At 40.4% G+C, this 57,671-nt stretch carries 53 protein-coding genes, 1 tRNA gene and 1 riboswitch (1 of these 55 running past the window's edge); of the genes, 45 read left to right on the forward strand and 9 right to left on the reverse strand.

Going from position 1 to position 57,671, the window contains the following annotated elements; translation table 11 throughout:
- The 30 genes from Q0E08_RS06555 (at position 1) to Q0E08_RS06700 (ending at position 31,797) form a co-directional block, all read left to right on the forward strand.
- A tRNA-Leu gene (locus Q0E08_RS06555) sits at positions 1–85 on the forward strand.
- Positions 86–309: 224 nt separating this feature from the next.
- Positions 310–1,071 (forward strand): SGNH/GDSL hydrolase family protein, encoded by a 762-nt coding sequence (locus tag Q0E08_RS06560; protein WP_294778192.1) that lies wholly within the window; start codon positions 310–312, stop codon positions 1,069–1,071.
- Positions 1,072–1,316: 245 nt separating this feature from the next.
- Entirely contained in the window at positions 1,317–2,810 is a 1,494-nt protein-coding gene (locus Q0E08_RS06565) for a DNA methylase (RefSeq protein WP_294778194.1), read from the forward strand.
- Positions 2,807–3,199, forward strand: coding sequence for a hypothetical protein (locus Q0E08_RS06570; protein ID WP_294778195.1), 393 nt, complete (start codon positions 2,807–2,809; stop codon positions 3,197–3,199). Before Q0E08_RS06565 ends, Q0E08_RS06570 begins: the two co-directional genes overlap by 4 nt.
- 60 nt (positions 3,200–3,259) lie before the next feature.
- Positions 3,260–5,836, forward strand: coding sequence for a translation factor GTPase family protein (locus Q0E08_RS06575; protein ID WP_294778196.1), 2,577 nt, complete (start codon positions 3,260–3,262; stop codon positions 5,834–5,836).
- A gap of 242 nt (positions 5,837–6,078) precedes the next feature.
- On the forward strand, positions 6,079–7,422 hold the full coding sequence (gene rsxC, locus Q0E08_RS06580) for an electron transport complex subunit RsxC (protein ID WP_294778198.1): 1,344 nt from the start codon (positions 6,079–6,081) through the stop codon (positions 7,420–7,422).
- A 2-nt stretch (positions 7,423–7,424) separates the two neighbouring features.
- Complete coding sequence (locus Q0E08_RS06585; RefSeq protein WP_294778200.1) at positions 7,425–8,462, forward strand: RnfABCDGE type electron transport complex subunit D; 1,038 nt, start codon at positions 7,425–7,427, stop codon at positions 8,460–8,462.
- Positions 8,462–9,649 carry an RnfABCDGE type electron transport complex subunit G gene (locus Q0E08_RS06590; protein WP_294778203.1) on the forward strand — a complete coding sequence of 396 codons (1,188 nt, stop codon included), beginning with the start codon at positions 8,462–8,464 and terminating at the stop codon, positions 9,647–9,649. The genes Q0E08_RS06585 and Q0E08_RS06590 overlap by 1 nt, the downstream gene beginning before the upstream one ends.
- 18 nt (positions 9,650–9,667) lie before the next feature.
- Positions 9,668–10,330: an electron transport complex subunit RsxE gene (gene rsxE / locus Q0E08_RS06595; protein ID WP_294778205.1), complete on the forward strand. Its 663-nt coding sequence runs from the start codon at positions 9,668–9,670 to the stop codon at positions 10,328–10,330.
- The gene (locus tag Q0E08_RS06600; protein WP_177665344.1) at positions 10,331–10,909 is read left to right on the forward strand and encodes an electron transport complex protein RnfA; all 579 of its coding nucleotides are present in this window, start codon (positions 10,331–10,333) and stop codon (positions 10,907–10,909) included.
- A 15-nt stretch (positions 10,910–10,924) separates the two neighbouring features.
- Complete coding sequence (locus Q0E08_RS06605) at positions 10,925–11,722, forward strand: RnfABCDGE type electron transport complex subunit B (RefSeq protein ID WP_177665342.1); 798 nt, start codon at positions 10,925–10,927, stop codon at positions 11,720–11,722.
- A 110-nt stretch (positions 11,723–11,832) separates the two neighbouring features.
- Positions 11,833–12,831: a hypothetical protein gene (locus tag Q0E08_RS06610; protein WP_294778209.1), complete on the forward strand. Its 999-nt coding sequence runs from the start codon at positions 11,833–11,835 to the stop codon at positions 12,829–12,831.
- A gap of 228 nt (positions 12,832–13,059) precedes the next feature.
- Positions 13,060–14,118: an FAD:protein FMN transferase gene (locus Q0E08_RS06615; protein WP_294778211.1), complete on the forward strand. Its 1,059-nt coding sequence runs from the start codon at positions 13,060–13,062 to the stop codon at positions 14,116–14,118.
- A 5-nt stretch (positions 14,119–14,123) separates the two neighbouring features.
- Complete coding sequence (locus Q0E08_RS06620; protein WP_294778213.1) at positions 14,124–14,690, forward strand: FMN-binding protein; 567 nt, start codon at positions 14,124–14,126, stop codon at positions 14,688–14,690.
- Positions 14,690–15,058, forward strand: coding sequence for a NusG domain II-containing protein (locus Q0E08_RS06625; protein ID WP_294778216.1), 369 nt, complete (start codon positions 14,690–14,692; stop codon positions 15,056–15,058). The genes Q0E08_RS06620 and Q0E08_RS06625 overlap by 1 nt, the downstream gene beginning before the upstream one ends.
- A 12-nt stretch (positions 15,059–15,070) precedes the next feature.
- Entirely contained in the window at positions 15,071–15,577 is a 507-nt protein-coding gene (locus Q0E08_RS06630; RefSeq protein WP_294778218.1) for a Gx transporter family protein, read from the forward strand.
- Positions 15,578–15,661: 84 nt separating this feature from the next.
- Complete coding sequence (locus tag Q0E08_RS06635; RefSeq protein ID WP_294778220.1) at positions 15,662–15,934, forward strand: YabP/YqfC family sporulation protein; 273 nt, start codon at positions 15,662–15,664, stop codon at positions 15,932–15,934.
- A complete protein-coding gene (gene yabQ, locus Q0E08_RS06640; protein WP_294778222.1) occupies positions 15,934–16,260 on the forward strand; it encodes a spore cortex biosynthesis protein YabQ in 327 nt (108 codons plus the stop codon). The genes Q0E08_RS06635 and yabQ overlap by 1 nt, the downstream gene beginning before the upstream one ends.
- A gap of 70 nt (positions 16,261–16,330) precedes the next feature.
- Entirely contained in the window at positions 16,331–16,639 is a 309-nt protein-coding gene (locus Q0E08_RS06645) for a septum formation initiator family protein (RefSeq protein ID WP_294778224.1), read from the forward strand.
- 64 nt (positions 16,640–16,703) lie between these two features.
- Positions 16,704–17,819 (forward strand): class I SAM-dependent RNA methyltransferase, encoded by a 1,116-nt coding sequence (locus Q0E08_RS06650; protein WP_294778226.1) that lies wholly within the window; start codon positions 16,704–16,706, stop codon positions 17,817–17,819.
- Between the two features lie 233 nt (positions 17,820–18,052).
- Positions 18,053–18,325, forward strand: coding sequence for a co-chaperone GroES (groES, locus tag Q0E08_RS06655; protein WP_294778228.1), 273 nt, complete (start codon positions 18,053–18,055; stop codon positions 18,323–18,325).
- 18 nt (positions 18,326–18,343) lie between these two features.
- Positions 18,344–19,981: a chaperonin GroEL gene (gene groL / locus Q0E08_RS06660; RefSeq protein ID WP_294778230.1), complete on the forward strand. Its 1,638-nt coding sequence runs from the start codon at positions 18,344–18,346 to the stop codon at positions 19,979–19,981.
- Positions 19,982–20,113: 132 nt separating this feature from the next.
- Entirely contained in the window at positions 20,114–21,493 is a 1,380-nt protein-coding gene (locus Q0E08_RS06665; RefSeq protein ID WP_294778232.1) for an alpha-L-fucosidase, read from the forward strand.
- 96 nt (positions 21,494–21,589) lie between these two features.
- Complete coding sequence (locus Q0E08_RS06670) at positions 21,590–22,297, forward strand: NAD-dependent protein deacylase (RefSeq protein WP_294778234.1); 708 nt, start codon at positions 21,590–21,592, stop codon at positions 22,295–22,297.
- A 230-nt stretch (positions 22,298–22,527) separates the two neighbouring features.
- A complete protein-coding gene (locus tag Q0E08_RS06675) occupies positions 22,528–25,092 on the forward strand; it encodes an MFS transporter (RefSeq protein WP_294778236.1) in 2,565 nt (854 codons plus the stop codon).
- Positions 25,093–25,216: 124 nt separating this feature from the next.
- Positions 25,217–26,863: a phospho-sugar mutase gene (locus Q0E08_RS06680; RefSeq protein WP_294778238.1), complete on the forward strand. Its 1,647-nt coding sequence runs from the start codon at positions 25,217–25,219 to the stop codon at positions 26,861–26,863.
- 8 nt (positions 26,864–26,871) lie between these two features.
- Positions 26,872–27,114 (forward strand): NifU family protein, encoded by a 243-nt coding sequence (locus Q0E08_RS06685; RefSeq protein ID WP_177665312.1) that lies wholly within the window; start codon positions 26,872–26,874, stop codon positions 27,112–27,114.
- A 12-nt stretch (positions 27,115–27,126) separates the two neighbouring features.
- Positions 27,127–30,051 (forward strand): glycoside hydrolase family 38 C-terminal domain-containing protein, encoded by a 2,925-nt coding sequence (locus tag Q0E08_RS06690; protein ID WP_294778240.1) that lies wholly within the window; start codon positions 27,127–27,129, stop codon positions 30,049–30,051.
- A gap of 2 nt (positions 30,052–30,053) precedes the next feature.
- Positions 30,054–30,455: a hypothetical protein gene (locus tag Q0E08_RS06695; RefSeq protein WP_294778242.1), complete on the forward strand. Its 402-nt coding sequence runs from the start codon at positions 30,054–30,056 to the stop codon at positions 30,453–30,455.
- Position 30,456: 1 nt separating this feature from the next.
- Entirely contained in the window at positions 30,457–31,797 is a 1,341-nt protein-coding gene (locus Q0E08_RS06700; RefSeq protein WP_294778244.1) for a CCA tRNA nucleotidyltransferase, read from the forward strand.
- A 237-nt stretch (positions 31,798–32,034) separates the two neighbouring features.
- Here the strand turns inward: Q0E08_RS06700 and Q0E08_RS06705 are convergent, their stop codons facing one another.
- Positions 32,035–33,216, reverse strand: coding sequence for an FtsW/RodA/SpoVE family cell cycle protein (locus tag Q0E08_RS06705; protein WP_294778246.1), 1,182 nt, complete (start codon positions 33,214–33,216; stop codon positions 32,035–32,037).
- 139 nt (positions 33,217–33,355) lie between these two features.
- On the opposite strand from Q0E08_RS06705, the gene Q0E08_RS06710 reads away from it, so the two are divergent.
- From Q0E08_RS06710 to rpiB, 4 genes are read left to right on the forward strand one after another with little or no spacing between them, the layout of a single operon-like run.
- Positions 33,356–35,023 carry a formate--tetrahydrofolate ligase gene (locus tag Q0E08_RS06710; RefSeq protein WP_294778248.1) on the forward strand — a complete coding sequence of 556 codons (1,668 nt, stop codon included), beginning with the start codon at positions 33,356–33,358 and terminating at the stop codon, positions 35,021–35,023.
- Complete coding sequence (gene tsaE / locus Q0E08_RS06715; RefSeq protein ID WP_294778250.1) at positions 35,023–35,460, forward strand: tRNA (adenosine(37)-N6)-threonylcarbamoyltransferase complex ATPase subunit type 1 TsaE; 438 nt, start codon at positions 35,023–35,025, stop codon at positions 35,458–35,460. Before Q0E08_RS06710 ends, tsaE begins: the two co-directional genes overlap by 1 nt.
- A 1-nt stretch (position 35,461) precedes the next feature.
- A complete protein-coding gene (tsaB, locus tag Q0E08_RS06720; protein WP_294778252.1) occupies positions 35,462–36,133 on the forward strand; it encodes a tRNA (adenosine(37)-N6)-threonylcarbamoyltransferase complex dimerization subunit type 1 TsaB in 672 nt (223 codons plus the stop codon).
- Between the two features lie 11 nt (positions 36,134–36,144).
- Complete coding sequence (rpiB, locus tag Q0E08_RS06725) at positions 36,145–36,597, forward strand: ribose 5-phosphate isomerase B (protein ID WP_294778254.1); 453 nt, start codon at positions 36,145–36,147, stop codon at positions 36,595–36,597.
- A gap of 209 nt (positions 36,598–36,806) precedes the next feature.
- Here the strand turns inward: rpiB and Q0E08_RS06730 are convergent, their stop codons facing one another.
- Positions 36,807–37,769 carry a hypothetical protein gene (locus Q0E08_RS06730; RefSeq protein WP_294778256.1) on the reverse strand — a complete coding sequence of 321 codons (963 nt, stop codon included), beginning with the start codon at positions 37,767–37,769 and terminating at the stop codon, positions 36,807–36,809.
- 180 nt (positions 37,770–37,949) lie between these two features.
- Between Q0E08_RS06730 and Q0E08_RS06735 the strand changes: the two genes are divergently transcribed.
- The 9 genes from Q0E08_RS06735 (at position 37,950) to Q0E08_RS06775 (ending at position 46,691) form a co-directional block, all read left to right on the forward strand.
- Positions 37,950–38,477, forward strand: coding sequence for a hypothetical protein (locus Q0E08_RS06735; protein WP_294778258.1), 528 nt, complete (start codon positions 37,950–37,952; stop codon positions 38,475–38,477).
- Positions 38,478–38,546: 69 nt separating this feature from the next.
- On the forward strand, positions 38,547–40,121 hold the full coding sequence (locus Q0E08_RS06740) for a xylulokinase (RefSeq protein ID WP_294778260.1): 1,575 nt from the start codon (positions 38,547–38,549) through the stop codon (positions 40,119–40,121).
- Between the two features lie 11 nt (positions 40,122–40,132).
- Positions 40,133–41,605 carry an L-arabinose isomerase gene (gene araA, locus Q0E08_RS06745; protein WP_294778262.1) on the forward strand — a complete coding sequence of 491 codons (1,473 nt, stop codon included), beginning with the start codon at positions 40,133–40,135 and terminating at the stop codon, positions 41,603–41,605.
- Between the two features lie 9 nt (positions 41,606–41,614).
- The gene (locus tag Q0E08_RS06750; RefSeq protein ID WP_294778264.1) at positions 41,615–42,328 is read left to right on the forward strand and encodes an L-ribulose-5-phosphate 4-epimerase; all 714 of its coding nucleotides are present in this window, start codon (positions 41,615–41,617) and stop codon (positions 42,326–42,328) included.
- A gap of 14 nt (positions 42,329–42,342) precedes the next feature.
- On the forward strand, positions 42,343–43,578 hold the full coding sequence (locus Q0E08_RS06755) for a VanW family protein (protein WP_294778266.1): 1,236 nt from the start codon (positions 42,343–42,345) through the stop codon (positions 43,576–43,578).
- A gap of 77 nt (positions 43,579–43,655) precedes the next feature.
- Positions 43,656–44,843: a DNA recombination protein RmuC gene (locus Q0E08_RS06760; protein ID WP_294778268.1), complete on the forward strand. Its 1,188-nt coding sequence runs from the start codon at positions 43,656–43,658 to the stop codon at positions 44,841–44,843.
- A 15-nt stretch (positions 44,844–44,858) separates the two neighbouring features.
- The gene (locus Q0E08_RS06765) at positions 44,859–45,395 is read left to right on the forward strand and encodes a TetR/AcrR family transcriptional regulator (protein WP_294778270.1); all 537 of its coding nucleotides are present in this window, start codon (positions 44,859–44,861) and stop codon (positions 45,393–45,395) included.
- 282 nt (positions 45,396–45,677) lie between these two features.
- Positions 45,678–46,280 carry an HdeD family acid-resistance protein gene (locus Q0E08_RS06770; RefSeq protein WP_294778272.1) on the forward strand — a complete coding sequence of 201 codons (603 nt, stop codon included), beginning with the start codon at positions 45,678–45,680 and terminating at the stop codon, positions 46,278–46,280.
- A 6-nt stretch (positions 46,281–46,286) separates the two neighbouring features.
- Complete coding sequence (locus Q0E08_RS06775) at positions 46,287–46,691, forward strand: hypothetical protein (protein WP_294778274.1); 405 nt, start codon at positions 46,287–46,289, stop codon at positions 46,689–46,691.
- Between the two features lie 44 nt (positions 46,692–46,735).
- Here the strand turns inward: Q0E08_RS06775 and Q0E08_RS06780 are convergent, their stop codons facing one another.
- Positions 46,736–48,298, reverse strand: coding sequence for an NAD(P)-dependent oxidoreductase (locus Q0E08_RS06780; RefSeq protein ID WP_294778276.1), 1,563 nt, complete (start codon positions 48,296–48,298; stop codon positions 46,736–46,738).
- A gap of 175 nt (positions 48,299–48,473) precedes the next feature.
- Positions 48,474–48,575: riboswitch (SAM riboswitch) on the forward strand.
- Between the two features lie 84 nt (positions 48,576–48,659).
- Between Q0E08_RS06780 and metK the strand changes: the two genes are divergently transcribed.
- Entirely contained in the window at positions 48,660–49,838 is a 1,179-nt protein-coding gene (gene metK / locus Q0E08_RS06785; protein ID WP_294778278.1) for a methionine adenosyltransferase, read from the forward strand.
- A 50-nt stretch (positions 49,839–49,888) separates the two neighbouring features.
- Here metK and Q0E08_RS06790 read toward each other — a convergent pair whose 3' ends face one another.
- From Q0E08_RS06790 to Q0E08_RS06815, 6 genes are all read right to left on the reverse strand, one after another.
- A complete protein-coding gene (locus Q0E08_RS06790) occupies positions 49,889–51,070 on the reverse strand; it encodes a hypothetical protein (protein ID WP_294778280.1) in 1,182 nt (393 codons plus the stop codon).
- Positions 51,071–51,193: 123 nt separating this feature from the next.
- Positions 51,194–51,991: a pyrroline-5-carboxylate reductase gene (gene proC / locus Q0E08_RS06795; RefSeq protein ID WP_294778282.1), complete on the reverse strand. Its 798-nt coding sequence runs from the start codon at positions 51,989–51,991 to the stop codon at positions 51,194–51,196.
- A gap of 4 nt (positions 51,992–51,995) precedes the next feature.
- Positions 51,996–52,256, reverse strand: coding sequence for a sporulation transcriptional regulator SpoIIID (gene spoIIID, locus Q0E08_RS06800; RefSeq protein WP_294778284.1), 261 nt, complete (start codon positions 52,254–52,256; stop codon positions 51,996–51,998).
- 59 nt (positions 52,257–52,315) lie between these two features.
- Positions 52,316–52,834, reverse strand: a complete 519-nt coding sequence (locus Q0E08_RS06805; protein ID WP_294778286.1) for a DUF5640 domain-containing protein — start codon at positions 52,832–52,834, stop codon at positions 52,316–52,318.
- 49 nt (positions 52,835–52,883) lie between these two features.
- Positions 52,884–54,050, reverse strand: a complete 1,167-nt coding sequence (locus Q0E08_RS06810) for a ribose-phosphate pyrophosphokinase (protein ID WP_366775015.1) — start codon at positions 54,048–54,050, stop codon at positions 52,884–52,886.
- A 149-nt stretch (positions 54,051–54,199) separates the two neighbouring features.
- Entirely contained in the window at positions 54,200–57,307 is a 3,108-nt protein-coding gene (locus Q0E08_RS06815) for a YfhO family protein (RefSeq protein WP_294778290.1), read from the reverse strand.
- A gap of 129 nt (positions 57,308–57,436) precedes the next feature.
- On the opposite strand from Q0E08_RS06815, the gene Q0E08_RS06820 reads away from it, so the two are divergent.
- Positions 57,437–57,671, forward strand: partial view of an ATPase, T2SS/T4P/T4SS family gene (locus Q0E08_RS06820; RefSeq protein ID WP_294778292.1) — the 5' end (the start) only. 764 nt of this gene lie beyond the right edge of the window; only the first 235 of its 999 coding nucleotides appear in the window; it begins with the start codon at positions 57,437–57,439; the stop codon falls past the right edge of the window.

Below are 57,671 nucleotides of genomic sequence, written 5' to 3' on the forward strand. Positions count from 1 at the left end.
GCGAGAGTGGCGGAATCGGCAGACGCGCACGTTTGAGGGGCGTGTGGGGCGACTCGTACGGGTTCAAGTCCCGTCTCTCGCACCAAAAAATAGCAATTACCATTTGGTGATTGCTATTTTTTTATGCTGTGGATATTTTGTTTGCATTTTCAACAAAAGCATAAACAAATTATTAATAATTTTGTTTATAATTGACAATTCGCGTGACGCATTGTAAAATATATTGTAAGTTATCGGTTTGAGGAGAAACAGTGATGACTGCTTTAAAGCGCATCGGTAAGATGTGCTTTTGTTGTTTTAGGAGTTGTTATGAGTAAAAGAAAAAAGATATTCACTGTAGTTACGGCGGTGTTTACCGCTTTGGTTATATTAACCGTTGCAATAGTCGGCGGAATTTTCGGTTTGTTTAATAAAGGCAACAGCCTTAAATACAGTCCCGAGCAAAGCACTCAAACGGACAGTATGCTTTACGGCAAAAGAATTATTTTTTTAGGCAGTTCCGTAACATACGGTTACGGTGCTCTCGGTGATTCGTTTGTTGATTATCTTGAATACCAAGACGGCGTTATTCCGATAAAAGAGGCAAAGTCGGGCACCACCCTTGTTGATAACGGCAAAAACAGCTATATCTCCCGTATGAAAGCGATAGACACCGCAACTGCGGTAGATGCTTTTGTGTGCCAGCTTTCTACCAACGATGCTACAAAGAAAAAACCGCTCGGCAAAATTTCGGACAGCTACAGCCTTGATGATTTTGATACAAAAACCGTCATAGGTGCAGTTGAATATATTATTTGTTATGCAAAGTTCACATGGAATTGTCCTGTTATTTTTTATACCAATGTTAAATATGACAGCGATAATTACGCAAAAATGGTTGATGCTCTCAACGAGCTTAAATCAAAATGGAATATAGATGTTATAGATTTGTGGAATAACAAGTCTATGCAAAATGTTTCCGATAATGACAGAAAAACTTATATGATTGATGAAATTCATCCTACCAGAAGAGGGTACAGGGAATGGTGGACTCCGGTTATACGCCGCCAGCTTGAGAAATATATAAATTAAACTGTTGATAAAACTTCTAAAACATGCTAATAAATAATAATGCCTGTTTAATGCCGCAAACATTGAGTTTGCGGTATTTTTTATAGCACCCGCTCGCAAGAAAATGAAATTCAGAACCTTCCTAACAAACTATAATATGCCGAAAATACACTTTCTGTATAAATTCGAACATTTGTATTGCAATTTCGTTTTTTTGTGATATAATGTATTTAGCGTTAAATAATATTTCTGCGGAGGTGCATTTTATGGCAAAGCAAAAAACATATATCGCAATAGATTTAAAGTCATTTTATGCCTCTGTGGAGTGCGTTGAGCGAGGACTTGACCCGCTGAAAAACAATCTTGTTGTAGCGGATGAGGGAAGAACCGAAAAAACGATTTGCCTTGCCGTGTCGCCGTCGCTGAAGGCTCACGGTATTTCGGGCAGAGCAAGGCTTTTTGAAGTTATCGAGCGTGTAAAACAGGTTAACAATAACCGCAAGCTTAATATTAATTATGCCGATTTTAAAGGCGAATCGTACAATGCCGATGAACTCAAGGATGATTATTTTAAACTGTCGTATATCGTTGCTCCGCCGAGAATGAACCTTTACAAAAAGTACAGTAACAGGATTTTTGCCATATATTCAAATTTTGTGTCACCTGAGGATATTTTGGTTTATTCGATTGACGAGGTGTTTATAGACGCAACAAATTATCTTTATTCAAGAGGTGTTACGGCACATCAACTTGCTATGGATATGATAAAAGCCGTGCTTGCTGAAACAGGCATAACCGCAACCGCAGGCATCGGCACAAATATGTATCTTGCCAAGGTGGCAATGGATATAGTCGCAAAGCATATTGAGGCAGATAAGGACGGCGTGCGTATTGCCGAACTTGACGAAATGTCTTATCGCAAATTGTTGTGGGATTATCTCCCGATTACCGATTTTTGGCGTGTCGGCAGAGGTATCGGCAAAAGGCTTGAAAGCGTCGGCATTTACACTATGGGCGATATTGCAAAATGCTCGCTCGGGAGTGATTCGGAATTTTACAACGAGAATTTGCTGTATAAACTTTTCGGAATCAATGCCGAACTTCTAATAGACCATGCGTGGGGCTGGGAACCTTGCACCATAGATGATGTAAAATCATATAAGCCCGATACCAAAAGTATCAGCTCGGGTCAGGTGCTTACCCGTCCGTACAGTTTTGATGAAACCGCTGTTATCGTGCGTGAAATGGCAGAACTTTTGGCTCTCGATTTGGTGGATAAAAAGGTAAACACCAACCAAATTGTCCTCACTCTTAATTATGATACGGAAAATATAAAGAAAGGCTATAAGGGCGAAATCACCGTGGACGGCTACGGCAGAAAAATTCCCAAGCACGCTCACGGAACGGGCAATATCAATCGCCTTACTTCGTCATCAAAGCTTATTGTAAAAGCCGCTATGGATGTGTTTTACAGGATTGCCGACCGCAGTCTTTCCGTTCGCAAAGTTAGTATTTGCGCAAATCATATAACCGATGAAAATAAGACGGAATCCGACAATGTTCAACTTGATTTGTTTACCGATTATTCCAAAATCAAAGCCGAGGAGGACGCTCTCAAAAAAGAACGAAGCCTGCAAAATGCAATGCTCCGCATTCAAAAACGCTATGGCAAAAACGCAATTTTAAAGGGTACGAATTTGCAGGATTGTGCCACAACCGTAGAACGCAATAATCAGGTCGGAGGTCATAAGGCAGAATGAAATATGATGATATTATAGATTTGCCGCACCATATATCCACAAGGCGTGCACATCTTTCAATGGCTCAACGCTCCGCACAGTTTGCCTCCTTTGCCGCACTCAAAGGTTTTGAGGACGAAATTGCCGAAACCGCCAGAGTTACCGATAAAAAGATAATCCTTGATGAAAACGAGATAGAAATTTTAAACGAAGCCTTGCAGTATATATCCTACAATATCAATGAAATTTCGGAGGTGTCAATTACTTATTTTGTGCCCGACAAATTAAAATCGGGCGGTGCTTATGTTACAAAAAAAGGAACGGTGAAGAAAATTGACACTTTCAACAAATCCGTCACTGTTGACAATACCGAAATACCGGTAAACGATATTTTAAAAATAGAAATATAATTTTACATTCACCTTGCGATATGCTATTATGTTATGTATAAATTATCGTGAGGTGAGAAAATGAAAAAAATCGTTGTCGGCATACTTGCTCATGTTGACTCGGGCAAAACAACTTTGTCAGAGGCTATGCTTTATCTTTCGGGCACAATCTCAAAACTCGGCAGGGTAGACAGCAAAAATTCTTTTCTCGACACTTTTTCTCTTGAACGCTCACGAGGCATCACAATTTTTTCAAAGCAGGCACTTCTCAAATACAAGGATACGGATATAACGCTTATTGACACACCGGGGCATGTTGATTTTTCGGCAGAAACCGAACGAACTCTTCAGGTGCTTGATTATGCAATTTTAGTTATCAGTGCAACCGACGGCGTTCAAAGCCACACTCAAACTCTGTGGAAACTCCTTGCAAAGTACAATGTGCCGTGCTTTATTTTTGTTAATAAAACCGATTTGGACGGTGCAGACAGAGATGTTGCTCTCTGTCAACTTAAAACAAAACTCAGCGATAATTGTATTGACTTTAATCTGCCCGATGATGAGCTTAACGAAAATATCGCCTTATGTGACGAATCTTTGCTTGAAAAGTACGAAAACGGTACTCTTAACAAATTTGATGTTGCGTCTGCCGTTAAGAGCAGAAAAATCTTTCCGTGTATGTTCGGTTCCGCACTCAAACTTGACGGCGTGGATGCCTTTATGGATTTGCTGAACGATTATACCGAAATGCCTGCATACGGCACCGATTTTGGTGCAAAGGTGTATAAGATTTCCGAGGATAAGGGTCAACGCCTTACCATGATGAAAATCACGGGCGGCTCTCTTAAAGTAAAAGAGGTGCTCAAAAGCGAAAAAAATATTAACGCCGAAAAAGTAAATCAAATTCGTCTTTATTCGGGCGAAAAGTTTACTGCGGTTGACGAAGCACAGGCAGGTACTGTTTGTGCCGTTACCGGTATAACCTTTACAAATTCGGGTGACGGGCTCGGCACGGAAGACAATTCTTCAATGCCCGTTTTAACGCCTGTTTTGACCTATACCGTCAATGTTCCCGATGGTACGGACGCTCACACCGTGCTTTCAAATATGAAAATTTTGGAAAGTGAGGACCCTCAGCTCAAGGTTGAGTGGAATGAGCGTTATTCCGAAATTCATGTTAAATTGATGGGTGATATTCAGCTTGAGGTTTTGCAAACTCTTTTTGCCGATAGGTTCGGTATTGATATATCATTTGGCAAGGGCAGTATTATTTATAAAGAAACTATTGAAGAAGTCGTTGAGGGAGTCGGTCATTTTGAACCGCTACGCCATTATGCCGAGGTGCATTTGCTTCTTAAACCCGGAAAGCGTGGAAGCGGACTTGTTTTCAAAACAGAGTGCAAAGAGGATGTTCTCGATAAAAATTGGCAACGCTTAATTCTCACTCATTTGTATGAAAAAACACATGTCGGCGTTCTAACAGGTTCGCCGATAACCGATATGGAAATTATATTAAAATCGGGCAAGGCTCACCCAAAGCATACCGAAGGCGGCGATTTTCGGCAGGCAACTTATCGTGCCGTTCGCCAAGGATTGCACAGTGCAAAAAGCGTTTTGCTTGAGCCTTATTATGACTTTACTCTTGAAGTTCCCACCGAAAATGTCGGCAGGGCAATGTCGGATATTCAGTTTATGCACGGCACATTCAATCCTCCCGAAACCGATGGAGAAAACTCCGTGTTTACAGGCAGTGCTCCTGTTTCAACTATGTATGATTATGCCCGTGATGTGCGTATGTACACCCACGGTAAGGGAAAACTTGTTTGTGCACTTAAAGGCTATGAACCTTGTCATAACAGCGATGAGGTTATTGCCGAGTTTGGTTACGACCCGGACAGCGACACCGATAACACTTGTGATTCCGTATTTTGCTCCAAAGGTTCGGGATATACCGTAAAATGGGATGAAGTCAAAAGTCATATGCACCTGCCGAGCATTCTTTCAACGCCTAAAAGCGAGTACGCACAAACATTTTCAAAAAGCCGTGCTTCAAGTTATGCCGACAAAAAGGATTTGTTTGCACTTGATAAGGAACTTATGGAAATTTTTGAGCAGACCTACGGTCCGATTAAAAACAGAAATCCGAATAACAGCCATTTCAGTTTTACCGAAAAGGCAAAAACGCCTAATCCCAAAAAGCTCCCTAAGGTGCCTAAGTACGAAGGCCCCGAATATCTTTTGGTAGACGGCTACAATGTTATTTTTGCGTGGGACAACCTTAATAAACTTGCCGAAAGCAGTATTGACGGAGCAAGAAACGCCCTTATCAATATTCTTTGTAATTATCAGGGCTACAAAAAATGCGAGGTAATCGTTGTTTTTGATGCTTACAAGGTTAAGGGCAATCACCGTGAAATCGAAAAGGTGAACAATATCACCGTTGTTTATACCAAAGAAGCCGAAACCGCAGATATGTATATCGAAAAAGCTTCGCTTGATTTGGCTAAAAAGCATAAGGTTAGGGTTGTTACTTCGGACGCACTTGAACAGGTGATTATTCTCGGCAACGGTGCACTTCGTGTTTCTTCCCGAGAATTTCAGGCAGAGATTTCCGCTGCCGAGCAAACCATTCGGAATATAATCGAAAACAATCATTAAAACTAATGCGGCTCCTCTTGTATAAGAGGAGCCGTTTGTCTTTGTAGGGGCGGATATTATCCGCCCGCAGTACAAAACCCCGTGGAAAGATATTATCTTACCGTAGGCAAACACGGTTCGACCCTACAAATAATAATTTATACATTTGTATATTCTTACCTGTTGTTTTTTCCTTAATAATATGCTATATTATAATTAGCATATTCAAAGTATGTCTAAAAGAGTAGAGAGGATGTTTTTTAATGAAAAAAAGAAAAGCATTAAAAAAGGGACTTCATCTTTATGAGGGTAAGGAGCTCTCAAAGGATTTTCCTATTACATCGATTAATGCTTCTTCTGTAACCGTTTATCCTTTGAGCCAGCATATCGGTGCACCGGCTGAGCCGCTTGTTAAACCGGGCGACAGGGTCCTCAAGGGTCAAATGATTGCAAAAGCAGGCGGATTTGTTTCCGCACCTGTGCACAGTTCCGTGTCGGGTACGGTAAAATCAATCGAAAATCGCAGAGTTGTCAACGGCAGTTCGGTTAAGTCAATTGTTGTAGAAAATGACGGACTTGATGAGGAAGTTGAGGGAATGGGTGTTAAATCCGATCCTTATGAATTGTCACCGCAGGAACTTCTTCAAAAAATCAAGGATGCCGGTATTGTAGGTCTCGGCGGTGCAGGCTTCCCTACGGCGGTTAAGCTTTCACCTAAAAATGCCGATGAAATTGACACGCTTATTATCAACGGCTGTGAGTGCGAACCTTATCTCACCGTTGATTATCGCATTATGCTTGAAAAAGGCGAGCAGATTGTAAAAGCCGTTCGTCAGGTTCAGCGAATTTTGCCAAACGCAAAGGCTGTTTTCGGTATTGAAGATAATAAAAACGATTCTATCAAGGTTATCAAAGGCTTTATAAAGTCGGATGACAATATGGATATTTGCGAGCTTAAAACAAAGTATCCGCAGGGCGGCGAGCGTTCGCTTATTTATGCCGTAACAGGCAGAAAAATCAATTCAAAAATGCTTCCTGCCGATGCAAAATGCGTTGTTTTAAATTCGTCAACCTGTTTTGCGATTTACAATGCTCTTTATGAGAATATTCCGCTTATTTACAGATATATGACAGTAACGGGCGACGGCGTTAATCAGTGCAACAATTTCAAAGTTCCGCTCGGTTGCAGTCATCAGTATGTTGCAGAAAAGTGCGGCGGACTTAAAGACGATGTTGTCAAGATTATTTCGGGCGGTCCTATGACGGGCTTTGCCATGAGCAATCTTGATGTTCCCGTTCAAAAGACCTCTGCGTCAATTCTTGCGTTTACAGAGGACGATGTTGCCTCCGTTGAAGCTACAAATTGTATTCATTGCGGCAGATGTGTCAGCGTTTGCCCGTCAAATCTTGTTCCGCAAATGCTTGCAAAAACCGTTAAGCAAAACAATTATTCCGCTTTTGAAGATATGGGCGGTATGGAATGTGTTCAGTGCGGTTGCTGCTCGTATATTTGCCCTGCAAGAATTCCGCTTACCCATTTGTTTAATGTCGGCAAGGCGGAAGTAAGAAAAGAACTTAACAAGCAAAAAAGTCAGGAGGTTAACTAAATATGTATAATGTTTCGGTATCTCCGCATTTAAGAGCACAGGACAGTACCAAATCGATTATGGGCGATGTTGCAATCGCACTTTTGCCTATCCTCGCTTTCGGTATTTATCACTTCGGTCTTCCTGCATTTTTCGTAACCGTTCTTTGTGTTGTTTCAAGCGTATTGTTTGAACTTCTCTTTGAACTTATTACAAAACGACCGATTACAATTTTTGACAACAGTGCATTGGTAACGGGACTTATCCTTGCCGTCAATCTTCCTGCAAGCGTGCCGTGGTACATTCCGATTCTCGGCAGTGCATTTGCGATTATCATTGTAAAAATGCTTTTTGGCGGCTTGGGTCAAAACTTTATGAACCCGGCTCTCGGTGCAAGATGTTTTTTACTTATTTCATTTGCTTCAAAAATGAGCGATTATGCAATGTATAAGGTTTACGGTTCAACTTTTTCCGAACTTTTCAAGGGCGGCAAAATCAAGGATTGCCTTTATCTTTTGGCAGGCAAAACCGATACCGCACTTGACGCTGTGGCAGGTGCAACTCCTCTTGCACAGCTTGGTGACGGCAAAGAACTTGATTTGACATCACTTTTCCTCGGTATGCACGGCGGTTGCATCGGTGAGGTTTCGGCTCTTGCCATCTTAATCGGTGCGGCTTATCTCCTTATCAAAAAGGTTATTTCAATCCGTATTCCGGGCACATATATTCTTTCAACAGTTGCGTTTATCGCAATCATCCGCCTTATTCAGGGTGATACGGTAACCGTTAATTACCTTTTGGGCGAGGCTTTGTCGGGCGGACTTCTTGTCGGTGCGTTCTTTATGGCAACCGATTATGTTACAAGTCCGATAACCGCAAAGGGTCAAATCCTTTACGGCGTTGTTCTCGGTTTTGTAACCGCAATGTTCAGAGTTGTCGGTTCTTCCGCAGAGGGTGTTTCATATGCAATCATCATTTGCAACCTCCTCGTTCCTATGATTGAAAAAATAACTGTTTCAAAGCCTTTCGGCTCCGTTAAAGCGAAAGGAGATGCACAGTAATGGAAAATAAAAAGTCAAATTTGTTCAAAAACACATTGGTTTTAGTTATCATCACCTTAGTTGCCGTTGCGGCTTTGGCTGTTGTAAACCAAATTACCAAAGGTCCTATCGAACAGGCAGAAATTAACCAAAAGGCAGAGGCGTACAAGGTTGTTTATGCCGATGCAAACGAGTTCGGAGAAATTGACGGGCTCGATAAAATGATTAAAAAATCAACCAAACTTTTTGAAGATAACGGTTTATCCGGTTGTACGGTAACCGAGGCCCTTGCCGTTAAAAATTCAAGCGGTGACACAGAGGGTTATATCATTGCTTCAACTTCGCCAAACGGCTACGGCGGCGAGATTGATGTTGCAATCGGTATAAAGGACGGCAAACTTACAGGCTTTACCGTTATCAGCAACAGCGAAACAGCAGGTTTAGGTTCAAAATGTGCAGAACCTGATTTCCAAAATCAGTTCAAGGATAAAGCGGCAGAGGTTTTGTCTTACACAAAAACAGGTGCATCTTCCGATACGGAGATTGACGCTATTTCGGGTGCAACAATCACAACAAATGCAGTAACGGAAGCAGTAAATGCCGCAATCATTTTCTATCAGTCAAATTTCGGCGGCGGTGTTCAGGAAATGGCTAAGCCTGATTTGACGGAATTCTATCAAAAGGCTTATCCGGGTGCAACAGATTTTGCCGATGTTGAAAATGCAGACAAACTTGTTGCCGATTTCACTGCAAACCTTGAATCAAAATACGGTCTTGCAAACTGTACCGTAGAAGAGGTTAAGGCTGTAAACGGCGGTGAGGGTTATGTAATCAGCACAACCGCAATCGGCTTTGCAAAAACAGCACCGATTCAAATCGCAATCGGTATCAAGGATGATAAACTTACGGGCTTTGCCGTTGTTAATCAAATGGAAACTCCGGGTTACGGAGCCGCTTGTGCCGAAGATGAGTTTACAAGTCAGTTCGCAGGCAAAAAAGTCGGTGTGCTCACCGCAAAAGCAGGCGGCACGGCTGATGATGAAATTGATGCTATTTCGGGTGCAACCTTTACTACAAACGGTGTTACAAATGCCGTAAATACCGCTGTATTGTTCTATATGGATACATTCGGCGACGGTGCACCGGAAGTCAGCTTTGAATCCAGCGGTGCGGATGCAGCTTCGGGTGCAACCGTTCAGGCACAGTAAGGGAAGGGGGAGATTTTTTTGAAAGGTATTTTAGAAAGACTTTATAACGGTATCATCAAGGAAAATCCTACCTTTGTGCTTATGCTCGGTATGTGTCCTACCTTGGCGGTAACCACAAGTGCTCTCAACGGTCTTGGTATGGGCGTTGCCACCATGGCGGTACTCGTTATGTCAAATATGATTATTTCTCTTTTGCGTAAGGTGATTCCAAACGGCGTCAGAGTACCTGTTTATATCATCATTATCGCTTCGTTTGTAACAATTGTCGAAATGCTTATGCACGCATTTGTTACTCCGCTTTACAACAGCTTGGGTATCTTTATCCCTCTTATCGTTGTAAACTGCATTATTTTCGGCAGAGCGGAATCGTATGCTTCAAAAAATAATGTTTTGCTTTCAATCTTTGACGGTGTCGGTATCGGTATCGGCTTTACAATCGGTCTTACGATTATCGGTATTATCAGAGAAATTCTCGGCAACGGTACGGTTTTCGGACTTCGTGTTTTGCCTGAAAGCTACGAGCCTATTTCAATCTTTATTCTTGCTCCGGGTGCATTCCTTGTGCTTTCACTTCTTTGCGCACTTATGAACAAGCTCGGCGTAAGCAAAAAAGATAAGAAAAAGACAGGTTGCACAGGTAATTGTGCAGAATGTCCGTCGGCAGAAAAGGAGGGCAAGTAAATGGCAGGAAAGTTGTTTTTGGTACTGATTACAACAGCACTTATCAACAATGTTGTTCTCAGTCAGTTCTTGGGTATTTGCCCGTTCCTCGGTGTTTCAAAATCCATCAAAACAGCCGCAGGCATGGGCGGAGCGGTAGTTTTTGTTATCACTCTTTCGTCGCTTGTTTCAAGCGTTCTTTACAAATATGTTATTGTAAAACTTAATTTAGAGTATTTAAAAACAATTATATTCATCGTTGTAATTGCATTTTTGGTTCAGCTTGTTGAGACTTTCCTCAAAAAGGTTGTTCCGTCGCTTTATAAGAGCCTCGGTGTTTATCTTCCGCTTATCACAACAAACTGTTCGGTTTTGGGCACTGCTCTCACAAATGTTCAGCAGTCAAACGATGTAATTACAAGCGTTGTTACCGGTTTCGGTACTGCCGTAGGCTTTACAATAGCTATTGTAATTATGGCAAGCGTTCGTGAAAAAACAGAAAACAATGATTTCTTGGGATGCTTCAAGGGCACACCGGCGGTTCTTATGACTGCGTGCCTTATGTCAATCGCATTCTACGGCTTCAATGCTTTTGCATAAGCAGAAAGGAGCTTTATGGATTTTAAGGAGATTTTAATTGCCGTCGGCGTTGTGTGCCTCATCAGTTTGATAGTAGGTGTTGCCCTCGGCATTGCAGAGAAAGTTTTTCATGTAGAAGTAGATGAAAAAGAAGAAAAGGTAAGAGAAGTACTTCCAGGCAGTAACTGCGGCGGATGCGGCTACGCAGGTTGTGACGCTCTTGCCCAGGCTATCGCTTCGGGCAAAGCACCTGTTTCGTCTTGCCCTGTAGGCGGCAAACCGGTTGCCGAAAAAATCGCAAAAATTATGGGCGAGGAACTTGGCGAGATGACTCGTAAGGTTGCATATGTAAAATGTGACGGCAACAGCGATAAGCGAACCGTTGATTATAATTACATCGGTATAGACAGCTGTACAGCGGCTTCAATTATGCCGGGTTCAAGCCCATATGCTTGCAAATACGGTTGCCTCGGTTTCGGCTCTTGTGCAAGAGTTTGTCCAGAGGGTGCAATTCGTATTATCGATAAAAAAGCAGTCGTTGACGAAAATTTGTGTATTGCCTGCGGCAAATGCGTAAAAATTTGCCCTCATCAGCTTATTGAACTTGTGCCGGCAGAGTCACATTATCGTGTTCAGTGCTTTTCACATGTAAAGGGCAAGGATGTAAGAGATGCCTGCACAGCAGGTTGTATTGCCTGCGGTATTTGTCAAAAGGTTTGTGAGGCAGGGGCTATCACTGTTGTTGATAATATCGCAAAGATTGATTACGAAAAATGTACTTCTTGCGGTAAATGTGCCGAAAAGTGTCCGAGAAAGATTATTAAGAAATATTGATGTCAAAATATTTTGATAATTTCTTAACAAACATATTGACAATTTGTTGTCAATGATTTAAAATGATGTTAACATTTTGGTTATGCAATAATAAAAAGGAGAGGATTACTATGACTAAAATGAAAAAAATACTTGCAGTCGGTCTTGCAGGTTTGATGGCAGTTGGATTTGCAGCTTGCTCAAGCTCAAACGACTCAGGTAAAAACGAAGACACAAGCAAAGACGCTGTCGCAACAGCAAAAACAGGTTACGCTATTTCAAGCGAAATCAAAGAGGACGAATACAATAAATCCGAAACAGCACTTGAAATCGATTCTGTATGTGCAGCTGTTCTTGTTGACGCAGACGGTAAAATTATTGATGTAAAGATTGACGAAGCTCAGACAAAGCCGGACCTCAAAAAGGATAACGGTGATGTTTCTGACCTCAGAACAAAGCTCGAGAAGAAGGAAGACTACGGTATGAAGTCAACTTCCCCAATCGGCAAGGAATGGTACGAGCAGGTTGAGGCTTTTGAAGCTTGGGCTAAAGGTAAGACAGCAGAAGAAGTTAAAGCAGGTATCGGCGAAGACGGTTATGCTTCAGACGCAGACCTCAAGGCAGGTTGCACAATTTATGCAAACGGCTTTGCAACAGTAACAGCACAAGCTGTTGAAAATGCAACAGACTGCGGTGCAAAGGCTACAGATACTCTTAAGCTCGGTATGACAACTTCAAAGTATTACGAAAGCAACGAAACAAACCTTCAGTACGATACAGATTATGCAATCGTAACTGTTGATGCAGACGGTAAGGTAACATCTTGCATTATTGATGCTTCACAGGCTAAGTGCACAATCGCTGACGGTAAGTTTACGGTAGAAAAGGGCGCATTTAAGTCAAAGAAGGAACTCGGCGACGATTATGCAATGAAGTCAGCTTCTCCAATCGGTAAGGAATGGTATGAACAGGCTGCTGCATATGAGCAATGGTGCATCGGCAAAACAGCTGATGAAATCAAGGGTTGCTACGGCGAAAATATGAGTGCATCCGATGCAGACCTTAAGGCAGGCTGCACAATCACAATCAGTGCTATTGCAGATAATACAGCAAAGGCAATCAACAGCTGATTAATTTAATAAACCTAATTGCAAAGGCTCCTCTTGTTCTTGTATCAAGAGGAGCTGTCGTCATTTATGACGATTGTGGGAAAAATAGGCGAACGCAGTTCGCCCCTACGGGGGAAACCCTCTTTAGGCTAACGCAGTTCGCCCCTACGGGGGTTTTGAATTCCGCTTTTATTTATTTGTATATTATTCCTGTTGAATTAAAATACCCAATCTGTTATAATTATATTTATGAAAAAAATACTGTCATTGTTTTTGGCGTTAACTGTTGCATTTGCTTTTGCATCTTGCACCAACAATGCCAAATCAAAAGAAAAATATAAAGCGTCATTTCTTGATTTGTTCGATACCGCTTCAACAGTTATTGCTTATGATAACAGTCAGGAGGAATTCGACCGTAAGTATCAACAGTTTTATGACGAACTCAAAACATATGATGAACTGTTTGATATTTATAATCATTATGACGGCATTACAAATCTGTATGATGTCAACAAAACCGCTGCCGATTCACCTGTTAAGGTAGATAAAAAAATTATCGGTATGCTCCTTTACGGCAAAGAAATATATAACACTACCGAGGGTAAAATGAACATCTGTATGGGCTCTGTCCTTACTCTGTGGCATAATGAGAGGGAATACGGCATTGCCAATCCGGATGATGCAAAACTTCCCGATATGTCAAAGCTTAAAGAGGCAGCCAAACATACTGATATTGATAATCTTGTTATCGATACAAACAATAATACCGTATATTTCAAAGACCCCGATATGAAACTTGATGTCGGTGCAATCGCAAAGGGATATGCCGTTGAGCAAATTACAGAATGGGCAAAGGCTAATTTGTGGACAAGTGCCGCTATTTCAATCGGAGGCAATGTTTCAACTTTCGGTTACAAAAATGACGACGGCAAAACAAAGTGGACTATCGGTATAGAAAATCCCGATACTTCGGCAGATGATTATTTGCTTAAACTTAATATTACCGATGAATGTATAGTTACAAGCGGTGATTATCAGCGGTATTATACGGTAGACGGCAAAAAATATTGCCACATAATTAATCCCGAAACGCTTATGCCGAGCGAGTATATGGCAAGCGTGTCGGTTATTTGCAAGGATTCGTCGTTCGGTGACGCAATGTCAACGGCACTTTTCAATATGACGATTGCCGATGGCAAAAAACTTGTTGACAGCCTCGACGGTATAGAAGCCGTGTGGGTTGATAAAAAGTTTAATAAAACCTTTTCAAACGGGTTTAATCAGTATATAGACAACGAAACGGAGTAGATAAAATGAAACAGAAGGCTCATTACAATCCAAAATCAACAAAACAAATTATTTCATTAATCATTATGCTTGTTATCAGCGTTGCCGTTGTTTTCGGCTCAATCGCAATTAAAAATGCCGTTGACAAAAAGAACAACGAGAGCGTGGATGTCGGCTTTACAATCGCAAAGACAATTCCTGCCGCAGTTCAGGAAAACGAGCTCGGCGTAACAGGAGTTGAAAGAGCGTTTGACAGTCAAAACAATGTTGTTGCATATGTTATCAAAGGTACAACAACAGGCTACAATGCCGAAGTTCCTATTGAAATGGCAACAACCGTAACAGCGGACGGTAAGGTTGTTTGCGGTATTGATATTATCAAGCAGGAAGAAACCGAATATCTCGGTGTTCGCATCGCAACAGATGATTTTAAAAATCAATTCACCGATAAAAAACTTCCGGTATCTTCTTCAAATTCTATCGAAAAAGGCTCCAAGATAGATGTTATCGCCAAAAGCACAATTTCTTCACAGGCTGTTATTGACGGTGTTGACAATGCCGCAGAGTATGTAAAAACATTTTTGGTTGAATAATGAAAAAGGCTGATTTGATTATTGTTGCCGTTGTGCTTGCCGTTGCAAGCGTGCTTTGCTTTTACCTTTATTATGTCAACGGTGACAGCGGAAAATATGTTGAGGTTGAAAAAGACGGCAAAATTGTTGACACCCTAAGTCTTGATGAAGATTTTGAAAAGCAATATAATTTTGACGGCGAAACCAATACTCTTGTTATCAAGGACGGTAAGGCAAGCGTTACCGAGGCAAATTGCCCCGACGGCATTTGTGTAAATCATAAATCCGTAAACAGGTCGGGCGAGTCAATTATATGCCTGCCGCATAAATTTGTCGTTACCGTTACAGATGAAAAATCGGCAGATGACGAAATTGATGCCGTGGCATAGTCGGAGCTTTGTATGAAAAATAATAAAGTAAAAAATATTGCCTTTTACGGTATGTTGACAGCACTTGCTTTGGTTTTCAGCTATCTTGAATCGTTCATTCCTGTAAATGCGCTTATACCTATTCCCGGCGTTAAGCTCGGTTTTGCAAATATAGTTGTTGTGTTTGCATTGTATATGATGAAGCCTGTTGATGCGATTATCATCGGCATACTTCGTGTGCTTTTGTCGGGTCTGCTGTTTGGCAATCCGATGACTATTGCATACAGCCTTGTGGGTTGTTTTTTGAGTTGGCTTGTGATGACATTAACAAAAAACACCAAATTGTCGGTTGTCGGCGTGAGTATGCTCGGCGGAATAATGCACAATATAGGACAGTTGATTGTTGCCGTTGTGCTTACGAGTACGGTCAGAATTGCGTACTATCTGCCTGTTCTCCTTGTGGCCGGTATGGTTACCGGGCTTGTTATGGGCTTTGCTTCAAAATTGGTTATTGACCGAATTAATAAAATCAAAAAATAAAATGAATTTCGTAGGGGACGGGCTTGCCCGTCCCGTTTTGCATATTTACCGATTGTCGTTCATATTATTGTTTGAGGGATAATTATGAATGAATATGAAAATAAAAAAGACCATTCTTTTACGGTCAAAAACAGAGAGTGTGCCACTCTTGACGGTGTAACGGATGTTGATGCGTTCAATGAAGAAGAAATACAGGCAAAAACCGATTACGGTGCACTCACGATAAAAGGCGAAAAATTGCATATTGAGGAACTTGATTTGTCTTGCGGAACATTAAAAGTCAACGGTAAAATCACAGCCTTGATTTACATCAATGACGGTTCAAAGAAAAGCACATTCAGGCGGTTGTTTTCCTGATGATGTTACTTTCGTTTGCCGCACTCGGTGCTGTGTGCTCATTTGTTTATTCGGCGGTTACATTTTTGGAAAAACTTATTTCATTACGGATTGTGTCATTCGTTCTTGATGCTGTTATGATGCTTTCTTTTGCCGTGGCGTTCTTTTGCTTCGTTATCGGCTTTGGCGAAAACGGTTTTAGATTCTATCATTTTTTTATCGCCGCACTCGGATTTTTTGCTTATCAAGTGACGGTGCACAGGCTTTTTCGCAATCTTGAAAATAAAATAGCGAACAAATTATCGATAAAACGAAAATCTTTTACAAAAAGGTTAAAAAAGTTTTAAAAAACTATTGCAATTTATTACCCGATTATAATATAATATATAAGTAAGATTTGGGTAGGAGGAGTTCGCTGTGAAAGCAAAGAGTAATAAAATTAAAAGTAAGAAAAATGTAATTCTCGGTTTTGTTATTGCTGTTATTGTGGCGACTGTAGGATATTGCTCTTTTTGCCTTATTTCAAATGCGGCTGATATTAGCCGACTTAAAACCGAATCTCAGGAACTTAACACAAAGTATGAGCAACAGATTGATGAAAACAAAAAAGTCAAGTCAATCCTCAATTCGGATAATAAAGATGAATATATCGAGCAAAAGGCTCGTGAAAAAGGATATGTAAAAGACGGAGAGGTTGTTTATTACGACATCTCATCAAGTAAATAAAATCAATGCAAGGTGGTAGATGTTACGCCACCTTGTTTTTATGTGTAGCAAAAGGTGTAAAAATATGATGATGAAAATGGTTGCTACCTGCCTCCTCGGAATTGAGGGATTGGTAGCGGATGACTTAAAATCTATGGACGCACAAAATGTATGTGCTCAAAACGGCAGGGTGTTTTTTGACGGCGACGAAACCATCCTTGCCCGTGCAAATATTTGGTCAAGGTATGCCGAGCGTATTCTTATCGTTGTTGATAAGTTTACCGCGGTAACATTTGAAGAGTTGTTTCAAGCCGTTAAGGCTTTGCCGTGGAGCGAATTTATCGGTTCTGCCGATGAGTTTCCCGTAAAAGGCTTTTCGATTAATTCCACGCTTCATTCCGTTCCCGATTGTCAAAAGATAATTAAAAAGGCAATAGTTGAATCTTTAAAAGAAGATTATCATATTAATTGGTTTGAAGAAAGCGGACCCATCCATCAAATTCAGTTTTCAATTATGAAGGATGAAGTTACAATTATGCTCGACACATCGGGCAGGGGACTTCACAAAAGAGGCTATCGCCCTGTCGGCAATGACGCTCCTATCAGAGAAACTCTTGCCGCCGCAATGTGCCGACTCTCTCAGCTTCGCCACTATCACACAATGTATGACCCGTGCTGCGGAAGCGGAACGATTCTTATTGAGGGTGCAATGCTTGCAAATAATATCGCACCGGGTATTAATCGCAACTTTGATGTTGACCGTTGGGGCTTTGTTCCCGAATCTGTTTGGATGAGCGAGCGAGAACGCTGTCACGATTTGATTAAAACCGATACCGATTTTGTCGCTTTCGGTTCTGATATTGACCCGCACGCAATTGAACTTACCGAAAAGAATGCGAAAAATATTAAGGTGGACAAGTTTATTCGTGCTTCCGTTTGTGATGTGGCAAAGTTTAATCCGACAACCGAAAAGGGCACACTTATCACAAATCCTCCTTACGGCGAAAGAATGCTTGATATTCGCACTGCCGAAAAGCTGTATCGTGTTATGGGCGAAAAGTTTGTTCGCAGGCACGGTTGGAGTTACGGCATCATCTCTCCTGATGAGGAATTTGAAAAGTGCTTTGGCAGAAAAGCCGATAAACGCCGTAAACTGTATAACGGTATGATTAAGTGCCAATACTATATGTTTTTTAAATAATAATTATTTCGACTTCTCTTGCTATCAAGGGAAGTCATTTTGTTTGGTCGTGTGACGATTTTCGCCTGCTTTTTATTTATGCTTGAAGTATAATATGTTCTAAACATCGTATATTTTTTAAATAATTTATGAACCCTATTGACATTTTTGAAAAAATTGCTAAAATATATATTAGCACTCAAAGATAAAGAGTGCTAATACATAAAAGGAAATTTTTAATGAGGTGATATATTATGACTATTAAGCCACTTGCAGACAGAGTTCTGCTCAAACAAGTAAAGGCTGAGGAAACAACTGCATCGGGTCTTATTCTTGCCGCTTCCGCACAGGAAAAGCCGGAGGTTAGCGAGGTTGTTGCAGTAGGTCCGGGCACAGAAAAAAATCCTATGACCGTTAAAGTCGGCGACAAGGTTATTATCAGTAAGTATTCGGGAACACAGGTAAAGGTTGACGGTGAGGAATACACCATTACCGATATTAAAGAAGTTCTCGCAGTAGTAGAATAATTCAGGAGGGATTAAGCTATGGCAAAAGATATAATTTATGGCGAAGAGGCCCGCAAGGCTCTTCAGGCAGGTATTGACAAACTTGCAAACACAGTAAAGATTACACTCGGCCCTAAGGGCAGAAATGTAGTTCTTGATAAAAAATACGGTTCACCGCTCATCACAAACGACGGCGTTACAATCGCAAAAGAAATCGAACTTGAAAACCCGTTTGAAAATATGGGCGCACAGCTCGTAAAGGAAGTTTCATCAAAGACAAATGATGATGCAGGTGACGGCACAACAACAGCAACGCTTCTTGCTCAGGCTCTTGTCAGAGAGGGTATGAAGAATGTTGCCGCAGGTGCAAACCCAATGACCGTTAAAAACGGTATCAAGGGTGCTGTTGATGCAGTTGTTGATTCTGTAAAGGCTCAAAGCCGTGCAGTAAAGGACAATGCCGACATCGCAAGAGTTGCAACGGTTTCGGCTGCCGATGAATATGTAGGCTCTCTTATCGCCGAAGCTATGGAAAAGGTAACTGCCGACGGCGTTATCACAATCGAGGAGTCAAAAACAGCCGAAACAACTTGCGAGGTTGTAGACGGTATGCAATTTGACCGTGGCTATATTTCACCTTATATGGTAACGGATACCGATAAGATGGAAGCTGTAATCGATGACGCAATGCTCCTTATCACAGACAAGAAAATTTCAACAGTTCAGGATATTCTTCCTCTTCTTGAGAGTGTTCTCAAAGCAGGCAAAAAACTTGTTATCGTTGCGGAAGATGTTGAGGGCGAGGCTCTTCAAACAATCCTTCTTAACAAACTTCGTGGCACATTCACTTGCGTATGTGTAAAAGCTCCGGGCTTTGGCGACAGAAGAAAGGATATGCTTCAGGATATCGCAATCCTTACAGGCGGTCAGGTAATCACTTCCGACCTCGGTCTTGAACTTAAGGATACAACTATGGCTATGCTCGGTCAGGCTCGTCAGGTTAAGGTTACAAAGGAAAATACTATTATCGTTGACGGTGCCGGCAACAGCGACGACATCAAGGCAAGAACTTCTCAAATCAAAACGGCTATTGAAAATTCAACTTCTGATTTTGACAGAGAAAAACTTCAGGAAAGACTTGCAAAGATGGCAGGCGGTGTAGCAGTTATTAAGGTTGGTGCCGCTACCGAAACAGAAATGAAAGAAAAGAAGCTCCGTATCGAGGACGCTCTCGCGGCTACAAAGGCAGCAGTTGAAGAGGGTATTGTACCGGGTGGCGGTGTTGCTCTTATCAACGCTATTCCTGCCGCACAGGCGCTTCTTGATACAGACGATGCAGATTACAAGACAGGCGTAAACATTGTTCTTAAGGCTCTTGAAGAACCTGTTCGTCAAATCGCCGCAAACGCAGGTGAGGAAGGTTCCGTAATCGTTGATAAGATTAAGAACAGCCCTGCCGGCACAGGTTGCAACTTTGCAACAGGCGAATATGTTGATATGATTGAAAACGGTATCGTAGACCCTGCAAAGGTTACCCGTTCCGCACTTCAAAATGCCGCTTCCGTTGCCTCAATGGTTCTCACAACAGAATCACTTGTAACGGATATCAAAGACCCTCAGGCAGATGCGGCACAGGCAGCAGCTATGGCAGCAGCATCACAGGGCGGTATGTATTAATTAAATTAACCAAATTTACTCCATATGTTTTCAGACTCTCTTGGGTTCGCCCAAGGGAGTTTTTTTGTTGACGAATTGTTAAAATAATGGTATAGTTAAAGAGTATAAAATCAATTATGGTGGTATATTGCTATGAATATGAAACTTGATAAAAACTGGACAACCGACAACAACGGCTTTGCCATTAATGATGAAGAAGTACAGAGATATATTTCCGTTGTGCCTACTCCGAGTCAGGTAAGACTTCAGGACAAGCCTTTTTATGGCTTTTTCCATTTTGGTATGAACACGGCTAATGACAGAGAGTGGGGTTGCGGAAGCGAAGTCGCTTCGAATTTCGATATTACAAAAATTAAGCCGGAACAATGGGTAAAAACCGTTAAGGCGGCAGGTATGACAGGCGTTATCCTCACCTGCAAGCACCATGACGGCTTCTGTCTTTGGAATACCGGTACAACCGATTTTAATGTTATGAACAGCCCTATGGGCAAGGACATTGTAAAAGCTGTGTCGGATGAATGCCACAAGCAGGGTATTGAATTCGGTGTCTATCTTTCACCGTGGGATATGCACGAGCCGACTTACGGCACAGAGCAGTACAACGATTATTTTATTCGTCAGCTTACCGAACTTTGCGGTAATTACGGCGAACTTTTCGAGGTTTGGTTTGACGGTGCAAAGGGTGCAAACGCAAAAGCCTTTACATACGATTGGCAAAGATATTACAAACTTATCCGCACAATGCAACCCAATGCAAATATTGCTATCTGCGGTGAGGATATTCGCTGGGTAGGTAACGAAGCCGGTAAGGCAAGAAAAAATGAATATTCCGTTGTTCCGGCTTCTCTCAAACAATGCGAAGCTATTGAAAAGAACAGCCAAAATGCAGAGGGTGATGCCGCAAGACTTCAAAAGGTAGATACTATGGATGAGGATTTGGGCTCAAGAAAAATTCTCAAGAGCAATGCGTTTCTTTCTTGGTATCCTGCCGAGGTTGATGTTTCAATCCGTAAGGGTTGGTTCTATCATAAAAAGGATGACAAAACCGTTAAAAGTGCAAGACGACTTTTCAATATTTATCTCAAATCTGTCGGTAACAACTGTACCCTTCTTCTTAATGTTCCGCCAACGGATAAGGGTGTTATCTGTTCAAAGGATGTAAGAGCACTTAAAGCTCTCGGTGAAAAAATCAACGGTATTACAGAAAATCCTGTTTTGGAGCAGAAAATCGGCGAACTCAAACAAGATCAAGGCTATCTTGAATTTAACTTTGATTCCGCAAAGAAGCTTAAATATTTTGTAATCAGCGAAGATTTGACCTGTTCGCAGAGAATAGAAAAATTCGACCTTTATCTTAAAAAGCCTAACGGCGGTTACAAGCGTGCTTATCAGGGCACTATCGTCGGTGCAAAGAAAATCGTTAAGCTTAACAAAAAGGCAACCGGTGCAGTTCTTGTTATCCGTCAAAGCCGTTCAACTCCGCACATCAAGCAAATCGGATTCTATGAATAAAACATTCGTTATCGACGGCTCTCTTATGTAAAGGGAGCCGTTTGCACTTTGTGCGGAAAAAATAATATTTTGTAGGTTATCAAAGGAGTTATATCAATGCAACTTCAACAAATAATTAACGAAAGCAATAATATAGTCTTTTTCGGCGGTGCAGGTGTGTCTACCGAAAGCGGTATACCCGATTTTCGTTCCGTAGACGGTTTGTACAATCAAAAATATGATTATCCGCCCGAGGAAATTTTGAGCCATACTTTCTTTAATGCTCACACCGAATACTTTTATGATTTTTACAGAGATAAAATGCTTGCACTTGATGCTGAGCCGAATGCCGCTCATTTAAAACTTGCCGAACTTGAAAAAGCAGGTAAGTTATCGGCTGTTGTAACACAGAATATCGACGGACTTCATCAAAAGGCAGGCAGTAAAAATGTGTTTGAACTTCATGGAAGCGTGCACAGAAATTACTGTACAAGCTGTCATAAGTTTTATAATGCCGAATATATTAAAAGCAGTAAGGGTGTTCCGAAATGCAATTGCGGTGGAATTATTAAACCCGATGTTGTGCTTTATGAGGAAGGTCTTGACGATAATACCGTAAGCGGAGCAATTAATGCTATAAAAAATGCGGATTGCCTGATTGTTGCCGGTACTTCTCTAAATGTTTATCCCGCTGCAGGATTTATCAGATATTTTTGCGGCAAATATTTTGTTCTCATCAATCGTGACCCTACTCCTGCCGATTCAATGGCTGATTTGGTTATTCACGACAAGGTTGGCAAGGTTTTATCTGCAATCAATGTTTAACCGACCTTATAGAACCGTAGGGGAAGATATTATCTTCCCGCAGCGAATATCGTTCGCTTCTATAAATTGCTTTTATATTTTGGTTATACATCAAAATTATCTTTTGTTTTCTCATTTTTTTACATAAAATATTCAACTTGTATAAATTTTTTACTTTTTATTTTATTTTCTTGTATTTATTTACAAGATGTGTTATCATAATGGAAGTATTTGTAAAGGAGTAAATTTATATGGCTGAAAAAACACAGCTTTCCGGTAAAGTTAAAGGCTTGCTTGATCAAGTTAAATATTACTGGAAAAAGCCTGCAAAGGGCAGATATATGTCCTTTAAGGAAATTGCCTCATACGCCTTCGGCGGTATAGGTGCTTATTTAATCGTTTGTATGAGCTACCCTTGTATTTTGGGTGCTACAAACGTATTCTTGTCCGGTACAATCGGTATCGGTCTTACCGATATGTACATTATGTACGTTATCGCAATTTTGTCGGGTATTCCGCTTACGGGTCTTCGTGCCAATATCGTAGATAATACCCGTAACAAAGCAGGTAAGTATCGACCTTATCTGTTAAGAATGGGTATCCCTTGCTCAATTATATTTGTAGCAATGGTATGGTTCCCGTATGACAAACTTCACCTTGTTGTCGGTGACGGTCAAGTGTTTGGTAAGAGCAGTGAATATATCGCAAAGTGTGCGGTTATTCTTGCATTTAACATTGCACTTCAATTCTTCTACAACTTCTTCTATGATGCTTATGAAAACCTTATTCATGTACTTTCTCCAAACTCACAGGAACGTGCCGATGTAGCATCAATTAAGAGTGTAATTTATTCGTTCGGTCCAACCGTATATAACCTTATCATTCCTCTTATTGCTGCAATGCTTAAGACAAACCAAACAGATATTAAGGTTTACAGAATTGCTTTCCCTGTTATCGGTGTTATCGGTACACTTCTTGTATTTATTGTTTACGCAAACACTCAGGAAAAGATTATTCAGGCTAAAACTCACGTTATTCAGATTAAATTTACAGACGCACTTCGTGAAGTTGCAAAGAACAAGTATTTCTGGATTATTTCGCTTGCTACATGGATCGGCTTCCTTGAAACAGCGTATTCCAACATTCTTTATTGGCTTTGTAACTACGGCGGTGCCTGCTCGCAGGGTACATATGCAATCATAACCGCCGTCTACGGCAACGCCTCCCTTTGGGGTATGCTCCTTGCTCCGCTTTGTATCAGAAAATGGGGTAAGAAAAAGGTTCAGATTGTTACAAACCTTTTCAACATTATGTTCATTCTTTGTATGTATCCGTTCTTCCACAGTTCTGCCGGTTCGGACGGTAACATAAGAAACTATGTAATTTGGGCAGTTCTTGCATGTCTTTACCTCAACGGTATTGTCGGTGCGTTTGCTCATATTCTTAACCCATCAATTCAAGCCGATATTCGTGACTATCAGCAGTACAAGACAGGTGAGCGTATCGACGGTATGTTCGCAGCAGTTGCCGCTATCGGCAGTGTTATTACTCTTATTACTGCCGGTGTTCTTCCTGCACTTCAGGAAAAATACGGTATGACCGCTGTTATGGCACAAAAAGTTACAGGTGATTCCGGACTTATGTCAAGAATTCTTCCGGGTTCACAGCAAACAATCGGTCAAATGCTTTCAGACCAACTTGCAAGCGGTCAAAACAATTTCACAAACCCATCATCGGCTCTTTATAATGTAGACGGTATTTTGTTGCCGCTTCTTCGTGTTTTGGTTCTTGTTGCCGCTGTAGGTGCAACACTCAATGTTATTCCGTTCTTCTTCTACGATTTAACAGAAAAGAAGCAAAAGTCATATGTTCGTGTTCTTAAGGTTCGTGCCGTATTCGAGGACTATGGCAACAACGCTATGAAGGATAAGGATATTGTTGAAATGATTGACCTTGTTAACAACGCCAAGGAAATGGCAGTTGCAACACCAAAGGTTGTTGATAAGTCATCATATAAGGGCATATCCGACAAGGCAGAGCGTAAAGCAGCTAAAAAAGCATACAGAGAAGCTCTTGAATTTAACGAAGAAATTGAAGTTTCAAAGTTCGTTGTAGATGAGCTTAACAAATTTAATTCCGAACTCGGCAAGCATAAGCTTGAAGCTTACAATAAGATTTATGAAGCAGGTCTTGACGGTATCAAAAATACTTCTCTTGAAGAAGCAAAGTCACAGCTTGCACAGGCAAAGGCTATGCCAAAGAACACCGAAGAAGAAAAAGAAATCAGAAAGTTCTATATCGAACTTGCAAAAACTCAAATTTCGGCTGTTAAGGCTTATAACAAGTACTTCGGTTCTGTTAATGAATTCAAGGAACTCGGCTTTGAAACTATTGAACAGTATTTCAATAAGGAAGACGAGCTTGACGAAAAGATTGAAGAACTTGCAAAACTCAGCCATATTGCAAGAAAAGATAAGGATTCTGCAGAAGTTTCAAGACTTAAAGCAGAAATTAAAAAGTATTCCGAAGAGCGTAAGGAAGTTCGCAAACTTTCAAAGGCAGAAATGGATAAGCACGCACAGTTCAACCGTGCCGCAAAGCCGTATGTTGATGCTAAAAAGTGCTTGACTCAGCAGGAAAACTTCTCTCACTTTGACGAAATCGCTGCTCAGTATGATATCGCTAAGGAAAATGTAGCAATTGCAGAAAAGGCAGAAGCTGAAGAAGAAGCAAAGCGTCTTGAAGAAGAAAAGGCAGAACTTGAACGCCGCAAGGCAGAAAAGGCTGCTAAGAAAGCCGCTAAAAAGAATAAATAATTTATTATTAATGCAAAAAAGAGGTAGACCTGTCTACCTCTTTTGTTGTATAATAAGCCTGTTAAGTTTGTATTTGCCGTTAATTAAAGTGCAGATTTAACAGCAAACAGGTATGGAGGACATTATGAATAATAAAGAAAAATATAATTTGTGGCTTACTTTTGATGAAAATACAAAAAAAGAACTTGAATCTGTCACCGATGAAAAGGAAATAGAGGATAGATTTTATAAAGATTTGGAATTCGGCACGGGCGGACTTCGCGGTATTATGGGTGCAGGAACAAATCGAATGAATTCGTATACGGTAGGCAGGGCGTCACTCGGATTTGCCAAATATTTGAAGGATAAGTATAACGGTGAAATCAGCGTTGCCATTGCATGCGATTCCCGTCTTAATTCAGGTGCGTTTGAGTGGGATAGTGCAAGAGTTTTTGCTTCTCAGGGCATTAAGGTTTATGCTTATGCCAAAATTGTTCCCGTTCCTATGCTTTCGTTTGCAACAAGATATTTGCATTGCAACGCAGGTGTAATGATTACTGCATCTCATAATCCAAAGGAATATAACGGTTATAAGGCTTACGACAACACCGGCTGTCAGCTTTGCACCGATGATGCAAAAGAAGTGCTCTCATACATCAATGCTATTGACGATTATTCATCTGTGTATAACGAAGTGAAAACTATTGAAGAATATATTGCCGACGGTATGATTGTATGCGTTTATGAGGAGCTTTTTGATGAGTTTATCAAGGCTGTAAAAACTCAGTCGCTTTATAATGAGCAAAGCGAATTAAAGATTGTTTACACTCCGCTTCACGGCACCGGCAATCTTCCTGTTCGTAAAGTGCTCGAGGGCAAAACGGTTTATATCGTTTCCGAGCAGGAAAAACCGGACGGTAATTTCCCGACGGTTGTTTCTCCAAATCCCGAGGACAGAAAGGCATTGACCCTCGGCATTGAACTTGCCAAAGAAAAGGATGCCGACATCGTTCTCGGTACAGACCCGGATTGCGACAGAGTAGGCGTTGCCGTAAAACACAACGGCGAGTATGTTCTTTTAACAGGTAACCAAACGGGTGCACTTCTCGTCAACTTTGTGTTGACTATGAATAAGGACAGCCTTAATTCAAAATCAACTCTCGTAAAAACTATTGTAACTTCCGAACTCGGAGCAAATATCGGCAGAAAGTTCGGCTTGCAGGTTGATGAAACCTTAACAGGCTTTAAGTACATCGGTGATAAAATCAATAAGTATGAGGAAACGGGCGATAAGGAATTTGTTATCGGCTACGAGGAATCATACGGTTATCTCGTCGGCACTCACGCAAGGGATAAGGACGGCGTTGTTTCTTCAATGCTTGTTTGCGAAATGGCGGCTTGGTACAAAAATCAAGGCAAAACCCTTGTTGACGGCCTTAATGATATTTATGACGAATACGGCTACTATCTTGATTATCTCGACAGCTTTGTGCTTAAAGGTAAGGACGGTGCCGATAAAATTCAAAATCTTATGGTGACATTTAGAGAAAAGGGCAAAAACCTTTTGCCTGATATTAAGGAAATCGTTGACTTCAAGGACGGTATCCGTGATTTGCCAAAGGAAAATGTGCTCAAGTATATTTTCACGGACGGTTCGTGGATGGCAGTTCGCCCAAGCGGTACAGAGCCAAAAATCAAGGTTTACTATTCAATCGTAGACCCCGATAAGAGCAATGCAAAGGCTCGCCTTGAAGAAATAAGACAAACAATTTCATCAATAATAAATGCGTAGAGGTAACTATGGATAGAGTACAGAAATATATAGAAAATGTCCTTCAACCTAAAATTCAGGGTGACGGCGGCTGGATAGAGTTTGTTTCTCTTGACGGCAACGAACTTACCGTTATATTCAGGGGCGAATGTTCAAAATGCCTTATCCTTGACAGATGCGTTGCTTGGATAAAGGAAGAAATCAAAAGAGATTGCAAAAAGACGGTTAACATTACCGCAATTCGCAAAAAACCGTATTTTCAGGATGTGTAAGGAGGACGCACTATGGCACATATAAAGGTTGTTCGACGCTCTATGCGTCCCGAAGAGTGGACCGATTTGCGTTTCGGTTGGCTCAAAAGACATATTTATTCCTCAAAGTGGGAAATCACAAATTTGATGATTAAGGATGCCCGTCAGGTGTCCGAAATGGAGTTTGAATATTACAGCGATGAATACAGACCGCTTCAAAAGGGCGATATGTATTTTACCCCTGACGGCACGGCATTTATCAAGGCTGATGTTGATATTCCAAAGGAACTTCAGGGCAAGGAACTTTGGCTTTCGCTCAAAACCGCTGCGGAAATCTGTGTTAAAGTCAACGGCAAATATGTCGGCGGCGTAGACCCTAACAGAGAGAGAATGCTCCTTTCTCCTTATGTTGACGATACAAAAACGCTTCATTTTGATATGATGGGCTATAACCGCTCAAAGCCTGATGATGAGCGTAATCCCGAAAGTCTTTCGGTTCGCGGCTGCCGTCAGATTTTTGAGGGTGCATATATTTGCACGGTTAATCACGAAGTTCAGGACTTGGTATGGGATTTTGAACTTCTTTTGGATATTGCAAAATCCGATTTGTTTAATGAGGATTACCGTGATTTTCTTAATCGTGAACTTAACAACGCTATGAACTTCATTGATTTTGACAGTGATGAGCTTACAGGCGTTACGGAAGCTAAGAAATATGTAGACGAGGTTATCTACGCAAACGACACTTATAAGGGCACGGGTGATGTCGCACTTATCGCACACTCTCACCTTGACATTGCATATTATTGGCGTAGAATTCACGCTGTTCAAAAGAATTTGCGTACTGTGCTCATTCAGCTTCGCCTTATGGATAAATATCCTGATTTTAAGTACACTCACACTCAACCGTATGTGTACGAAACACTTGAAAAGTATTATCCCGATGTATTTAAGGAACTTCAGCAAAAGGTTAAAAACGGTCAGTTTGAGCCTGTCGGTGCAATGTATGTTGAACCGGATTGTAATATTCCGTCTGCCGAAAGTCTTATCCGTCAATGCCTTTACGGTCAAAAAACTTATAAGCGAATGTTCGGCAAATATGTCAACAACGCTTGGTTGCCTGATGTTTTCGGCAACAGCTGGATTATGCCGCAAATCCTTAAAAAGAGCGGTGTTGATTACTTTGTTTCAAACAAAATGTCAACTTGGAACGATACAAATCGTTTTCCTCATAATAACTTTATATGGAAGGGTATTGACGGCAGCAGCGTTTATGCCTGTGTTCCGCCTACCCATTTTATTACTTGGAATGCACCTTCTCAAATTCAGGAAAACTGGGAGGCTTATATAGATAAGGACCAAGGCGGTCAAACTATGAATATGTTCGGTTACGGTGACGGCGGTTCGGGCTGTACCGAAGAAATGATTGAGCTTATGCACCGCTTTGACAAACTTTCCGTTATGCCAAAATGCGAGCATATGGGCGGCGCAGAATTTCTTGAAAAGAACCTTAAAGATAATAAAAATCTTCAAACTTGGGACGGCGAACTATACCTTGAAATGCACCGTGGCACGTTTACCACAAAAAGTAACTTGAAGCAAAAAAACAGACAGCTTGAATTCAAATTCAGAACTGCCGAAATGCTATCTGTTCTTCGAGGTGAGGATAATCAAGGTCAAATCACCGAACTGTACAAAAAGTTCCTTGTCAATCAGTTCCACGACATTCTCCCGGGTTCTCATATTCACCCTGTTTATGAGGACGCAATGGCTGATTATACCGAAATTGAAACTGCTCTTGATGAAATCATCGGCACAGGCTCAAAGTACTTCAATACCCTCAATTTTGAGAGAAATGCACTTGCTTTTGTGCCAAATAAAAACGGCTCTGCAACCCGTCACGGAGCAAAGGGAAATTGGCTTGTTCCGTCAATTTCTGCACTTTCGTCAAAGACCTTGCGTGCCGCAAAGCACAGCGATGATTGGTTTACTTATGAAAACGGCACAATTACAACACCGTTTTATACCGCAAGCCTCAATTCCGACGGCTCTTTCTCATCACTTTTTGACAACGAACTTTGCAGAGAATGGACAGACGGTGACTTCAATAAATTAAAGATTTATACCGACAATCCGGGTAACTACGACGCTTGGGATATTCTCCCTAACTATAAAGATAAGCAAATCGAAATCAAGGTTGACGAACCGCTTGCAATTTGCGAGCAGGACGGCGAGTGCGTAACTCTCAAAACCGTTTTGTCAACGGAAAAATCTTCGTGGACAATGCTTGTTCGTTTCTTCCGTCAAAGCAGGGGAATAGAGGTTGAAAATCAGGTTTCTTGGCACGAAAAGCACAGACTTGCAAAGGTTGAATTCACTTCAAATATCCTCACACGCAAGGCACTTTGTGACACATCGGCAGGCTTTATCGAGAGAGAAACCAATAAAAATACTTCGTGGCAGCAGGCAAGGTTTGAAACCTGTCATCACAAGTGGTGCGATATGTCGGAAACAGGTGCGGGTATTTCCCTTATCAACGAGGGTAAGTACGGCGTGGGTTTTGATGAAAATACAATGAGTCTTTCGCTTCTTCGTGCAACAATCCGCCCGGATGTAACTTCCGATATGGGCGAGCATGATTTTTGCTATATGATTATGCCTCATAGCGGTGACGCTGTTTCTGCCGATATAAACAAGATTGCACTTCAATACAATGTGCCGCTTGTAAAGGCTGATGTTGAGTGGAATTTGCCTACATTTGAACCGCTTTATCTTCAGGCTGTTAAAAAGTCTGAGGACGGCGATATGACTGTTGTCAGATTGTCCGAGCAAAACGGTACAAGAGGTGAAATTAAACTCGACAGAACCGTTAAACTCCTCAATATGCTTGAAGAGAAAATCGGCGAAACCGATACAATCAAGTATTCACCGTTTGAAATTATAACATTGGGAGTTTGATTATGCCGACTTCGTTAACAGTAGGCATTGTTGTTGCCGTGATTATTGTTCTCGGAGTAATAGTATTCCCGATTGTCAATAAGCACCAACTAAAAAATATGCCTTATGACCAGCAGATAAGAATAATTATGAAAAGTGCCGATAAACTGCACTATTTTAAAAATATTTCAAACGGCACAAAAGGTACGCTGATTTATGTAAAAAATAAGCGTAAAATTCTTGCGTATCCGTGGGTGCTTATAGACGGTAAAATGCTTTGCACAAAGGCAAATCCGTTTGACAAATGGGATTATCCCGAAGAACAACCGCCTTTTACCGATGAAGAAGTGCAAACAGCACTTGAGGAGCTTGAAAAATACAATAAGCATTCCGCGGTAAAACTATATTTACAGGACACAAAATGATATGAATTTGCCAAATGACGCAAAAATGTTAATATCTCTGTTTGAGCAAAACGGTCACTCTGCCTACGCTGTGGGCGGTTGTGTCCGTGATGCTCTTATGGGCGTTGCCGAAAAAGATATTGACATAACCACATCTGCCACTCCTGAGCAGACAGAGCGGATTTTGGCAAACAACGGCATAAAGTTTATAGAAACAGGCATAAAGCACGGCACGGTTACGGCACTTGTTAAACACATTCCGTATGAGATAACCACATTTCGTACCGAGGGCAAGTATGCCGATAACCGCCACCCCGACAGCGTTAAGTTCGTTGATGATGTTAGGCTTGACCTTGCCCGCCGTGACTTCACTATGAACGCAATTGCATATAACGACACGGTCGGTTTTGTTGATTGCTTCGGCGGTGTTGATGATATAAAAAACAAGATTATTCGTGCCGTCGGCAATCCGAACAAAAGGTTTGAAGAAGATGCACTCCGAATTATGCGTTGTATTCGCTTTGCTTCTGTTCTCGGTTTTGATGTTGAAGAACACACTGCAAAAGCCGTGCACGATAATAAAGAATTACTGAAAAATATTGCTGTTGAGCGTATTTATGTTGAGCTCGTTAAACTTCTAATGGGCAAAAATTGTGAGCGTGTTTTGCTGGAATACAAGGATGTAATCGGCGTGATTATTCCCGAACTTGTGCCGACTTTTGATTGCCGGCAGGTTAGCAAATGGCATATTTATGATGTTTACACCCATATTACAAAATCGGTTGCGGTTGCACCGAAAAAGGACTATATTCGTCTTGCACTTCTTTTTCACGATATAGCAAAGCCGCAAACCAAAACAACGGACGAAAACGGCAACGACCATTTTAAATTCCATGGCTTTGAGGGTGAAAAAATAACCGCAACGGTTCTCAAAAGGCTAAAGGTCAGCAACGATGTTTTCAACAAGGTCACAATGCTTGTAAAATATCACGATGACCACATCACAACAAAGCATAAGAATATCAAAAAATGGCTTCGTGTTTTCGGCGAGAATATGATTTTTGATTATATAGATTTGAAAATTGCCGACCTTTCAACGCATAATCTCACCTATGCACAGGAGGAAATTGATACTCTTTACAAAATCAGAGAGATCACCGCACAGGTTATCGCATCGGGTGAGCCGTATCGGGTGAGCGACCTTGCAATTACCGGTAAGGATTTGATTGCACTCGGCTATCAAGGCCACGAAATCGCAGAAGAACTCGATTTTCTTGTAAAAATCGTATCGGGCGACCCTAATTGTAATACAAAAGAAAAACTAATTCGTCAGGCTGATATTGATAAATCATTAACTGATTAAGGCTCCTCTTGTCGCAAGGGGAGCTGTCTGCATCTTGTATGCAGACTGAGGGGTTAACAACGCTTAATACCCGTAGGGGAGGATATCATCCTCCCGCAGGCTAATTCGTCAAACTCTTTCAGACATAAAAAGCAACGCTTGACACCCGTAGGGGAGGATATTATCCTCCCTCAGACGAACACAGACATACAAGCACAAACAAAAACTCTACGATACCGAAATATCGTAGAGTCATTTTTATTTTGTATAGAACAATGTTTCTCTCGGTGTCCGTGAAAATCTGTACACCGAATATTCAATTCCGAGTGCCAAATAAATACACAACGAACTTGAACCGCCTGCCGAGAATAAAGGGAGCGTGATACCGATACACGGCAAAAGCGACAGTTCCATGCCGACATTTACAAGTATCTGTGCAAACAGCATAACTGCAATGCCTCCGCACATCAGGTATCCAACATTATCTCTTGCATTCATAGCGATTTTGATAACTCTCAAAACAAGGAAGAACAAAATCAGCAGGGCAGCCATTGTGCCCACAAATCCAAATTCTTCACCTGCAACGGTAAGCACCATATCGCTTTCGTTAACAGGAACCGCACCGCTTTGCGTCATATTTCCGTGCAAAAAGCCTTGCCCGAAAAGTCCGCCCGAACCCATTGCGATTTTGCCGTTTATTTGCTGATACATAGCGTCTGCGTATTGTTCAGGGTAGAACAAAGCAACGATTCTCTGCCTTTGAATACCGTCAATTATACCCACTTTCCAAGCAACCGCAAAACCAACGAATATCGCACAAAAACCTGCAATGAAGTATCCGATATTAACTCTTGACAGGAACAGCATACCGATGAACATAACGAGGAAAATAAGTGCCGAGCCTGCGTCACCCGTAAGCAGTACAAGACCGACAGGAATTGCACCGTGGATTACAAGCGGAATAATCGTTTTCAGCTTATTTATTTTATCTCTGACCAAATCAAGATGGTAGGAAAACGAAATAATAAATCCTACTTTCATCAGTTCTGACGGTTGAAAATAAAAGACTTTGAGGTCAATCCAGCATTTTGAATCGGGTCGTGATTCGGGTGCAACACCGAAGAAAAAAGTAAATATCATCAGCCCGACACAACCGGCGGCGACAATCGGCCACAACTTTGATATAACATCATAGTCGATGTTTGAAACTGCAATAGAAATAACAAAGCCGATTATAATCGAAACAAGCATTGACCTTACATCACTTGATATAACTTTTCCGCCTGAAAGTGAAGAATACGATGCACTGTACACAAGCATAAGTCCGTAGATTGATGCCGCAAGTGCCGTAAACATAGTTAAAAAGTCCGTGCCTTTAATCATGTTCCATATTGAATTTCTCCGTTTTAATCTGCCGGAGTCAACTGCTAAAGTTGCCATCGCACTCCTCCTTTCGCAGTAATATATTTATTATATTATGTATTCTCCTATTTTTCAATATAAATAATAAATTTTTATGTTGGAATGTTTTACAATATGTGTTATAATATATTGCACTAATACATATGGAGAGATTATTATGCTCACAGATATTGAAATTGCTCAAAACGCAAAAATGAAGGATATTAACGAAATTGCCGCTTCTCTCGGCATTTCGTCTGATGAAATAGACCCTTACGGTCACTATAAAGCAAAAATTTCCGATTCTGTTATGGAAAGATTAAAGGATAAAAAGGACGGCAAACTTATTCTCGTAACCGCTGTAAATCCCACTCCGGCAGGTGAGGGCAAAACAACGGTTTCTATCGGCCTCGGCGAAGCTATGAGTCAAATCGGCAAAAAAGCTATTATCGCACTTCGTGAGCCGTCACTCGGTCCTGTCTTTGGCATCAAAGGCGGTGCGGCAGGCGGCGGATATTCGCAGGTTGTGCCTATGGAGGATATCAATCTTCACTTCACAGGCGATATGCACGCAATCACATCGGCAAACAACTTGATGTGTGCAATGCTTGACAATTCTATTCAGCAGGGTAATGAACTCAATATTGACCCAAGAAGAATTCAGGTTAAGCGTTGCCTCGATATGAACGACCGTGCACTTCGTAATATTATCAATTCGCTTGGCGGCAAACTCAACGGTATTCCTCGTGAGGACCATTTTTGCATCACTGTTGCAAGCGAGGTTATGGCGATTCTTTGCCTTGCCTCCGATTTGTTTGATTTGAGAGAAAGACTCGGCAATATTCTTGTTGCTTACACATTTGACGGTCAGCCTGTTTATTGCAAGGACATCAAGGCAAACGGAGCAATGACTGTTCTCCTCAAGGAGGCTATCAAGCCAAATCTTATTCAAACTCTTGAAAATACGCCTGCAATTATGCACGGCGGTCCGTTTGCAAATATTGCACACGGCTGTAATTCCGTTCGTGCCACAAAAACAGCACTCAAACTTGCGGATTATACAATTACCGAAGCAGGTTTCGGCTCTGATCTCGGTGCTGAAAAGTTTATGGATATTAAGTGCCGTTTTGCCGGCTTAGCTCCGTCTTGCGTTGTTTTGGTTTCAACCGTTCGTTCAATGAAATATAACGGCGGCGTTGCAAAGGATGACCTCAAGGAAGAAAATCTTGAAGCACTCAAAAAGGGTAGCGTAAACCTCGGTGCTCATATCGATAACCTTAAAAAATTCGGCGTTCCCGTTGTTGTTGCAATCAATCATTTCTATGCCGATACCCAGGCAGAAATTGATTATATCGAGCAGTATTGCAAGGAAAAAGGCGCTGATTTTGCAGTAACCAAATGCTTTGCCGAGGGTGGCAAGGGCGGAACTGAGCTTGCTCAAAAGGTTGTTGAGGCTTGCGAAAAGGAAAATAACTTCCATTGCCTTTATGACCTTGATATGCCTGTTTATGAAAAAATCGAAACCATAGCAAAAGAGATTTACGGTGCAGACGGCGTAGATTATACAAAAGAAGCAAAGACGGCTATTGATGAATTTGTTAAACTCGGTGCCGATAAAATGCCTGTTTGTATGGCAAAAACACAGTACAGTTTATCGGATAATCCAAAGCTTCTCGGTAAGCCGGAAAACTTCAGAATAACCGTTTCTTCGGCTTCTCTTTCAAACGGTGCCGGCTTCATCGTTTGTCAAACAGGTTCAATTATGACAATGCCGGGACTTTCAAAATCTCCTGCCGCTTACAGAATTGATATTGATGAAAACGGCAATACGGTAGGTCTTTTCTGATGAAAGAGATTGTTACTCATAGCTATGAAGAAACGCTTGCTATGGCGAGCGATTATGCCAAAACATTGCCAAAAGGCAGTGTGATTGGCTTTGTCGGCGGACTCGGTATGGGCAAAACAGCTTTTACAACGGGTTTTGTAAAAGGACTTGGCATCAATGCCGATGTGTCCTCACCAACCTTTGCCATATGTAATGATTATATCGGCAAAAATGCAAGGGTTTATCACTTTGATATGTATAGGGTTGAAAGCTGGGATGACCTTTATTCCACAGGCTTTTTCGATTACCTCGAAACGGATGCCTATATCCTTGCCGAGTGGAGCGAAAATATTTTTGGTGCTCTGCCCGATGATGCCGTTATTATAGAAATAGAAAAAATTGATGAAAATACCCGTAGGTTTATTTTCAAATCAAAATCAGATTATATCGAGGATTGATATGCTTTTATCAATGGATTCAAGTGCCGTCACAGCTTCCGTTGCTTTGACTGACGGCGATGAAATTATAAAAAGTGAATTTGTAAATTCGGGGCTCACTCATAGCGAAACATTGCTTCCTATGATTACAAGAGTTATGGACGGTTATAAATACAGCGAACTTGACGGAATTGCAATTACAGCAGGTCCGGGTTCGTTTACAGGTGTTCGTATCGGCGTCGCAACCGTCAAAGGCCTTGCGTTTAATGATGATATTCCGTGTTATTCCGTTTCAACATTGGAGGCAATAGCGTATAATTTTGTTGATGAAAATGCTGTTGTTTGTGCTGTTATGGATGCAAGAAGGATGCAGTTCTATAATGCTTTGTTCAGAGTTCAAAACGGTAAGGTTGAGCGTCTTTGTGATGATAGGGCAATTTCTATCGAAGATTTACGAAACGAGCTTAAACAGTACGATAAGGTTATTATCGCCGGTGACGGAGCAAATCTCTGCTTCCGAAATATCGAACTTGAGAATTGCTCTCTTGCCGATGATGACAGAATTTATCAAAATGCCATAGGCGTTGCCAAGGCGGCAAAAAATAAAAATGCAATCTCTCCAAAGGCACTTATGCCTGTTTATTTAAGACAGAGCCAAGCCGAAAGAGAATTGAAATTAAAATTAAAAAGATAAGGAGAATAATTATGACAATAGTTTTAGGTTCGGACCACGCAGGTTTTCCTCTTAAAGAGGCTGTTCGTGCTCATTTTGAAGAAAAGGGGATTGACTATATCGATGTGGGTTGTTATTCTCCGGAAAGATTTGATTATGCCGTTTCGGCTCAAATCGCATGTGATAAGGTGTCTGCTGGTGAAGCCGATATGGCAATTCTTTGTTGCGGCACGGGTGTTGGCATTTCTATGGCGGCAAATAAGGTAAAGGGTATCAGAGCTTGCTGTTGCAGCGATTATTTCAGTGCAAAGTTCACTCGACTTCACAACGATGCAAACTGCCTTTGCATGGGTGCCCGTGTAATCGGTGAGGGCACAGCACTTGAACTCGTTGATGTGTTTATCAACACAAAGTTTGAGGGCGGCCGCCATCAAACAAGAATTGACCAAATTACAGCTATCGAAAACGGCGAAAAATTATATTAATTCAAACCTTTTTAGGCTCCTCTTATGTAAGGTGATTCCCCCGTTAATCGGGGGAAATGTCTGCAACGCAGACAAAAGGGGGCGTCTACGCAGTAAAGCTGTCGTACTTTATGACGACTGAGAAAATAAAAGGAATAACCTTCGGCATTTCGTTATAAAAAACAACCCCGTAGCTTCATTGAAACTACGGGGTTTTATGTTTGTTTAGTTTATGACCATCTCATCGCTTTGATACTGAAACCGAGCGAGCTGTCAAGCCTGTTCTTTTGAATGACAGCCACAACGCTTGATTTGTCGCAACCCGAAACACTTGCGGTAATTTTATAGTAGTTGTTGTTATTCTTTTGAGAATATTCTTCAACCTTTGTAATGCTTACTTTTTGCTTTTCGTTTTCCGCACCCGGAATGGTGAAAGTATCGTTTTCGGAATTGTATGTAATTGAACTGTTGCTTCCGCATTCGTTTTTGAAGTTAACAACAGTTTGTCCAAAGTATTTAAAAAGTCCGAGAACTATTGTACCAGATGCGTATGTCTTTGTGTTGAGGTTTTCTCTTTGAGCCATCCACACAGCAGCGTGTTTTGCTGCTTCAAGCGGAACACCGCTTGAGTTTTCGTAGTTTGAAGAGTAGATACCTGGAACATCAAGCATAGCTTCAATAACTTTTATTTCGTCTTCGGTAAAAGAGGCACTTTTTGTGCTGTCGTCAATTTTTGGCACTATGTCTTTGGATGGGTCAACCGTTGTGATTTCCGTTGTTGATTCTTCAGGAAGAGTAACGATTGTGGTTTTGTTTGAACCGCCCGAATTGTTTGAATTGTTTGAATTGTTTTTCTTTGTTGTGGTTGCTACCGTAACCGGATTCTTATGCTTGTCGGTAACAATTTCGCCGTTGTCGTCAACTTTAACGGTTATTTTGTTGCCCTTTTTATCGGTCGTTTCCTTGTACATTACCTGAGTTGTTACAGGTTTTCCGTCTTTGTCCGTAACCGTTTCTCCGTTTTTGTCGGTTACAACTTCTTCTGCAATTTCAAAGCTGTCCTGGTTGTTTATCAATCCGTCAACCGCTGTGGTTGCAGCTGTTTTTTCGTCATTTTTGGATTTTGAGCAACCTATCATTGCAACAGAAACCGCTATTGTAGTCGCAAGAACTACCGCTATTGCTTTTCTCATTTAAACACCTCTTGTGTAATTGTTTAGTTAAATTATAATTAATTTGCTCATTTTTGTAAATACCTCTCAATGAATTCAAAACAAATATTTATAATTTGGTAATAATGTTTACGATTAATTCACAACTTAATAATTTTGTTTGGTATAATATGTAATACAAACAAAAAGGAGGCGATAAATTTGAAAAATTCAAAGGTTATAGCATATTCCGGTGTAGCAACGGCTCTGTCGGTTGTTATGCTCTTTTTAGGCTCGATTGTTTGGGTGCTCGGTTACACTATGCCTCTTGTTGCAAGCCTTATTATGATTGTGCTTTTGGAGTCGGTTTCAAAAAAGAGTGCATTGCTTACTTTTGTGTCAACTTCCGTTATTTCTTTTATTCTTCTGAATGATAAAGAATGTGTGCTCCTTTATGTATTGTTTTTTGGCTATTATCCATTAATCAGAGATAAACTTAATGATATAAAACCAAAACTTATGTCGTATCTTCTAAAATTCGTTAGTTTTAACGCCGCAATGGTTCTCACTCAAATTTTATGCGTTTATGTATTCGGCATACCGTTTGATGATATGCTCGGTAAGTGGGGGATTGTTGTATTTGCACTTTGCCTAAATCTTGTTTTTATTGTCTTTGACAAGCTGTATACTTTACTCCTTAGACTGTATAGAATTAAGTTAAAGAAAAAAGTTGAAAAATATATAAAATAATCAAATATTTTGTTGAATTATAAGTAATGATTTTGTATAATAAACTATATATTATTTAGGGGATAGTTTATGATGAATTATACACTTAACGGTACGGAGTCTTTGGGTATAGAATTCGGTTCAACCCGAATAAAAGCTGTGCTTATTGACAAGGATTTTAACCCTATCGCTTCAGGCTCCCATACTTGGGAAAATCAGCTTGTAAACGGCATTTGGACCTACAGCCTTGATGATGTTTGGTCAGGGCTTCAGGATGCTTATAAAGACCTTAATAATGATTGTGAAAGTAAGTTCGGCTCAAAAATCACAAATCTTGCGTCGCTCGGCTTTTCCGCTATGATGCACGGCTATCTTCCGTTTGATAAAGACGGCAATCAGCTTTGCGAATTCAGAACTTGGCGTAACACGATTACAGGCGAGGCGGCTAAGGAACTTACGGAGCTTTTTGATTTTAACATTCCGCAAAGATGGAGCATTGCTCATTTGTATCAGGCAATTCTCAACGGTGAGGAGCATACAAAAAATATCGCTTTTCTTACAACTCTTGCAGGATATGTTCACTTCAAGCTGTCGGGGCAGAAGGTTGTCGGTGTCGGCGAAGCGTCAGGTATGTTCCCTATAGACAGCACCGTTAACGATTATAATTCCCAAATGGCAAAAAAGTTCAATGCTATCCCTAAGGTTAAAGAACTTGGCATTGATATTCTTCAAATTTTGCCAAAGGTTCTTGTGGCAGGTGAAAATGCCGGTACTCTCACCGAAGACGGTGCAAGACTTCTTGACCCCTCGGGCACTCTTAAATCGGGTGTTCCTATGGCACCTCCAGAGGGCGATGCCGGAACGGGTATGACCGCTACCAATGCAATAGCTGTTAAAACGGGTAATGTCAGTGCAGGTACTTCGATTTTTTCAATGGTTGTTCTTGAAAATCAGCTTTCAAAGGTTTATGAAGAAATTGATATGGTAACAACTCCTGTCGGCAAGCCGGTTGCAATGGTGCACTGCAATAACTGTTGCACGGACCTTGATTATTGGGTAAATGTTTTCGGTCAGTTTGCTTCTGCCGTCGGAAAGCAAATTTCCAAGCCGGAGCTTTATGACGCTTTGTATGAGGCCGCACTTTACGGTGAGCCTGATGCAGGCGGACTTGTTAATATAAATTATTTTTCAGGCGAACCAGTTTCTCACACAGAGGACGGCAGACCGCTTTTTGTAAGAACGCAGGGTGCAAATTTCAATCTTGCAAACTTTATGCGTTCGCAAATTTATTCAACAATGGCAACCCTCAAAATCGGTATGGAAATTCTTGAAAAAGAAAATGTTACTATCGATTGCCTTATGGGTCACGGCGGACTTTTCAAAACTCCGCTCGTCGGTCAAAAACTTATGGCAGGTGCAATGAATTGTCCTGTTGCCGTTATGAAAACAGCAGGCGAGGGCGGAGCCTGGGGTATGGCTGTCCTTGCAAAATATGTTGTTGACGGTGTTGAACCGCTCGACGAATATCTCAATAACAAAGTGTTCGTAAACAGCGAATGTAAAACCGTTGCACCCGATGAAAACGATGTAAACGGCTTTAATGAATATATGAAATTATATAAGTCGGCACTCAAAGCAGAAATTGCCGCTTATGAAAATATTTAAGGAGAATAACAATGGCATTTAAAGATTATGAATTTTGGTTCGTAGTAGGCACTCAGTTCCTTTACGGCGAAGATATTTTTGAAACTATCAATTCTCACGCAACAGAAATGGCAGACGAATGGAGCAAAAAACTCCCTTGTAAGGTTGTTGCAAAGCCTTGTGTAAAAACATCAAAAGAAATTTTGGATGTTATGCAGGCGGCAAACAATGATGAGCACTGTGCAGGTGTTATCACATGGATGCACACTTTTTCTCCGTCTAAAATGTGGATTGCGGGATTTAATGCTCTCAAAAAGCCGTTTCTTCATGTAAATACCCAATATAACCGTGATATTCCGTGGCAGGATATTGATATGGACTTTATGAATCTCAATCAGTCCGCACACGGTGACAGAGAACACGGCTATATTGCCGCTCGTATGAGATTAAAGCAAAAGGCGGTTGCAGGCTATTGGAAAGATGAAACCGTTCAGGATAAAATCGGCACTTGGATGAGAGCCGCAGTCGGTGCTATGGAAAGCCGAAAACTTCGTGTTCTTCGTATTTCAGACAATATGCGTAATGTAGCAGTAACCGACGGCGATAAGATTGAAGCACAGATTAAACTCGGTTGGCAGGTTGACCACTACGGCGTGGGTGATATTATTAAACTCGTTAATGCCGTTACCGACGATGAAATCGACGCTCAAATGGCTGAATATGAAAAGAATTATATTATGGATACCGACAATATTGATGCCGTAAGGTATCAGGCAAGGGAAGAAGTTGCAATCAAAAAGTTCCTTGAAAAAGAGGGCTTTGGTGCATTCCATACAAACTTTGAAGATTTACAGGAGCTTCGTCAGCTTCCGGGTCTTGCCGCTCAGGACCTTATGCGTCAGGGCTACGGCTTCGGTGCAGAGGGCGACTGGAAAGTTGCCGCTATGACCCGTGTTATGAAACTTATGGCAGAGGGTATGCAGGGCGGTACAGCCTTTATGGAAGATTATACATATCATTTTGAGCCAGGCAACGAGATGCTCCTTGGTTCACATATGCTTGAGGTTTGCCCAACCGTTGCGGCAGAAAAAGCAAAAATTCAGGTTCACCCTCTCGGTATAGGCGACAGAGAAGACCCTGCCCGTTTGGTATTCAAGGCTCAAACAGGCAATGCGATTGTTGTCACTCTTGTTGATATGGGCGACAGACTTCGTATGATTGTCAATGATGTTGAATGTAAGGAACAGGTAAACGATATGCCAAAACTTCCTGTTGCAGGTGTTTTGTGGAAGCCGCTCCCTTGCCTTCAAACTTCGGCAGAAGCATGGATGTATGCCGGCGGTGCACATCACAGCGTACTTTCGTATTCACTTAATGCAGAACATATGCGTGATTTTGCCGAAATTATGGGTATTGAGTTTATACATATCAATAAGGACACAGAGATTAACGAATTCAGAAAAGAATTGTTTTATAACGATGTTGCATACAAACTCGGTATGTAAGGAGTAAAAATGTTAGAAGCGTTAAAAAAAGAAGTATTTGAACAAAATTTAAAACTTGTTGAGTACGGTTTGGTTGTGCTTACTTGGGGTAATGTATCGGCTATTGACCGTGAAAGCGGACTTTTTGTAATAAAGCCGTCGGGTGTGCCATATAGTAAAATGACTGCCGATGATATGGTTGTTATGGACCTTGAGGGTAATAAGGTTGAGGGTAAACTCAATCCGTCTTCCGATACGCCTACTCATATGGAACTATACAGAAATTTTAAAGATATAGGCGGCGTTGTTCATACTCATTCGTCTTGGGGATGCTCATGGGCACAGGCAGGCAGAGATGTTCCGGCTTACGGCACAACTCATGCCGATTTTGCCAACGGTGCCGTTCCTTGTACAAGAGGGCTCACCAAGGAAGAGGTTGAGTCGGCATATGAACTTAATACCGGTAAGGTTATAGTTGAAGAATTTGCCAAAAGAGGCATTTCTCCTGAGGAGTGCCCGGCTGTTCTTATTCATCGTCACGGCCCTTTTACATGGGGCAAAAATGCCGAAAAAGCAGTTGAAAATGCCCTGATTTTGGAGGAAGTATGCAAAATGGCATACAGAACCGAATCCGTTGCGTCATTAAGCAAGGATTCAAATATCGGAATAGAAGATTATCTCCTTGACAAGCATTATGAGCGTAAGCACGGCAAAAACGCTTATTACGGTCAGGGAAATAAATAGGAGGACAATATATAATGAAAAAAACAAGCAAACTTTTTGCGATTCTTTTATCGTTCGTTTTGCTCATCACTTCAGCAATGCCTGTGTATGCAGATGAAGTTGCAACAAATGATTTGGCAAATGCCGTTGTCACTTTTACCGGAGCAAAAACAAGCTATGAAGCAACCGGAGAACCGATTGAACCGAGTTATACCGTAACTCTTAACGGAATTCTTCTTACAAAAGATATTGATTATATCGATGAATTTTTCAATAATGTAGATGCAGGAACTGCAAAGCTTGTAATTACTGCTGTTGACGGTTCTGCTTATCAAGGTACAAAATCGGTTAATTTTACAATTACTGCAAAACCGGAAGAAACTACAACCGTTAAACCGGTAAAGCCGATAAAGCCTGTTACTGCACCTAATGCTGTAAAATTAAAGGCTTGCTACGGTGCAAAAAACAGAAAAAAACTTGTTGTTGAGTGGAGCAAAGTTTCGTGCGACGCTTATCAAATTATGTACTCCAAAGACAGTGCGTTTAAATCCGGTGTTAAGTATGTTTTGGTAAAAGGCAAGGATAATATTTCCAAAACCGTAAATGTTGCAAATAATAGTAAAAAGTATTATGTTCGTGTAAGAGCGTTAAAATATGATGCAAACAACAAGCCTGTATTCGGTGCTTGGTCAAATAAGCTCAACAGTGCATTTACAAGAACTTATTCAAAGTATTCTTCAAAGTATGTAAATAATAAGGACAGAACCACAAATCTCAAAATTGCATCAAAGGCAATAGACGGTACGGTCCTTGCACCGGGTGAAACTTTTTCATTCAATGATGTTGTAGGCAAAAGAACGGCAGGCAAAGGTTATAAAAAGGCTCATGTTTTCAACGGTCCAAACGCAATGTCAATGGGTATCGGCGGCGGTGTATGCCAAGTAGCTTCTACCGTTTTCAATACCGTTTTGCTTTCCAACCTCAAGATTGTCGAAAGACATCAGCACTCTCAAAGAGTATCATATGTTCCTCTCGGCAGGGACGCAGCTATTTATTGGCCTACTCAGGATTTGCAGTTTAAGAATAATACAAACTATCCTATAAAGATAAAGATGACTGTTAAAAACGGCGTTATCTCATGTACATTCCTTACAAGTCAAAATGTTAAACCTAAAAAGGTTAAGGTTACCGTTAAACGAAGCGGTAAAAACTTTACTATGAAACGCTATGCAGGCGGTAAGTGCAATTACACAACAAAGTCATATTATTAATACTGTCCAAAAAATGACACCTGCCATTGAATTTTGGCAGGTGTTGTGTTATTCTATATTAAAAAAGAGGTGACTATATGCTTACATATATTTTGTTGGGGATTTGTATAGGGCTTTTGATTGTTACGATAGCTCTTTTGCTTTCTCAAAGAAAAAACAGCAATTCAGCAAAAACAGAGGAACTAACCCGTCAAATTATCGATACCGTTAACAAACACGATAATACAGCAAGAATAGAGGAACTTTCCCGCCAGATGAACGACCTTGTGAATAAGAATTACGAGCAGCAGGTCAAGGTTGTTGAAACGCTTAATAATAACAATATCACCCAAACAAAACTTATTCAAACATCTATTGCTTCTATGCAGGAGAGCAATGAAAAAAAGCTTGAACAAATGCGTGCAACAGTTGACGAAAAGCTCACTTCAACACTCAACAAGCGTATTGATTCATCGTTTGAACAGGTGTCAAAGCAGCTCACTTCTGTTTATAAGTCGCTCGGTGAAATGAAAGATTTGTCGGTCGGCGTAAGCGGTCTTAACCGTATTCTTACAAATGTAAAAACAAGAGGTACTTGGGCAGAACTTCAACTCGGTAATATCCTTGAACAAATTATCCCTAATATGTACGAAACAAATGTAAGGACAAACCCTAAATATAACGGTCAGGTGGAATTTGCCGTTAAAATTCCAAATGCCGAAAATGACGAGGTTTGCTGGCTTCCTATAGATTCAAAATTTCCTATGGAAGATTATGTTCGCCTCAGCGAAGCGGCTGAACAGGGTAATATCGAAGCCGTAAATGCTGCTCAAAAAGCTCTTGAAGCAAGAGTAAGAGATGAAGCAAAAGCAATTAAAAATTATATCAGCGAGCCGTTTACAACGCCGTTTGCAATTATGTATCTTGCAACGGAAGGACTTTACGCCGAGATAATGAACAGCAAAACGGGGCTTCCCGAAAAACTTCAGGCAATGGGAATATTGGTAGCGGGTCCAAGCACCATCACCGCACTTTTAAATTCCTTGTCGCTCGGTTTCAGTTCAATCGCCATCAATAAGCGTGCAAATGAAGTCTGGAAGGTTCTCGGCAATGCCAAAAAGCAGTATGATTTGTTCGGCACCCTCCTTGAAAAAGCTAAGAAAAAGATTGATGAAGCCGGCAAAACCATTGATGACGCAAATCACCGAAACGATATTATTCAAAAGAACTTGAAGTCGGTCAACTCACTTGATACAGACCCTACGGATATTGAACTTCTCGATTAACGGAGTGTGAGTGTTATGCAACAATTCACTAAAAAGGAAATAAAATCGTCAATGCTCCGATTGTTGCAGTCAAAGCCTCTTGACAGTATTAAGGTCAAGGATATAATTGATGATATCGGCATCAGCCGAAACACATTTTATTATCATTATCACGATATTTATGATGTGCTCAAAGATATTTTTGACGATACTATGGCAGAATTTAATAAGCCTAAGCCTGAAAGATTTGATTGGAAAAAGGCTTTTCAAAAAATGTCGGAGAATTCCCTTATCAAAAAGAGCATTATAACAAATATTTTCAAGTCAAAATATTCCGACAATATTAAGAATTATGTTACAAATGTTGTCGGTGAAGCTGTTTATAAGAGGATAAAGGCGGAGCTTGCGGCTCAAAATAAAGTTGTTGACGATTATGATTTAAAAATTTTCACAACATTTTACAAGCACGCTATTACGGGCACATTTTTTGAATGGGTTCATAACGGAATGAAGGTTCCTCCAAAGGAATTTTTGGAAAAGTTGGGTCAAATATCGAGTAAATATAATTTTTAAATTGATTTTTTGTATTACAAAAGATGAAAAGTGCACAAATATTGTGTACTTTTCTTTTTTTGTCAGTTTATTTTTTGTTTGAAAAATGCTTTAATGTAGTCAAAGGGAAGAACGCCTAACAATCGGTCGGTTCTTAAGTTAGGATTCAAGCATCTTATAAGTTCTCTTTTCAATGTTTCTCCAAAAAGTTTGTTTTTCTCAAAATTGAGCCGACTGTTATCCGGTGCGGATTGTTGTTACAGCAGTTCGTGCCGGAATATATTATAAAAAGGATGTGAGGTTGTGAAGTACCTAAAAAATATCAAAGGCATATATATTTGCGTATGTATTTTGTTTATGATTATCGGATTAATGCTTGCCGGATTTCCGGAATTCTCAATGGTTGCCGTTTGCTATATAATCGGTATTATGCTTATTATTCTCGGCACAATCAAAATTTGTGCTTACTTTGCACAGGACAAGTATAATATAGCGTTTCAGTTCGACCTTGCACTCGGTATCTTGTCTGTTATAATCGGTGTGTGTACACTTATTCATCTTAATTGGATAATAAATCTTTTACCTATAATTATAGGCATTATGATAATTGTCGACAGTCTGTTTACCTTGCAGGCATCAATAGATGCCAAACGCTTCGGACTACCTCGCTGGTATTTGCTTCTTATTTTTTCAATAGTATCCGTGGCTCTCGGTCTTGTCCTTGTATTCAAATCATTCAAAAGTGCTGTTGTAATAACAATTCTTTACGGGCTCGGCTGTTTCTTCATCGGATTTGAAAAGCTTGTTTCAATTATTTATACAACACAAAGAATAAAAAATAAATCAAAACATAATAATTCAATAGATGTAGAGTATTCAATACATAGTGACGAGAATATGGGGTGATAATTTATGGTAGAATATGTAACCGGAAATAAAGGTTGCGGCAAAACCAATATGCTCCTGCAAAAGGCAACAGATTTATCAAAAGACGAAAATAAAACCGTAATTTTTATAGATTACAGCAATGATTTAAAATGTTTTTTGCCACGCAATATCAGATACATCAATTCAAACGATTATGATGTGGTCGGTGCAATTCAGCTTTACGGATTTTTGGCAGGGCTTTGTGCAAGCAACTTTGATATAACTGATGTATTTGTTGACTGTACGCTTAAAATTATAGGCAACAATAAAACAAGTATGGATGATTTTATGAATCTTATGAGCGAGGTTTCAACCGCAACGGGTATAGATTTTCATTTTGCTTATTGTGATGAATATTCGCCCGATTTGACAAATGAAACGATAAATTAAAGGAGCGTTCAATGCGAACGCCCCTTAATTTTTTTGATATTTAATTATCTCTTAATATCGTCCCACTTAACGCCGTCGATTTGGAACAAATCGTCAAACTTGTAAACGTTTGTTTCTTCCTTAGTGTGGTTAGGATACCAAACTTGTGCGAAGAATGGGTTTGTTCTTGCGATGTTGTCGTAATCCCACTGCTTCTGAGGAATGTAGCATTCAGGACACCAGTGACCGCCAAGAAGAATAAGAGCAGGAGAAGCTTCAAACTCTGCACCGCAGTATCCGCACTTCCACTTGAGCTTTGTAGCCATATCGCCCTTCTTCATTGTTTCGCTGAGGCATTCGCCGCCACGGAATTTAGCAGCTTGCTTCATATCTTCAATGTCAAGTTCTGACTCAGGCTTTGTTTCATCATAACCGTGGTCAAGCTTGAATTCGTCTGCATCAGATGTTTTCTTTGCAAACTTTGTGATTTCAAAGTCTTCCCACTTTGTAGGAATCTTTGCCCAGTCCTCATATGTGCCGTAGTATGCTGAAAGTCTTTCCTGATTTCTTGTAGCAACCCAGTCAAGAGTACCGAAGTCTTTTGTTGTAGCAATCTTCTTCATGAATGGCTTTGCACAAGCTGCAACGAGATTCTTTGGAAGATATCTTGGTATTTTGAAGTAGAATTCAACCTGATCTGCAAGTCTGTTGAAGTAATCCTGAACAGGGAGATTCTCTCTGAAGTGGAGGAATTCTTCAAGCTTGTCACCGTCTGCATAGAATTGACCGTGGAAGTTCTTTGTGATGAACCAGTTAGGGTCAAAGAGCTTTTCAGGGCCTGCAAGACCGAGAGTGCCAAGAAGGAGGCATTCAAACTCGTAGTTGGAAATTCTGTATTGTTCGCCTGAACCGATGTTGAAGAAATGGTTCCAGAAATCAGCACCGAGTGTGCCTTTTTCGTCTTCAAGTACAAGGTTGCACATAAGTCTGCCCGAGTCCTCAACAGTACACCATTCAAGTACACCGTTAATCGGTACATGGAACATAATAGGGTCCATATTCTTGAGAATGTTTGGATAGAGAATACCGCTCTGACGCATTACAACCCAATTCTTGATGCCGCTTTCAACAAATGTGCGCTCTGCAACAGTCTTTGAAATTGCATAGTGGTCGTAGATAGAAATTTTGATAGGGTCACCGCATCTGCCCCAGTGGATAGGGTAGTTTCTGTCGCCTGTTTCAGCAACAGTACCGATGTAGCATACCTTAATATCATCAGCGTTCGGTTGAGCCAAAACAGCCTTGCAGATGTTCTGTGCAGCACCGATGTTTGTTTTTTGTGTTCTGTATGGCTTCCAGTCAGCAGTAGGAGATACCATACCGCCGATATGTAATACATAGTCTGAACCTGTTACGCCTTCGAGGATTGAATCGTAATCGCCCAAGTCACCCCATACAACCTGAACATTAGGCTTAGCCATAATACCTTTTAATTTTTCTTCGTTCTTTGGGCTTTTTCTTGCAAGCATCTTGATGTTGATTTCATTTGGATGCTTAATCATTTCCTGAACTGCAGCCCAACCCATATTACCGGTACCGCCGGTAACGAATACGGTTTTCTTTGCCATTATTTTTCCTCCTTAAACAGCAAATTGTACTTATTAACAATAAGCATAAATGTTAACATATTAATTATAAACTATTTCTAAACAAATTACAATATAAATTAACAAATATTTCAATAAAAATTTTGTTGACAATTTATATTCTTTATAGTATCATATGTGTAGTAAAAAGGAATAGAGATTATCAAGAGTGGTCGAGGGACTGGCCCTGTGACACCACAGCAACCTGCATGTTGTAAGGTGCTAATACCTGCGGTAAGATAATACCGAATGATGAATTATCAGCATACGGTAACCGCCGTGTGCTTTTTATTTTGTCCTTTTTGCCGAAAAATAAGTAATTATACAGAAAGAGGTAATATATATGTCACGCTTTTTATTTACAAGCGAATCTGTTACAGAAGGTCATCCTGACAAAATCTGTGACCAAATTTCAGACGCAATTCTTGATGCTATGATTGAACAGGACCCACAGTCCCGTGTTGCCTGCGAAACAACATGCACAACAGGTCAGGTTCATGTTATGGGCGAAATCACAACAAAAGCTAATGTTGATATCAACGCTATCGTTCGCAAAACTGTTTGCGAAATCGGATATGACGACAGTGCAAAGGGATTTGACGGCAACACTTGTGCCGTTATCACTTCTCTTGACAAGCAATCACCTGATATAGCTATGGGTGTTGATAAGTCATTTGAGCTTAAGAATAATGAAGAAGATGAGGACAACCTCAACGGTGCCGGCGACCAGGGTATGATGTTTGGTTACGCTTGTAACGAAACCAAGGAACTTATGCCAATGCCTATCTCTCTTGCTCACAAGCTTGCTCTCAAACTCACAGAGGTTAGAAAGAACGGCACATTGCCTTATCTCCGTGCAGACGGCAAAACTCAGGTTACTGTTGAATATGTAGACAACAAGCCTGTTCGTGTTACAACAATCGTTGTTTCTTCACAGCACAGTGCCGATGTTTCTCTTGAACAACTCAGAGAAGATATTATCGAAAATGTTATCAAAACAACTGTACCTGCCGAACTTATGGATGAGGATACCGTATTTTATGTAAACCCAACAGGCAGATTTGTTATCGGCGGTCCTATGGGCGATTCGGGTCTTACAGGCAGAAAGATTATTGTTGATACATACGGTGGATACGCCCGTCACGGCGGCGGTGCTTTCTCCGGTAAAGACCCAACAAAGGTTGACCGTTCAGCAGCTTATGCTTCAAGATGGGTAGCAAAGAATATTGTTGCAGCAGGTCTTGCAGATAAGTGTGAGGTTGAGCTTGCATATGCAATCGGTGTTGCAAAGCCTGTTTCTGTAATGGTTGACACATTCGGCACAGGCAAAAAGGATGATGACGAAATCAGCGAAATCGTTAATAAGGTATTCGACCTTCGTCCGTCCGCAATCATCAAGAACCTTGATTTGAGAAGGCCGATTTACAAGGCAGTTGCCGCTTACGGTCATATGGGCAGAGAAGACCTCAATGTTCCTTGGGAGCAAACAAATAAGGTTGACGAAATCAAAAAGTATATGTAATTTTACATTATAATAGCAAAACGGCTTGAATTCTTTCAAGCCGTTTTGTTTTACTGTTTTTTAATTGTGTTCTTTGATTTAACAAGTTTCTTTATACTCTTTGTGTGCTGTAATGCTTTATCTTTGCCTTTTTTGCAATAGATTTTGTTGCCTTTGATTGTAACTTTGTTGAACTTTGCTTTTGACTTTAAGTTCCACATTTTAAGTCCGGCTGTGTTGCCGTAAATCTTGTTGTTGGTAATAGTCGCGTTTGCTTTTGATGCGTTGCCGCCCTTTGGCACACTGTCAAGTCCCACATACATTGCAACCGAACGATAGTCCTTGAATTTTCCTGTGGTTTTGATTGTGCACTTGTTGACATTCAAACCGAGTACATCATACATATTGAGTGCTTCGTTTGTTGATGTGATTGTGCAGCCCTGAACCTTAATATTCTTGAAAAATGTGTTGCCGACTCTGTTTGTGCCGATGCCTCTTGCAAATTTGATTTTGCAGTTTGAAATCGTGATGTTTTCGCAAGCTGTATCATCCCACGGAGCACCTGACGGAGAATTGCTCTGCTTATATGTGTTGTCAATTTGGATAGCTTCGTTTGAGCCTTCGCCTACATATCTGCTTCCGCCCATAGCCATATTGCAGTTTTTAATTCTTGCGTTTTTAACTCCTGCCAACTCGATAAAATGTCCGTTGTAGTTGTTTTTAAATGAGCAGTTTTTGATGGTGATATTTTGAGCGTGCATAAACAAAAATGACGAGTAGCCAACATAAAATCCGTTGTCTTTCAAGGCCTTTTCTGTGTTAGGCTCTGCTGTGCCAACCCAAGTTCCGCCGTTGATTACAACATTTTTAAGCGAGCCGTATCCGCCTGAACCTTTTCCGTATGAACTGTTCATATGAAATCCGTTGATTAGCAAACCCTTGCCGTCTGTTTTTTGATTGAACACAGCACCGTTGGAATTGAGCGTAGTGTTGTCAAAAATCGGCAGGGAATTAGTCAATGTGTATTCGCCGGGTGCAAAATTAACAACAAGTTTGTTGCACATACTGTCTTTAAGAACTTTGCGGATTGAAATGGTGTCGTCCTCCTCACCGTTCGGTGAAATGTTAACAATTCTTGTTCCGTCATCGCTGACAGTGTCGGAATCAATTTGAGCGGCAAACACAGTTGATGTGCCAAATGTAAAAATGAAAAATAGGCAAATTGTGATTAAAATTGAATATACTTTTTTCATTGTCTTTTCTCCTTTATATACATATATAAATATATTACCATTTATATATAATCTTGTCTATTAGCAAAACAAATAAAAAAGCACTTGAGTTTTTTACTTTCAAGTGCTTTGAGTTGATTGTTATTATAATTTGCTGTCCTTTTCAACCGCTTTGTCAACGGCTTTGTGAATTGCGGAATTGAATCCGTTTTCCTGCAAAGAGGTAACAGCTTCAATAGTTGTTCCGCCCGGTGAGCATACCTTGTCAATAAGCTCATACGGATGTTCGTCACTTTCAAGAATCATTTTGGCACTGCCGAGTACAGCCTGTGCAGAAATTTTCAATGCAACATCTTTCTTCATTCCGTTTTTAACGCCCGCTCTTGCAAGTTCGTCAATGAACATATACGCAAGTGCCGGGGTGCAACCGCCGAGAACGCCGAAAAGAGGGAAGTAGTTTTCTTCAAGATAAATGATTTTGCCGACAGCCGAAAAGATTTTTTCGGTCAAACTCTTGTCATCATCGGTCGCTTTGGCATTTGCCGTATATGCACAAATTGCCTCGCTCACTTTTGCGTTGATGTTTGGCATTACACGGATTATTCTGTTGTCGTGAGTAAGCTGTGACGCAATGAATTCGGTGCTTTTGCCTGCGGCAATGGATATAATCAAGGTGTCCTTGTCGCCGAGTGCTCCGTCAATTTTTTTGAGAACCGAGGAGAGCACATTCGGTTTAACAGCCAAAACTACCGTATCGCTGTTTTTTACAATTTCTTCTTCGCTGCTAAAAACATTAATGTTGTACTTCGCTTTTATGCTGTCTGTTGCAGGGGCATAAACATCAAAAACATTCACTTCTTCCGCTTTTACAGCCTTGTTGTCAATGATTCCGCAGATGATGGCACTTGCCATATTTCCGCATCCGATAAATCCGATAGACATATTTTTACTTCTTTCCTTTTATTTGGCAATATTTTTTTCTCGTAGCTTCGCCGCCTCGTATGTGTCTTTGCGATTTGTTGTCTTGCAAAACAGCGTTTACCTTGTCGGCAAGCAGGGGAGAAATTTCTTCCAATCGTTTTGTAACATCCATATGTACCGTGCTTTTGCTTATGCCGAAAACTTTTGCCGTTTGCCTCACGGTTGTTTTGTTTTCTGCAATGTATTTACCAAGCTCGATGCATCGTAATTCAACATTTTTGGTCATATCGATTACTCCTTCTGAGTAATTAATATGACCGTGTTTTTGTTTATATTACTTTGAGATTATTCTTCGCTTGAATCTGTTGTGTCTTCGTCGTTCTGAGTTGAATTTACAACATCTCCGAGCAAATCTGTAAGCGTCTTGGTTTCGATTCTGTCAACTCTGTTGTATTCAACGCTTTGTGTTGCATTTGAATCCAAACCGCCTTCTTGACTTACAGACATTGAAAGAGTCTTTTTATCTACTTTAAATTTGTAAACAACAGTGCTGTCGCTTGAAGGATTTGAAAGTGTGAGTTCGTCACCTTTAACCGTGTAGTCACCCTTAAATGAGAAAGTACTGAAGTAGCTTTCGTAAGTTCCGTCCTCGTAGAATTCATATGCCGAACTTCTTGTTTCGTTTTGCCATTTGCCGATTAAAAGTTCAGGATTTGCCGAAGAAAATGCAGAACTTACCATTTCGGCAGGATTTTTGTGCTCAACGGCACAGTAAATTCCCGTAGGAACCAAAGTCATAATCAAAATGCTCAAGATGATTACCAAAATAATTTTGGCAACACCGGATGTTTTCTTTTTACTCATATTATTCATAGCCTTTCAATAGATATTATAACGTCGGATAGTCGGATAATTATTTAAGACCTTTTTTCTTAAGTAATGCGTCAATTTTATTTGAATTGTCAAGCAAAGTTGATACCGACAAGTCATGGTTGATTGTGTCAAGGAAGTATGCAAGATATTTTGAAAGTTCAACATTCTGATACCAATCTCTTGAAAGAAGTTCAGGTGACTGATATACACCGTTTGTTGTAAATACCTTTTCAAAAATGCCGTCTTCGTGTGCTTTGTCAAAAATTTCAAGACCGTTGCAGAAAAGACCGAATGCCGTGCAGACAAATATTCTTTTTGCTTTGAGTTCTTTAAGCTTCTTAGCAACTTCAAGCATGCTTTCGCCTGAAGAAATCATATCGTCAACAATGATGATGTCCTTGCCCTCAACGCTGTCACCGAGGTATTGATGAGCAACAATAGGATTTCTGCCGTTTACAACTCTTGTGTAATCTCTTCTCTTGTAGAACATACCGAGGTTAACACCGAGTTGTGTCGCAAAATAAATACATCTGTGCATTGCACCTTCGTCAGGGGAAATGATCATAAGATGATCCGGATCAACGCTCAAATCGTCAACATTGTTAACAATAGCCTTAATCATCTGGTATGTAGGCATAACATTTTCAAATGATTTGTGAGGAATTGAATTTTGAACTCTTTGGTCGTGTGCGTCAAATGTAATGATGTTTTCAACACCTAAAGTTGTGAGTTCTTGCAAAGCCATTGCACAGTCAAGTGATTCACGGGATGAACGCTTGTGCTGTCTGCCTTCATAAAGCATAGGCATAATTACATTAATTCTCTTTGCTTTGCTTGAAGCAGCTGAGATTACTCTCTTTAAATCCGAAAAATGGTCGTCCGGTGACTTCGGAACGTCCATTCCGTACATATTGTATTTTACGCTGTAATTGAAACAGTCAACAACAATGTAAAGGTCGTAGCCTCTGATTGTGTCGTTTATTACAGCCTTACCTTCGCCCGAACCGAATCTTGCGATTGTTGTGTCAATAAGGTAAGTATCTCTTTGGTAGCCGTAAAAAGCAATGTTTTCTTTGTGAGCGGCTGCTTGTTCTGCTCTCCATTTTACAAGGTAATTATCAATCTTTGCGGCAAGTGCTTCCGTGCCCGGCAAAGCGATAATACCCAACGGACCGTAAGGGATTGTTTGTACTTCTTCTGCTGTGATTCTTGGCATTTTAAAAATACTCCTCTCAATTTATGCTTACATTTTACAACATATTGCACCAAAAATAAACACTTAATATAATTTTTTAATATAAATATTTATCTTGAGGCACAATGAATTTTTATATATAATCAACAAATTACGCTGAATTATGACTTCTTAGGAATTACTTTGGCTTTTTTAATTCTTCTAAGCAATCCGTAACCGAATATACCTACCCAGCCGCAAGCCGATATTGTTAAGCCGTATGCAAGACTCTTAGGAGAATAAATTATTTTAACATCGTGTTTGCCGTGCTTGATTGCGGTTGCGAGTTGACAATCTCCTATGTCAAATGTTTTTACCTTTTGACCGTCGATATAAACGCTCCATCCCTCATCGTACGGAATGGATGTGTATAAATATCCGTCATATCCTGCATTGATTGTTCCTTCAATTTTTGTGTCGCTGTGCTTTGTTACTTCTAATTGACCGAGTGAGAGCATTTCGTATGCCGATTGAAGTACCGTGTCATCAATGTTGTAGGCGTAAATGCTGAATGACGCACTGCCTGAAGTAACTCCGTTGAGGTCAATTGCCGCCTTTATTTCATCACCTGCATTATGATAGCCGAGGTCAAGAATATACGGCTCTGTAATGCTTTGATATGTGGTATTTATTCCTTCGTTCCAATAGTAGTTGACATTTTCTATTTCGCTTGAGTCAATATAAACATAAACATTTCCGTTTTTAACCGATTTAAAGGTTATGTCAACGCTTCCGCCCGAGTTTTCCTCGATTGAATCAACAAAGTATGTTCCGTTTTCGGTTACATCCTCGCATACTGAACTGTAACTGTTTGTTTGAGTGTATTCAACGGGAACAAAAACATTGCTCACACCTGTTGCTTTGTCAATCAAATCCTCCTGAACATCAAACGGATTGCCCTCGCTGTTGTCCCAATCTCCTACCGTTTTTGAAGTAACGAATGCAATAGGAAGCGAATATTTGTTTTGATAAATCGGAGTTTTGTCTTTGTCTTTGGTTGTGTAGATTTTTTCGTAATAATTTTCCGACAAATCCAAACTGCTTGAATCTTTAATTAAATATTTAATGCCGTACATCATATTGTACACGGGTGTTTGAGTGTTGTATGTGTACGAGTTTATTCTGTTGCCGAACATACCGAGGCTGTACTGACTTTGGCTGTAATCCTCGTATGCCATTGATGAAAATACCGACATACCGTTGTAGTTGTACATGCACGGGTCCATACGGGTGTTAAGATATGTCAGTTCTGTTCTGTAAAAGCCGTTGTCCTTTTCTTTCAAATAATTTACGGCTTCACTCATTGTGTCCATTTTTTCAACATACGGCGTCTGCTCTTGGGTGAAAAGGTAGGACTTGCTGTCCGAAACTATTACTTCGCAAAATGTCATACACGCTATTGTAATTCCGATAACGAATTTTGAAAAGTTTTCTTTCTTTATCACAAGCAAAACAAGAGTCCATACCATTATGAAAATAAGTGAGGCATAGATTGTAAATCCGCTTATTTTGTTTGTCGGATTCTTTTGGTAGTAAAGCACCAAAAACATAAGCAGTATGCCTGTTGCCATAATATCCCTGTATTCAATTCCTTTAAATTTCATTAAGCATCTGAATGTCATAATTAAAAGAATAAATACATAAAGGAAAGAATATCTAAACGGCAGATCGTTCGGCAAATGCATTGCATGCCACATAAAGTCGAGAATGTTGCAGTCAAAGCTTACAATAAAGAATATAAGCATAACAATATAAGCAGCCTTTTCTTTAAGTCCGATTTTTCTGTTGATAAGGTACAAAGGCAAAAGTATTGTCGGCAAAATACCGCAGTAAATATTAGGCAATACATCATCGCCCGATGAACGGATAGTGGTTTCAAGTCCTGCAAGGTGAGAGGAAAGCATATCAATCAGGTTAAAGTTTTGCTCAACCGTTGACGGAAAGCTGTCCGAAGTTGCAGAACAGGATTGAAGTATAAAATAAACCGGAATCAAAAAGCACGCACAAAGCACGCCTACAAACAGCGAGCTCAAGCCGAATTTAACCACACTGTTTGCAAATCTGTTGTTAAAAAATGTTTTTAACGGCTTTTGCTTTTCGCTGTAAATGTTGATTTTGTCCGAGAATTCTTTGTTTGCAATGTAATATACAAAGAAATATATAACCGAAAAAATACATGTCATATATCCGATGTAGTAACTGCTGAAAAGTAAAATCGAAAGCGATAGAATGTATGTTTTGCACTTTCCTTCGTTGATGATTTTTTCAATACCGAGTGCAACAAGCGGAAGCCAAATCATTCCGTCAATCCACATAATATTCCAGTAATATGCAAGAAAATATCCTGAAAAAGCATAAAACACACCGAAACAAGCGGAAGCATAAGAATGAGTGTTAAAGCTTTTTTTCAAAAAATATGTGAAAGTTCCGGCAGATAAAACACCTTTTACAATTACAAGGGTTGTAATTGCGTAGCCGACTTGATTTCTGTCAAAAAGGAATATCAAAAACGAAATCGGGCTTGAAAGATAGTTGAAATAGTTGCCCAAAAAGCTTGAACCGCCGCCCGATTCCCATGAATAAAGAAAGCTCTTGAAATGTGTTACTCTGTCATAAAATTCAACGAAAAGCGGACCGTACTGATGGTACAAATCCATTCTCAACACCGTGGTGTCACCAAACGGGAACAACTTGAATATCATAAATACAAACAGTATTCCGATAAGTGCCAAACTCATTGAAAATAATATAAATCGGTTTGAAAAAAAGTATTTATAAAGTTTGCCATCTCTGTTTGACTGTGCCTTTTCGGCGTTGTCAAATACAATCAGCTTGTCAAAATAAAAATTAAAAACAAATATCAGAATTGCAGAAAATATATAAACCAACATTTTGCTCAGTCCAAGCATATCGTTGAGAGTAAAATCAAGAATTTTGAAAAAACCTAAATCAACCGCACATCTGAAGATATAAGCTAATATTTGCCTTATTTTGCTTGACTTTATGCTTCTTGAAAAAACAAATTTTTTTTCGCAAAAAAATAAACCAAGCATTACCGCAATAAAAGAAACAGGCAGGGCAATTCCCGCATTTATTCCAATTCCTTTAAGCAGTTGCTTGATTATCAACAGAATAACAAATCCAATACAGTATAAAAAGCCGAATGATACGGTTTGAGCGTTAAAATATTTGTTTGTTTTTATTATATTTCCGGATTTAGTAATGTCCATAAAGCACCTAAATTAAATATTTTTTTATTATATTAACATATTAAAAAGCGTTCTTCAATCGTTTTTTGTATTTTTAACTTCTTTGTAATAATTTTTATCATTTGCACATAGTTTTATGTGGGTGATGATGTGAAAGTTTATGATTATGTAAAAAAATATTTGTCGTCGAGTGTCGTAAATGCACTTGATAATCTTTCTGCTTCACAGCAGAATGCTTTGACGGAAATTCGTATAAGACGCAATATGCCTGTTGTGTTTGTAATTAATAACGGGACAAGGTTTGTTGATTCTTCGGGCAGTCTTAGCATTTCACTCTCTGAAAATACTCTGACGGTTTCTTCTGCCGAATTTAATGAGATGTTTA

The sequence above is a fragment of the uncultured Eubacterium sp. genome (assembly GCF_934561735.1).
GTDB lineage: Bacteria > Bacillota > Clostridia > Oscillospirales > Acutalibacteraceae > Eubacterium_R.

Coding starts and splice junctions, on each gene's coding strand:
- Q0E08_RS06560 (WP_294778192.1), top strand. CDS start 310: ATGAGTAAAAGAAAAAAGATATTCACTGTAGTTACGGCGGTGTTTACC.
- Q0E08_RS06565 (WP_294778194.1), top strand. CDS start 1,317: ATGGCAAAGCAAAAAACATATATCGCAATAGATTTAAAGTCATTTTAT.
- Q0E08_RS06570 (WP_294778195.1), top strand. CDS start 2,807: ATGAAATATGATGATATTATAGATTTGCCGCACCATATATCCACAAGG.
- Q0E08_RS06575 (WP_294778196.1), top strand. CDS start 3,260: ATGAAAAAAATCGTTGTCGGCATACTTGCTCATGTTGACTCGGGCAAA.
- rsxC (WP_294778198.1), top strand. CDS start 6,079: ATGAAAAAAAGAAAAGCATTAAAAAAGGGACTTCATCTTTATGAGGGT.
- Q0E08_RS06585 (WP_294778200.1), top strand. CDS start 7,425: ATGTATAATGTTTCGGTATCTCCGCATTTAAGAGCACAGGACAGTACC.
- Q0E08_RS06590 (WP_294778203.1), top strand. CDS start 8,462: ATGGAAAATAAAAAGTCAAATTTGTTCAAAAACACATTGGTTTTAGTT.
- Q0E08_RS06600 (WP_177665344.1), top strand. CDS start 10,331: ATGGCAGGAAAGTTGTTTTTGGTACTGATTACAACAGCACTTATCAAC.
- Q0E08_RS06605 (WP_177665342.1), top strand. CDS start 10,925: ATGGATTTTAAGGAGATTTTAATTGCCGTCGGCGTTGTGTGCCTCATC.
- Q0E08_RS06610 (WP_294778209.1), top strand. CDS start 11,833: ATGACTAAAATGAAAAAAATACTTGCAGTCGGTCTTGCAGGTTTGATG.
- Q0E08_RS06615 (WP_294778211.1), top strand. CDS start 13,060: ATGAAAAAAATACTGTCATTGTTTTTGGCGTTAACTGTTGCATTTGCT.
- Q0E08_RS06620 (WP_294778213.1), top strand. CDS start 14,124: ATGAAACAGAAGGCTCATTACAATCCAAAATCAACAAAACAAATTATT.
- Q0E08_RS06625 (WP_294778216.1), top strand. CDS start 14,690: ATGAAAAAGGCTGATTTGATTATTGTTGCCGTTGTGCTTGCCGTTGCA.
- Q0E08_RS06630 (WP_294778218.1), top strand. CDS start 15,071: ATGAAAAATAATAAAGTAAAAAATATTGCCTTTTACGGTATGTTGACA.
- Q0E08_RS06635 (WP_294778220.1), top strand. CDS start 15,662: ATGAATGAATATGAAAATAAAAAAGACCATTCTTTTACGGTCAAAAAC.
- yabQ (WP_294778222.1), top strand. CDS start 15,934: ATGATGTTACTTTCGTTTGCCGCACTCGGTGCTGTGTGCTCATTTGTT.
- Q0E08_RS06650 (WP_294778226.1), top strand. CDS start 16,704: ATGATGATGAAAATGGTTGCTACCTGCCTCCTCGGAATTGAGGGATTG.
- groES (WP_294778228.1), top strand. CDS start 18,053: ATGACTATTAAGCCACTTGCAGACAGAGTTCTGCTCAAACAAGTAAAG.
- groL (WP_294778230.1), top strand. CDS start 18,344: ATGGCAAAAGATATAATTTATGGCGAAGAGGCCCGCAAGGCTCTTCAG.
- Q0E08_RS06665 (WP_294778232.1), top strand. CDS start 20,114: ATGAATATGAAACTTGATAAAAACTGGACAACCGACAACAACGGCTTT.
- Q0E08_RS06670 (WP_294778234.1), top strand. CDS start 21,590: ATGCAACTTCAACAAATAATTAACGAAAGCAATAATATAGTCTTTTTC.
- Q0E08_RS06675 (WP_294778236.1), top strand. CDS start 22,528: ATGGCTGAAAAAACACAGCTTTCCGGTAAAGTTAAAGGCTTGCTTGAT.
- Q0E08_RS06680 (WP_294778238.1), top strand. CDS start 25,217: ATGAATAATAAAGAAAAATATAATTTGTGGCTTACTTTTGATGAAAAT.
- Q0E08_RS06685 (WP_177665312.1), top strand. CDS start 26,872: ATGGATAGAGTACAGAAATATATAGAAAATGTCCTTCAACCTAAAATT.
- Q0E08_RS06690 (WP_294778240.1), top strand. CDS start 27,127: ATGGCACATATAAAGGTTGTTCGACGCTCTATGCGTCCCGAAGAGTGG.
- Q0E08_RS06695 (WP_294778242.1), top strand. CDS start 30,054: ATGCCGACTTCGTTAACAGTAGGCATTGTTGTTGCCGTGATTATTGTT.
- Q0E08_RS06700 (WP_294778244.1), top strand. CDS start 30,457: ATGAATTTGCCAAATGACGCAAAAATGTTAATATCTCTGTTTGAGCAA.
- Q0E08_RS06705 (WP_294778246.1), bottom strand. CDS start 33,216: ATGGCAACTTTAGCAGTTGACTCCGGCAGATTAAAACGGAGAAATTCA.
- Q0E08_RS06710 (WP_294778248.1), top strand. CDS start 33,356: ATGCTCACAGATATTGAAATTGCTCAAAACGCAAAAATGAAGGATATT.
- tsaE (WP_294778250.1), top strand. CDS start 35,023: ATGAAAGAGATTGTTACTCATAGCTATGAAGAAACGCTTGCTATGGCG.
- tsaB (WP_294778252.1), top strand. CDS start 35,462: ATGCTTTTATCAATGGATTCAAGTGCCGTCACAGCTTCCGTTGCTTTG.
- rpiB (WP_294778254.1), top strand. CDS start 36,145: ATGACAATAGTTTTAGGTTCGGACCACGCAGGTTTTCCTCTTAAAGAG.
- Q0E08_RS06730 (WP_294778256.1), bottom strand. CDS start 37,769: ATGAGAAAAGCAATAGCGGTAGTTCTTGCGACTACAATAGCGGTTTCT.
- Q0E08_RS06740 (WP_294778260.1), top strand. CDS start 38,547: ATGATGAATTATACACTTAACGGTACGGAGTCTTTGGGTATAGAATTC.
- araA (WP_294778262.1), top strand. CDS start 40,133: ATGGCATTTAAAGATTATGAATTTTGGTTCGTAGTAGGCACTCAGTTC.
- Q0E08_RS06750 (WP_294778264.1), top strand. CDS start 41,615: ATGTTAGAAGCGTTAAAAAAAGAAGTATTTGAACAAAATTTAAAACTT.
- Q0E08_RS06755 (WP_294778266.1), top strand. CDS start 42,343: ATGAAAAAAACAAGCAAACTTTTTGCGATTCTTTTATCGTTCGTTTTG.
- Q0E08_RS06760 (WP_294778268.1), top strand. CDS start 43,656: ATGCTTACATATATTTTGTTGGGGATTTGTATAGGGCTTTTGATTGTT.
- Q0E08_RS06765 (WP_294778270.1), top strand. CDS start 44,859: ATGCAACAATTCACTAAAAAGGAAATAAAATCGTCAATGCTCCGATTG.
- Q0E08_RS06775 (WP_294778274.1), top strand. CDS start 46,287: ATGGTAGAATATGTAACCGGAAATAAAGGTTGCGGCAAAACCAATATG.
- Q0E08_RS06780 (WP_294778276.1), bottom strand. CDS start 48,298: ATGGCAAAGAAAACCGTATTCGTTACCGGCGGTACCGGTAATATGGGT.
- metK (WP_294778278.1), top strand. CDS start 48,660: ATGTCACGCTTTTTATTTACAAGCGAATCTGTTACAGAAGGTCATCCT.
- Q0E08_RS06790 (WP_294778280.1), bottom strand. CDS start 51,070: ATGAAAAAAGTATATTCAATTTTAATCACAATTTGCCTATTTTTCATT.
- proC (WP_294778282.1), bottom strand. CDS start 51,991: ATGTCTATCGGATTTATCGGATGCGGAAATATGGCAAGTGCCATCATC.
- spoIIID (WP_294778284.1), bottom strand. CDS start 52,256: ATGACCAAAAATGTTGAATTACGATGCATCGAGCTTGGTAAATACATT.
- Q0E08_RS06805 (WP_294778286.1), bottom strand. CDS start 52,834: ATGAGTAAAAAGAAAACATCCGGTGTTGCCAAAATTATTTTGGTAATC.
- Q0E08_RS06815 (WP_294778290.1), bottom strand. CDS start 57,307: ATGGACATTACTAAATCCGGAAATATAATAAAAACAAACAAATATTTT.